This window comes from Escherichia sp. R1 (assembly GCF_003000935.1).
Lineage (GTDB): Bacteria > Pseudomonadota > Gammaproteobacteria > Enterobacterales > Enterobacteriaceae > Escherichia > Escherichia coli.
On the sequence record NZ_PSRU01000004.1, the window covers coordinates 57672 to 115342 of the forward strand.

50 protein-coding genes (1 of these 50 only partly in view) are annotated in these 57671 nt (G+C 48.0%); 26 read left to right on the top strand and 24 right to left on the bottom strand.

All coding sequences use genetic code 11. The annotated features are described in order from the left end of the window. Nucleotides 1–197 precede the first annotated feature (197 nt). The 3 genes from C4F37_RS06300 to C4F37_RS27725 all read left to right on the top strand — a co-directional run bounded on the left by C4F37_RS06300 (nt 198) and on the right by C4F37_RS27725 (nt 1192). Nucleotides 198–488 carry an HTH-type transcriptional regulator gene (locus C4F37_RS06300; RefSeq protein WP_000455798.1) on the top strand — a complete coding sequence of 97 codons (291 nt, stop codon included), beginning with the start codon at nt 198–200 and terminating at the stop codon, nt 486–488. A 280-nt stretch (nt 489–768) separates the two neighbouring features. Beyond that, nucleotides 769–981 carry a transcription antiterminator/RNA stability regulator CspE gene (gene cspE / locus C4F37_RS06305; protein ID WP_000014594.1) on the top strand — a complete coding sequence of 71 codons (213 nt, stop codon included), beginning with the start codon at nt 769–771 and terminating at the stop codon, nt 979–981. Nucleotides 982–1120: 139 nt separating this feature from the next. Then, nucleotides 1121–1192 (top strand): hypothetical protein, encoded by a 72-nt coding sequence (locus tag C4F37_RS27725; protein ID WP_212734239.1) that lies wholly within the window; start codon nt 1121–1123, stop codon nt 1190–1192. Here the strand turns inward: C4F37_RS27725 and hokA are convergent. The 4 genes from hokA to C4F37_RS06325 all read right to left on the bottom strand — a co-directional run bounded on the left by hokA (nt 1169) and on the right by C4F37_RS06325 (nt 5028). Beyond that, complete coding sequence (hokA, locus tag C4F37_RS06310; RefSeq protein ID WP_001135732.1) at nt 1169–1321, bottom strand: type I toxin-antitoxin system toxin HokA; 153 nt, start codon at nt 1319–1321, stop codon at nt 1169–1171. The genes C4F37_RS27725 and hokA overlap by 24 nt on opposite strands. 322 nt (nt 1322–1643) lie before the next feature. After that, the gene (gene glyS / locus C4F37_RS06315) at nt 1644–3713 is read right to left on the bottom strand and encodes a glycine--tRNA ligase subunit beta (RefSeq protein WP_001291773.1); all 2070 of its coding nucleotides are present in this window, start codon (nt 3711–3713) and stop codon (nt 1644–1646) included. Nucleotides 3714–3722: 9 nt separating this feature from the next. Further along, nucleotides 3723–4634, bottom strand: a complete 912-nt coding sequence (gene glyQ / locus C4F37_RS06320; protein ID WP_001168544.1) for a glycine--tRNA ligase subunit alpha — start codon at nt 4632–4634, stop codon at nt 3723–3725. Between the two features lie 94 nt (nt 4635–4728). Further along, nucleotides 4729–5028: a YsaB family lipoprotein gene (locus C4F37_RS06325; RefSeq protein ID WP_000980102.1), complete on the bottom strand. Its 300-nt coding sequence runs from the start codon at nt 5026–5028 to the stop codon at nt 4729–4731. Nucleotides 5029–5202: 174 nt separating this feature from the next. Here C4F37_RS06325 and wecH point away from each other — a divergent pair, with 174 nt between their 5' ends. Further along, nucleotides 5203–6198 (top strand): O-acetyltransferase WecH, encoded by a 996-nt coding sequence (gene wecH, locus C4F37_RS06330; RefSeq protein ID WP_001182634.1) that lies wholly within the window; start codon nt 5203–5205, stop codon nt 6196–6198. Between the two features lie 40 nt (nt 6199–6238). Here the strand turns inward: wecH and yiaA are convergent, their stop codons facing one another. From yiaA to xylA, 4 genes are all read right to left on the bottom strand, one after another. Beyond that, on the bottom strand, nt 6239–6676 hold the full coding sequence (gene yiaA / locus C4F37_RS06335; protein ID WP_001296516.1) for an inner membrane protein YiaA: 438 nt from the start codon (nt 6674–6676) through the stop codon (nt 6239–6241). A 45-nt stretch (nt 6677–6721) separates the two neighbouring features. After that, complete coding sequence (gene yiaB / locus C4F37_RS06340) at nt 6722–7063, bottom strand: inner membrane protein YiaB (protein WP_001296517.1); 342 nt, start codon at nt 7061–7063, stop codon at nt 6722–6724. A gap of 168 nt (nt 7064–7231) precedes the next feature. After that, nucleotides 7232–8686, bottom strand: coding sequence for a xylulokinase (gene xylB / locus C4F37_RS06345; RefSeq protein WP_001540043.1), 1455 nt, complete (start codon nt 8684–8686; stop codon nt 7232–7234). A gap of 71 nt (nt 8687–8757) precedes the next feature. Then, entirely contained in the window at nt 8758–10080 is a 1323-nt protein-coding gene (xylA, locus tag C4F37_RS06350; RefSeq protein ID WP_001149592.1) for a xylose isomerase, read from the bottom strand. A 365-nt stretch (nt 10081–10445) separates the two neighbouring features. Between xylA and xylF the strand changes: the two genes are divergently transcribed. The 4 genes from xylF (at nt 10446) to xylR (ending at nt 15472) form a co-directional block, all read left to right on the top strand. Further along, nucleotides 10446–11438 carry a D-xylose ABC transporter substrate-binding protein gene (gene xylF / locus C4F37_RS06355; protein ID WP_001296518.1) on the top strand — a complete coding sequence of 331 codons (993 nt, stop codon included), beginning with the start codon at nt 10446–10448 and terminating at the stop codon, nt 11436–11438. 77 nt (nt 11439–11515) lie between these two features. Next, entirely contained in the window at nt 11516–13057 is a 1542-nt protein-coding gene (xylG, locus tag C4F37_RS06360; protein ID WP_001146502.1) for a D-xylose ABC transporter ATP-binding protein, read from the top strand. Next, nucleotides 13035–14216, top strand: coding sequence for a xylose ABC transporter permease XylH (xylH, locus tag C4F37_RS06365; protein WP_000045978.1), 1182 nt, complete (start codon nt 13035–13037; stop codon nt 14214–14216). Before xylG ends, xylH begins: the two co-directional genes overlap by 23 nt. Nucleotides 14217–14293: 77 nt before the next feature. Next, nucleotides 14294–15472, top strand: coding sequence for a D-xylose utilization transcriptional activator XylR (xylR, locus tag C4F37_RS06370; protein WP_001467806.1), 1179 nt, complete (start codon nt 14294–14296; stop codon nt 15470–15472). Between the two features lie 107 nt (nt 15473–15579). Here the strand turns inward: xylR and C4F37_RS06375 are convergent, their stop codons facing one another. Beyond that, nucleotides 15580–16404, bottom strand: coding sequence for a protein bax (locus tag C4F37_RS06375; protein WP_001297957.1), 825 nt, complete (start codon nt 16402–16404; stop codon nt 15580–15582). A 319-nt stretch (nt 16405–16723) separates the two neighbouring features. Between C4F37_RS06375 and malS the strand changes: the two genes are divergently transcribed. Together malS and avtA are read left to right on the top strand one after the other, a co-directional pair. Continuing rightward, nucleotides 16724–18754, top strand: coding sequence for an alpha-amylase (malS, locus tag C4F37_RS06380; RefSeq protein WP_001540044.1), 2031 nt, complete (start codon nt 16724–16726; stop codon nt 18752–18754). A gap of 177 nt (nt 18755–18931) precedes the next feature. Then, entirely contained in the window at nt 18932–20185 is a 1254-nt protein-coding gene (avtA, locus tag C4F37_RS06385; protein WP_000144359.1) for a valine--pyruvate transaminase, read from the top strand. Nucleotides 20186–20336: 151 nt separating this feature from the next. On the opposite strand, the gene C4F37_RS06390 is transcribed toward avtA, so the two are convergent. Both C4F37_RS06390 and yiaJ read right to left on the bottom strand, forming a co-directional pair. Further along, complete coding sequence (locus tag C4F37_RS06390) at nt 20337–20810, bottom strand: 4Fe-4S binding protein (protein ID WP_001337793.1); 474 nt, start codon at nt 20808–20810, stop codon at nt 20337–20339. A gap of 101 nt (nt 20811–20911) precedes the next feature. Further along, nucleotides 20912–21760 (bottom strand): IclR family transcriptional regulator YiaJ, encoded by an 849-nt coding sequence (gene yiaJ / locus C4F37_RS06395; protein ID WP_000514241.1) that lies wholly within the window; start codon nt 21758–21760, stop codon nt 20912–20914. A gap of 200 nt (nt 21761–21960) precedes the next feature. On the opposite strand from yiaJ, the gene yiaK reads away from it, so the two are divergent. The 10 genes from yiaK (at nt 21961) to araD (ending at nt 30939) form a co-directional block, all read left to right on the top strand. Continuing rightward, complete coding sequence (gene yiaK / locus C4F37_RS06400) at nt 21961–22959, top strand: 3-dehydro-L-gulonate 2-dehydrogenase (RefSeq protein WP_000869018.1); 999 nt, start codon at nt 21961–21963, stop codon at nt 22957–22959. 11 nt (nt 22960–22970) lie between these two features. Continuing rightward, entirely contained in the window at nt 22971–23435 is a 465-nt protein-coding gene (locus tag C4F37_RS06405) for a YhcH/YjgK/YiaL family protein (protein WP_001540050.1), read from the top strand. Nucleotides 23436–23457: 22 nt separating this feature from the next. Next, nucleotides 23458–24378, top strand: a complete 921-nt coding sequence (locus C4F37_RS06410) for a DUF4862 family protein (protein WP_000856282.1) — start codon at nt 23458–23460, stop codon at nt 24376–24378. 113 nt (nt 24379–24491) lie between these two features. Beyond that, nucleotides 24492–24959 (top strand): 2,3-diketo-L-gulonate TRAP transporter small permease YiaM, encoded by a 468-nt coding sequence (yiaM, locus tag C4F37_RS06415; RefSeq protein WP_000821446.1) that lies wholly within the window; start codon nt 24492–24494, stop codon nt 24957–24959. Between the two features lie 2 nt (nt 24960–24961). Continuing rightward, nucleotides 24962–26239, top strand: a complete 1278-nt coding sequence (yiaN, locus tag C4F37_RS06420; RefSeq protein WP_000153839.1) for a 2,3-diketo-L-gulonate TRAP transporter large permease YiaN — start codon at nt 24962–24964, stop codon at nt 26237–26239. Nucleotides 26240–26251: 12 nt separating this feature from the next. Continuing rightward, complete coding sequence (yiaO, locus tag C4F37_RS06425; protein ID WP_001540051.1) at nt 26252–27238, top strand: 2,3-diketo-L-gulonate TRAP transporter substrate-binding protein YiaO; 987 nt, start codon at nt 26252–26254, stop codon at nt 27236–27238. Nucleotides 27239–27241: 3 nt separating this feature from the next. Beyond that, nucleotides 27242–28738, top strand: coding sequence for an L-xylulokinase (gene lyxK, locus C4F37_RS06430; RefSeq protein ID WP_001540052.1), 1497 nt, complete (start codon nt 27242–27244; stop codon nt 28736–28738). Then, nucleotides 28735–29397, top strand: coding sequence for a 3-keto-L-gulonate-6-phosphate decarboxylase UlaD (gene ulaD / locus C4F37_RS06435; protein WP_000089504.1), 663 nt, complete (start codon nt 28735–28737; stop codon nt 29395–29397). Before lyxK ends, ulaD begins: the two co-directional genes overlap by 4 nt. Beyond that, on the top strand, nt 29390–30250 hold the full coding sequence (locus C4F37_RS06440; RefSeq protein WP_001304968.1) for an L-ribulose-5-phosphate 3-epimerase: 861 nt from the start codon (nt 29390–29392) through the stop codon (nt 30248–30250). The genes ulaD and C4F37_RS06440 overlap by 8 nt, the downstream gene beginning before the upstream one ends. After that, nucleotides 30244–30939: an L-ribulose-5-phosphate 4-epimerase gene (gene araD / locus C4F37_RS06445; protein ID WP_000893156.1), complete on the top strand. Its 696-nt coding sequence runs from the start codon at nt 30244–30246 to the stop codon at nt 30937–30939. The genes C4F37_RS06440 and araD overlap by 7 nt, the downstream gene beginning before the upstream one ends. Before the next feature lie 46 nt (nt 30940–30985). Here the strand turns inward: araD and aldB are convergent, their stop codons facing one another. From aldB to C4F37_RS06495, 10 genes are all read right to left on the bottom strand, one after another. Next, the gene (gene aldB / locus C4F37_RS06450) at nt 30986–32524 is read right to left on the bottom strand and encodes an aldehyde dehydrogenase AldB (RefSeq protein ID WP_001540054.1); all 1539 of its coding nucleotides are present in this window, start codon (nt 32522–32524) and stop codon (nt 30986–30988) included. Nucleotides 32525–32631: 107 nt separating this feature from the next. Continuing rightward, nucleotides 32632–33927, bottom strand: coding sequence for a Fic family protein (locus tag C4F37_RS06455; protein ID WP_000985736.1), 1296 nt, complete (start codon nt 33925–33927; stop codon nt 32632–32634). A gap of 129 nt (nt 33928–34056) precedes the next feature. Continuing rightward, nucleotides 34057–35208 (bottom strand): L-threonine dehydrogenase, encoded by a 1152-nt coding sequence (gene yiaY / locus C4F37_RS06460; protein ID WP_000741493.1) that lies wholly within the window; start codon nt 35206–35208, stop codon nt 34057–34059. 190 nt (nt 35209–35398) lie between these two features. Then, nucleotides 35399–37243: a selenocysteine-specific translation elongation factor gene (gene selB, locus C4F37_RS06465; RefSeq protein WP_001540055.1), complete on the bottom strand. Its 1845-nt coding sequence runs from the start codon at nt 37241–37243 to the stop codon at nt 35399–35401. Next, nucleotides 37240–38631, bottom strand: a complete 1392-nt coding sequence (gene selA / locus C4F37_RS06470; protein WP_000206248.1) for an L-seryl-tRNA(Sec) selenium transferase — start codon at nt 38629–38631, stop codon at nt 37240–37242. The genes selB and selA overlap by 4 nt, the downstream gene beginning before the upstream one ends. A 97-nt stretch (nt 38632–38728) precedes the next feature. Next, nucleotides 38729–39337 carry a glutathione S-transferase gene (locus C4F37_RS06475; protein WP_000779792.1) on the bottom strand — a complete coding sequence of 203 codons (609 nt, stop codon included), beginning with the start codon at nt 39335–39337 and terminating at the stop codon, nt 38729–38731. Nucleotides 39338–39493: 156 nt separating this feature from the next. Further along, nucleotides 39494–43174, bottom strand: a complete 3681-nt coding sequence (locus tag C4F37_RS06480) for a S6 family peptidase (RefSeq protein WP_001540057.1) — start codon at nt 43172–43174, stop codon at nt 39494–39496. A gap of 119 nt (nt 43175–43293) precedes the next feature. After that, entirely contained in the window at nt 43294–45786 is a 2493-nt protein-coding gene (locus C4F37_RS06485) for a fimbria/pilus outer membrane usher protein (RefSeq protein WP_001774077.1), read from the bottom strand. Then, a complete protein-coding gene (locus C4F37_RS06490) occupies nt 45783–46481 on the bottom strand; it encodes a fimbrial biogenesis chaperone (protein WP_224155556.1) in 699 nt (232 codons plus the stop codon). Before C4F37_RS06490 ends, C4F37_RS06485 begins: the two co-directional genes overlap by 4 nt. 43 nt (nt 46482–46524) lie before the next feature. Beyond that, nucleotides 46525–47079: a fimbrial protein gene (locus C4F37_RS06495; RefSeq protein ID WP_001774079.1), complete on the bottom strand. Its 555-nt coding sequence runs from the start codon at nt 47077–47079 to the stop codon at nt 46525–46527. 1713 nt (nt 47080–48792) lie between these two features. Here C4F37_RS06495 and C4F37_RS06510 point away from each other — a divergent pair. Beyond that, complete coding sequence (locus tag C4F37_RS06510) at nt 48793–49623, top strand: helix-turn-helix domain-containing protein (RefSeq protein WP_001557140.1); 831 nt, start codon at nt 48793–48795, stop codon at nt 49621–49623. A gap of 143 nt (nt 49624–49766) precedes the next feature. Here the strand turns inward: C4F37_RS06510 and C4F37_RS06515 are convergent, their stop codons facing one another. Both C4F37_RS06515 and C4F37_RS06520 read right to left on the bottom strand, forming a co-directional pair. Then, nucleotides 49767–50903, bottom strand: coding sequence for an HlyD family secretion protein (locus C4F37_RS06515; RefSeq protein ID WP_000364939.1), 1137 nt, complete (start codon nt 50901–50903; stop codon nt 49767–49769). A gap of 2 nt (nt 50904–50905) precedes the next feature. Next, the gene (locus tag C4F37_RS06520; protein WP_000479624.1) at nt 50906–51268 is read right to left on the bottom strand and encodes a DUF3302 domain-containing protein; all 363 of its coding nucleotides are present in this window, start codon (nt 51266–51268) and stop codon (nt 50906–50908) included. Nucleotides 51269–51804: 536 nt separating this feature from the next. Between C4F37_RS06520 and mtlA the strand changes: the two genes are divergently transcribed. The 3 genes from mtlA (at nt 51805) to mtlR (ending at nt 55974) form a co-directional block, all read left to right on the top strand. Then, nucleotides 51805–53718: a PTS mannitol transporter subunit IICBA gene (gene mtlA / locus C4F37_RS06525; RefSeq protein WP_000093273.1), complete on the top strand. Its 1914-nt coding sequence runs from the start codon at nt 51805–51807 to the stop codon at nt 53716–53718. 520 nt (nt 53719–54238) lie between these two features. Next, nucleotides 54239–55387: a mannitol-1-phosphate 5-dehydrogenase gene (gene mtlD, locus C4F37_RS06530; protein WP_001774080.1), complete on the top strand. Its 1149-nt coding sequence runs from the start codon at nt 54239–54241 to the stop codon at nt 55385–55387. Next, nucleotides 55387–55974 carry a mannitol operon repressor MtlR gene (gene mtlR / locus C4F37_RS06535; protein ID WP_000228269.1) on the top strand — a complete coding sequence of 196 codons (588 nt, stop codon included), beginning with the start codon at nt 55387–55389 and terminating at the stop codon, nt 55972–55974. Before mtlD ends, mtlR begins: the two co-directional genes overlap by 1 nt. Nucleotides 55975–55984: 10 nt before the next feature. Here mtlR and yibT read toward each other — a convergent pair whose 3' ends face one another. Next, on the bottom strand, nt 55985–56194 hold the full coding sequence (gene yibT, locus C4F37_RS06540; RefSeq protein ID WP_000517097.1) for a protein YibT: 210 nt from the start codon (nt 56192–56194) through the stop codon (nt 55985–55987). A 283-nt stretch (nt 56195–56477) separates the two neighbouring features. Here yibT and C4F37_RS06545 point away from each other — a divergent pair, with 283 nt between their 5' ends. Continuing rightward, complete coding sequence (locus C4F37_RS06545; RefSeq protein ID WP_000665680.1) at nt 56478–56840, top strand: YibL family ribosome-associated protein; 363 nt, start codon at nt 56478–56480, stop codon at nt 56838–56840. A gap of 558 nt (nt 56841–57398) precedes the next feature. Further along, a protein-coding gene (locus C4F37_RS06550; RefSeq protein WP_001049693.1) for a DUF3251 domain-containing protein crosses the window boundary here: on the top strand, nt 57399–57671 show its start. The gene runs 411 nt beyond the window's last position; 273 of the gene's 684 nt are visible here — the first part of the coding sequence; it begins with the start codon at nt 57399–57401; its stop codon lies beyond the right edge, outside the window.

Below are 57671 nucleotides of genomic sequence, written 5' to 3' on the forward strand. Positions count from 1 at the left end.
ACAAACCGGGAGTGGTAAGAGATATATCGGCATTTATCAGATCGTTAGGTGGCTATAAGTCACGCTAAATGACTGGCTGAATCGAATCATAGTCAGAGTATGCCCTGACAACACCCCGCTGTGTCTGTTTTTCCCGACTATTCTTAATGAGCTTCGATGCAATTCACGATCCCGCAGTGTGATTTGAGGAGTTTTCAATGGAATATAAAGATCCAATGCATGAGCTGTTGAGCAGCCTGGAACAGATTGTTTTTAAAGATGAAACGCAGAAAATTACCCTGACGCACAGAACAACATCCTGTACCGAAATTGAGCAGTTACGAAAAGGGACAGGATTAAAAATCGATGATTTTGCCCGGGTTTTGGGCGTATCAGTCGCCATGGTAAAGGAATGGGAATCCAGACGCGTGAAGCCTTCAAGTGCCGAACTAAAATTGATGCGTTTGATTCAAGCCAACCCGGCATTAAGTAAGCAGTTGATGGAATAGACTTTTATCCACTTTATTGCTGTTTACGGTCCTGATAACAGGACCGTTTTCCAACCGATTAATCATAAATATGAAAAATAATTGTTGCATCACCCGCCAATGCGTGGCTTAATGCACATCAACGGTTTGACGTACAGACCATTAAAGCAGTGTAGTAAGGCAAGTCCCTTCAAGAGTTATCGTTGATACCCCTCGTAGTGCACATTCCTTTAACGCTTCAAAATCTGTAAAGCACGCCATATCGCCGAAAGGCACACTTAATTATTAAAGGTAATACACTATGTCCGGTAAAATGACTGGTATCGTAAAATGGTTCAACGCTGACAAAGGCTTCGGCTTCATCACTCCTGACGATGGCTCTAAAGACGTGTTCGTACACTTCTCTGCTATCCAGAACGATGGTTACAAATCTCTGGACGAAGGTCAGAAAGTGTCCTTCACCATCGAAAGCGGCGCTAAAGGCCCGGCAGCTGGTAACGTAACCAGCCTGTAATCTCTGCTTAAAAGCACAGAATCTAAGATCCCTGCCATTTGGCGGGGATTTTTTTATTTGTTTTTCAGGAAATAAATAATCGATCACGTAATAAAATCTATTATTATTTTTGTGAAGAATAAATTTGGGTGCAATGAGAATGCGCAACACCGTAAGAAAGGCGGGAATAATTTCCCGCCGAAGACGCTTACTCTTTCAATTTGCAGGCTAAAAACGCCGCCAGCTCATAACTCTCCTGTTTAATATGCAATTCACACAGTGAATCTCTTATCATCCAGGTGAAAAATAAAAGCGTGAAACAAATCACTATTAAAGAAAGTAATCTATATTTCTGCGGCATTCCCAGCCCCCTGTGTTGATTTCCAACGAGTAAGAGGCTAACCTTATGGTGTCTATGCATAGAGGGGCCTCACTTTGATTTATAGTCAGGTGGGGCTTTTCTCTGTCTGCCTTTCGGTGAATACCTGAGACAAACAGTCTCAAGCACCCGTGGCTATTCTAGCTTAATAAGTTCGTTTCTTCTCCTTGATATAATCCTAAAAAAATCTCATAAAATTAATATATGAGATAATCTTTATTCATCAGAAGATTATTAAAGGTTGCTGTATTATTTAGCGATAAAAAAAGCCTGCCAGATGGCAGGCTATTTAATAACGGCATTATTACTGTAACAGCGAAATATCCGCAACGCGCAGGAATAATTCGCGCAGTTTCTCCAGCATGGTAAGACGGTTGATTCGCAATTCTTTGTCATCAACCATGACCATCACTTTATCGAAGAAAGCATCGACCGGTTCACGCAGCTCAGCCAGTTCGACCAGCGCATCCTGGTAACGACCTTCCGCAAAGTACGGCTCCAGCTTGTCACGTAGCACCACAACCTGCATCGCCAGTTTAATTTCTTCCGGCTCTTTCAGAGTAGAGGCATTCACGCGATCGCTCAGCACTTCATCAGATTTCGCCAGGATGTTAGATACACGCTTGTTCGCCGCCGCCAGTGCTGCAGCTGCTTCCAGGGTACGGAAGTGCGATACCGCTTTCATACGGGCATCGAAATCAGCCGGACGAGTCGGACGACGCGCCAGTACCGCCTGGATGGTGTCAACGGTGTAACCTTCGTCCTGATACCAGGCGCGGAAGCGACCGAGCATAAAGTCGATAACATCATCAACCACGTTGGCATTAGTCAGCTTATCGCCATACAGACGCACTGCTTCTTCGGTCAGGGTTTGCAGGTCAAGATTGAGGTTCTTCTCAACGATAATACGCAGCACGCCAAGTGCGGCACGACGCAACGCAAACGGGTCTTTGTCGCCTTTCGGATGCTGGCCGATACCGAAGATACCCGCCAGAGTATCCATCTTGTCAGCAATCGCCAGCGCACAGGCTACCGGGTTAGACGGCAGGTCATCACCGGCAAAGCGCGGCTGATACTGCTCGTTCAGCGCCACTGCCACATCTTCCGCTTCGCCATCGTGACGCGCGTAGTGCATCCCCATAACGCCCTGGGTGTCGGTGAACTCGAAGACCATGTTGGTCATCAGGTCGCACTTGGACAGCAGGCCCGCACGGGTTGCGTGGTTAACGTCAGCGCCAATCTGTTCAGCAATCCAGCCAGCCAGCGCCTGGATGCGGTCAGTTTTGTCGCGCAGTGTACCCAGCTGTTGCTGAAACAACACGGTTTGCAGGCGCGGCAGGTTATCTTCCAGACGTTTTTTACGGTCGGTGTTGAAGAAGAACTCGGCATCCGCCAGACGCGGACGAACGACTTTCTCGTTACCGGAGATAATCTGCTGCGGATCTTTCGATTCGATGTTGGCAACGAAGATAAAGTTCGGCAGCAGTTTGCCGTCGTTCGCATACACCGGGAAGTATTTCTGGTCACCTTTCATGGTGTAAACCAGCGCTTCAGCCGGCACCGCGAGGAATTTCTCTTCGAATTTTGCGGTCAGCACAACCGGCCATTCCACCAGCGAAGCCACTTCTTCCAGCAGACTTTCGCTTAAGTCAGCGTTACCGCCAATCTTACGCGCTGCTTCTTCGGCATCGGCTTTAATCTTCGCTTTACGTTCTTCGTAATCGGCGATGACTTTCCCGCGCTCACGCAGAATTTCCGGATACTGATCGGCGTTATCGATGGTGAATTCCGGCTCGCCCATAAAGCGGTGGCCGCGAATCACGCGATCGGACTGAATGCCCAGAATGGTAGCCGGAATGACTTTGTCGCCCAGCAGCAGGGTTACAGTGTGAACCGGACGCACGAAGTGTACGTCAGACGCGCCCCAACGCATCAGTTTCGGGATCGGCAGTTTCGCCAGCGAAGTCGCAACCATATTCGGCAGCAGTGCTTCGGTGCTTTCGCCCTTCACATGGGCGCGATACAGCAGCCATTCGCCTTTATCGGTAGTCAGACGCTCAGCCTGGTCAACGGTAATACCGCAACCACGCGCCCAACCTTCTGCCGCTTTGCTCGGTTTGCCTTCAGCGTCGAACGCCTGGGCAATCGCCGGGCCGCGTTTTTCGATTTCACGATCCGGTTGCGCTTCCGCCAGGTTAGCGACTTTCAGCGCCAGACGACGCGGAGCAGCAAACCATTGAACGGTGCCGTGTGCGAGGCCAGCGTTATCCAGCTCCGCAGTAAAATTCGCAGCAAAGGACTCAGCCAGGCTGCGCAGTGCTTTTGGTGGCAGCTCTTCAGTGCCAATTTCCACCAGAAAAGTTTTCTCAGACATAGCCGCCTCTTACTTATCTTTGTTGCACATCGGGAAGCCGAGGGCTTCACGGGAAGCGTAGTATGCTTCTGCCACTGCTTTGGTCAGGGTGCGAATGCGCAGAATATAGCGCTGACGCTCGGTGACGGAGATGGCTTTACGCGCATCCAGCAGGTTGAAGCTGTGGGCGGCTTTCAGAATACGCTCGTAGGCTGGCAGCGGCAGCGGATTTTCCAGCGCCAGCAGTTGCTGCGCTTCTTTCTCGTACTGCTCGAAGCAGGTGAACAGGAAGTCCACATCCGCGTATTCGAAGTTGTAAGTGGACTGCTCCACTTCGTTCTGATGGAACACGTCGCCGTAGGTGGTTTTACCCAGCGGGCCGTCGCTCCAGACCAGGTCGTAAACGCTGTCTACGCCCTGAATGTACATGGCCAGACGTTCCAGACCGTAGGTGATCTCACCGGTAACCGGTTTACATTCCAGACCACCAACCTGCTGGAAGTAAGTGAACTGCGTCACTTCCATGCCGTTTAGCCACACTTCCCAGCCCAGCCCCCAGGCACCCAGCGTCGGGTTTTCCCAGTTATCTTCCACGAAACGGATGTCGTGGATGGTCGGGTCCATGCCCAGCTCTTTCAGAGAACCGAGGTACAGCTCCTGAATATTGTCCGGCGATGGCTTAATGACCACCTGGAACTGATAGTAGTGCTGTAAACGGTTGGGGTTTTCGCCGTAGCGACCATCGGTCGGGCGACGAGAAGGCTGAACATAAGCAGCCGCCATCGGTTCTGGCCCCAGCGCGCGCAGACAGGTCATTGGGTGAGAGGTTCCCGCGCCGACTTCCATGTCCAATGGTTGAACAATGGTGCAGCCCTGGCGAGCCCAGTAATCCTGTAAGGTCAGGATCAAGCCCTGGAAGGTCCTGGTATCAAACTTTTGCATATTATTTCGTGCTGGATACGTGTGGATTTAAAGGAAGGGATCAGTATACCCGCTGGATGGAAGATATACAGTACGAAACGGGAAAAAGCAGGGCTTAACGCATGGAAAGATGCAAAAAATGGCCATCCGCGTCAAAAGAACAGACAAACTGCTCTTTCCGGAAGGTATAACCGCGCATTTCATAGCTTCCCTGGAACTGTTCGAAGGCGGTGACGTCGATTTTTTGCTCGCCGGTGTTATAACGTTTTGCCGCCTGATCCTTGCATAACGCTTCCATATTCAACGAACGCAGAGGATCAACCTTTACCCGTTGTGCTTTCTGCACGGGTGGCGGTGTAGAACAACCCACTAGCACAATAAGCGCCATTGCCGGAAAGAAAGCGTTCATCATCATTAAATTACCGTCTGGTTTGCAGGTGAGTCTTATTATTTATATCGGTATAGTGGCTGATATCTTACGAATTTCCTTAAGCCTCTATAAGCTGTAGTGATAAAACTCAGATTATTCCAGTGCGCCAACTGAATGATTTATCGGTCAGACTTTTTTTAACCAGATACAGAGACACAGATGCAGCCCAAAATTTACTGGATTGATAACCTGCGAGGGATAGCGTGTTTAATGGTGGTGATGATTCACACCACTACCTGGTATGTGACCAATGCTCATAGTGTTAGCCCCATCACCTGGGATATCGCCAATGTTCTGAATTCTGCCTCTCGTGTCAGCGTGCCGCTATTTTTCATGATTTCCGGCTATCTCTTTTTTGGCGAACGCAGCGCCCAGTCGCGCCATTTCTTGCGTATCGGCTTATGCCTGTTTTTTTATAGCGCAATCGCGCTGCTCTACATTGCGCTGTTTACCTCCATCAATGTGGAGTTAGCGCTGAAAAACCTGCTGCAAAAGCCAGTGTTTTACCATTTATGGTTTTTCTTCGCGATTGCAGTGATTTATCTGGTTTCACCGCTGATTCAGGTGAAGAACGTCGGCGGAAAAATGTTGCTGGTGCTAATGGTGGTGATTGGTATCATCGCTAACCCAAATACTGTGCCGCAGAAAATCGACGGTTTTGAATGGCTGCCAATTAACTTATATATCAATGGCGATACTTTTTACTACATCCTTTATGGCATGTTGGGCCGCGCTATAGGGATGATGGACACACAGCATAAAGCACTGTCGTGGGTGAGCGCCGCACTGTTTGCGACGGGGGTTTTTATTATCTCTCGCGGGACATTATATGAATTACAGTGGCGCGGAAATTTTGCCGATACCTGGTATCTTTACTGTGGGCCGATGGTTTTTATCTGCGCAATCGCGTTATTGACTCTGGTTAAAAACACGCTGTATACGCGTACCATTTGCGGACTTGGCTTAATCTCCCGCCATTCGTTAGGTATATACGGGTTCCATGCATTGATTATCCATGCACTGCGCACCCGGGGGATTGAGCTTAAAAACTGGCCAATACTCGATATTATTTGGATCTTTTGCGCGACGTTGGCAGCGAGTTTGTTACTTTCTATGCTGGTACAACGAATCGACAGAAACAGATTAGTGAGTTAGTAAAAGCCCGGTTACATTGGACTAACCGGGCTTATGTGAATTATTCGCTGTATTCTTCCTGGGTAACCTGTGTTTCTTTTGGTGGGTTTATTCCGGCATCACGAATATTCTTCTGCACCGCTACTGCACCAAACAAGCTTAAGAAGAAAGCCAGCCCATAAAAGCCTTTTTCGCTGAGTAATAACGTTGCATTCCATAGACCTACCAGCAACAACGCAACAGAGATAATAAAGACCGTCAGGCAAGTCATATAATAAATGGGGGTGGTAGGTATGCCTTCATACTTGTCCCGAACGGTCTTTTGATAAGACGCCGCGGAAAACAAACCTAATACCAGTACGGCAAAATAATACCCTTTTTCATTTAACTGCATCTCTGCATTCCATAGTCCTAACAGATAGGTAACAATACCGCCAATAAGGGCTACCCATGAAACAATACTAAATGCCGGAGAATAGGTTGATATTTTGTTGTCCATCACAGTATTCCTTTCATTCCTGAATGTGTAAGAACTTTATGTTGCTCATGCCGAGCGAAACAAACGCATTTGACCAAACAAGCAGACAAAAAAGGCGATGGGATAGATCACCATTTCATAAGCATTGATAGGTGCGTTTAAAACACCGATAAACAAGAGACCGATAGTGATTAACGCTACCAACTGACAGACGTGGATAAAAAAATCATCCAGTTGCCCAAGTTTTTCTGCGCGAAGATATGCATAGTTACCAAAAGTTGCTGTCATTAACACGCCAAGAAAATAGCCTTTTCCACTTAACAATGGGCATGAGATCCATAGTCCAACCAGATAAACCAGCGCCCCAACAACAAATAATAGTTTTGCAACAGTCTTTGAGGTTTTCATAACGATCTCCATATCTACCAGCGATACATTACGAATAACCAACGAAAGACAAAACTGAAAAATGCCATTAACAAATGATTTTCAGAATAAATTCATACTAAATATTAATTAATTACTGAGATATATAGATGTGAATTATCCCCCACCCGGTCAGGCAGGGGATAACGTTTACGCCATTAATGGCAGAAGTTGCTGATAGAGGCGATGGAACGTTTCTCGTCGTGGCTGATAAGCGGCATAACGCTGCGCATCTGGTAGATGCGACTGTTCTAACGGTAGTTGCGGCAACAACTCAATGAGCGATTTCTCTGGATTCGCCGCAATCTGCGCCAGCCTTGCTGCGCCCAGTGCTGGCCCCACATCGCCACCCGTGCGGTAATCCAGTTGCTGACCGCTGATGTCCGCCAGCATTTGACGCCAGTACTCACTACGCGCCCCGCCACCAATCAACGTAACACTTTGCGGTTTAATGCCGCAGGCATGCACGACATCCATGCCATCTGCCAGCGCATAACCCACGCCTTCCAGCACTGCTCGCGCCAGTTCATTGGGGCCATGTTGATGAGTCAAACCAAAGAAAACCCCTTTCGCCTGGGGATTATTGTGTGGTGTACGCTCGCCGGAAAGATAAGGCAGAAACCAAACTGGCTCGGCACTTTCATCAGCCTGTTGAGCTGCGGTGATTAAAGCAGGGACATTGCTCAGGCCGGTTAATTTCGCGGCCCAATCCAGACACGAAGCCGCACTCAGCATTACAGACATTAAATGCCAACGTTGCGGTAACGCATGGCAAAAGCTATGTACGGCGCTTTCTGGCTTGCTTAAGACCCCTTCGCTGACAGCAAAATAGACCCCCGACGTCCCCAGCGATAACATTGCCTGATTAGCATCAACCATTCCCACACCAACCGCACCAGCTGCATTGTCGCCACCGCCTGCGATAACTGGCACCGCCGCCATACCCCACGCTTTCGCAACTTCAGGTAACAAAGCACCAGTAATTTCGCTGCCTTCGTATAATGCGGGCATCTGGTCACGAGATAAGTGGCAAGCCTGCAGCATGAGATCGCTCCAGTCACGCTTTGCGACATCCAGCCACATAGTGCCAGCTGCGTCAGACATATCGCTGGCAAACTCCCCCGTCATACGCAGACGCAAGTAATCTTTCGGTAATAATACTTTATCGATTTGACGGAATATCTCCGGCTCATGCCGCTGAACCCATAGCAATTTAGGCGCAGTAAATCCGGGCATCATCAGGTTGCCGGTAATCACCCGCGATTGCGGAACTCGCGCTTCCAGCAAAGTGCACTCTTGCGCACAGCGCCCGTCGTTCCACAAAATGGCAGGGCGTAACACCCGTTGCTGAGCATCCAGTAAGGTTGCACCGTGCATCTGTCCGGCAATACCTAATGCTTTAACGTCTTGCAGAGAATGCTGAACGCCCAGAGCTTTCATTGCGCGATCAGTTGCCTGCCACCACTGTTCCGGGTCTTGTTCCGACCAGAGTGGATGCGGGCGCGAAACGGTCAGCTTTTCCGTTTGCGCAGCAACCACCTCACCCTGCTCGTTGAGCAAAATAACTTTTACGCCCGAGGTGCCAAGATCTATCCCGATATACATATCGATCGTTCCTTAAAAAAATGCCCGGTATCGCTACCGATAACCGGGCCAACGGACTGCACAGTTAGCCGTTATTTGTCGAACAGATAATGATTTACCAGATTTTCCAGTTGCTCCTGGCGACCACTCTGATGCACCGGAGACAAATTATGTTCCTGAGCATATTTGGCTAAATCTGCCAGTGACATTTGGCCTTTCAGGATTTGCTGGCCTAATTCACTATTCCAGCCGGAATAACGCTGCGCGATGCGTTTATCCAGCTCGCCATCTTCAATCATGCGCGCTGCAATTTTCAGCGCCAACGCCATCGTATCCATCGCGCCGATATGACCGTAAAACAGATCATATTTATCAGTACTTTGACGACGTACTTTGGCATCGAAGTTCAGACCACCGGTGGTGAAACCGCCTGCTTTGAGAATTTCATACATCACCAGCGCATTCTCTTCCACACTGTTCGGGAACTGGTCGGTGTCCCAGCCCAGTTGCGCATCGCCACGGTTGGCGTCGACAGAACCGAACAGGCCAAGCGCAATGGCGGTGGCTATTTCATGATGGAAAGAGTGACCTGCCAGCGTCGCGTGGTTAGCTTCAATATTCAGTTTAATCTCTTTTTCCAGACCAAACTGTTTCAGGAAGCCATAGACCGTCGCAGCATCGTAATCATATTGATGTTTGGTCGGTTCTTGCGGTTTCGGTTCGATAAGCAACGTGCCCTGGAAACCGATTTTATGTTTATGCTCAACCACCATCTGCATAAAGCGGCCCAGCTGTTCACGCTCCTGGCGCAAGTCGGTATTTAACAGCGTTTCGTAACCTTCACGACCACCCCACAGGACATAGTTTTCACCGCCCAATTTATGGGTTGCTTCCATCGCTGTAACAACTTGCGTTGCCGCCCAACTGAAGACTTCAGGATCTGGGTTCGTCGCCGCACCCGCGCCATAGCGAGGGTTTGTAAAGCAGTTAGCAGTTCCCCACAGCAGCTTCACGCCGCTCTCTTCTTGCTTGCCTGCCAGGACATCAACCATTTGCGCAAAATTATTGATGTACTCTTTTAACGACGCGCCCTCAGGGGAAACATCCACATCGTGGAAGCAATAAAATGGCACATGTAACTTGTGGAAAAACTCAAATGCGACATCTGCTTTACGCTTCGCCAACGCCAGTGCCTCACCAGGCTGCTGCCACGGACGATTAAACGCCCCCACACCAAACATATCCGCCCCGTTCCAGCAGAAGGTGTGCCAGTAGCAGGCGGCAAAACGCAAGTGCTCTTCCATACGCTTGCCCAACACCAGTTCGTCGGGATTGTAGTGACGGAATGCTAACGGGTTTGAGGATTTTGAGCCTTCATAACGAACGCGATCGAGCTGGTCAAAATAGGCTTGCATATTGAACTCCATAATCAGGTAATGCCGCGGGTGATGGATGATGTCGTAATATTGGGCACTCCCTTTCAGTTGCTCAATTATGTTATTTCACACTGCTATTGAGATAATTCACAAGTGTGCGCTCGCTCGCAAAATAAAATGGGATGATGAAACTGGGTAATTCCTCGAAGAGAAAAATGCAATAAGTACAATTGCGCAACAAAAGTAAGATCTCGGTCATAAATCAAGAAATAAACCAAAAATCGTAATCGAAAGATAAAAATCTGTAATTGTTTTCCCCTGTTTAGTTGCTAAAAATTGGTTACGTTTATCGCGGTGATTGTTACTTATTAAAGCTGTCCTCTAACTACAGAAGGCCCTACACCATGAAAATAAAGAACATTCTACTCACCCTTTGCACCTCACTTCTGCTTACCAACGTTGCGGCACACGCCAAAGAGGTCAAAATAGGTATGGCGATTGATGATCTCCGTCTTGAACGCTGGCAAAAAGATCGAGATATTTTTGTGAAAAAAGCAGAATCTCTCGGCGCGAAAGTATTTGTACAGTCTGCAAATGGCAATGAAGAAACACAAATGTCGCAGATTGAAAACATGATTAACCGGGGTGTCGATGTTCTTGTCATTATTCCTTATAACGGTCAGGTATTAAGTAACGTTGTAAAAGAAGCCAAACAAGAAGGTATTAAAGTATTAGCTTACGACCGTATGATTAACGATGCGGATATCGATTTTTATATTTCTTTCGATAATGAAAAAGTCGGTGAACTGCAGGCAAAAGCCCTGGTCGATATTGTTCCGCAAGGTAATTACTTCCTGATGGGCGGCTCGCCGGTAGATAACAACGCCAAGCTGTTCCGCGCCGGGCAAATGAAAGTATTAAAACCTTATGTTGATTCCGGAAAAATTAAAGTCGTTGGTGACCAATGGGTTGATGGCTGGTTACCGGAAAACGCATTGAAAATTATGGAAAACGCGCTAACCGCCAATAATAACAAAATTGATGCTGTAGTTGCCTCAAACGATGCCACCGCAGGAGGGGCAATTCAGGCATTAAGCGCGCAAGGTTTATCAGGGAAAGTAGCAATTTCCGGCCAGGATGCGGATCTTGCAGGTATTAAACGTATTGCTGCCGGTACACAAACTATGACGGTGTATAAACCTATTACATTGTTGGCAAATACTGCCGCAGAAATTGCCGTTGAGTTGGGCAATGGTCAGGAGCCAAAAGCGGATACCACACTGAATAATGGCCTGAAAGATGTTCCCTCCCGCCTGCTGACACCGATCGATGTGAATAAAAACAACATCAAAGATACGGTAGTTAAAGACGGATTCCACAAAGAGAGCGAGCTGTAAGCGTTACGCCCCGGCGCGGAGCGGGGGCGTGATTTCTCTCCATGCCGCGTGAATTGATTGGCTTAGGTGGAGTCGTTATGCCTTATCTACTTGAAATGAAGAACATTACCAAAACCTTCGGCAGTGTGAAGGCGATTGATAACGTCAGCTTGCGGTTGAATGCTGGCGAAATCGTCTCACTCTGTGGGGAAAATGGGTCAGGTAAATCAACGCTGATGAAAGTGCTGTGTGGTATTTATCCCCATGGTTCCTACGAAGGCGAAATTATTTTTGCGGGAGAAGAGATTCAGGCGAGTCACATCCGCGATACCGAACGCAAAGGTATCGCCATTATTCACCAGGAATTGGCGCTGGTGAAAGAACTGACCGTGCTGGAAAATATCTTCCTGGGTAACGAAATAACCCATAATGGCATTATGGATTATGACCTGATGACGCTACGCTGTCAGAAGCTGCTCGCACAGGTCAGTTTATCCATTTCACCTGATACCCGCGTTGGCGATTTAGGACTTGGGCAACAACAACTGGTTGAAATTGCCAAGGCACTTAATAAACAGGTGCGTTTGTTAATTCTCGATGAGCCGACAGCCTCATTAACTGAGCAGGAAACGTCGGTTTTACTGGATATTATTCGCGATCTACAACAGCACGGTATCGCCTGTATTTATATTTCGCACAAACTCAACGAAGTCAAAGCGATTTCCGATACGATTTGCGTTATTCGCGACGGTCAGCACATTGGCACGCGTGATGCTGCTGGAATGAGTGAAGACGATATTATCACCATGATGGTCGGGCGAGAGTTAACCGCGCTTTACCCTAATGAACCACATACCACCGGAGATGAAATATTACGTATTGAACATCTGACGGCATGGCATCCGGTTAATCGTCATATTAAACGAGTTAATGATGTCTCGTTTTCCCTGAAACGTGGCGAAATACTGGGTATCGCCGGACTCGTTGGTGCCGGACGTACCGAGACTATTCAGTGCCTGTTTGGTGTGTGGCCCGGACAATGGGAAGGGAAAATTTATATTGACGGCAAACAGGTAGATATTCGTAACTGTCAGCAAGCCATCGCCCAGGGGATTGCGATGGTACCCGAAGACAGAAAGCGCGACGGCATCGTTCCGGTAATGGCGGTTGGTAAAAATATTACCCTCGCCGCACTCAAAAAATTTACCGGTGGCATTAGCCAGCTTGATGACGCGGCAGAGCAAAAATGTATTCTGGAATCAATCCAGCAACTCAAAGTTAAAACGTCGTCCCCCGACCTTGCTATTGGACGTTTGAGCGGCGGCAATCAGCAAAAAGCGATCCTCGCTCGCTGTCTGTTACTTAACCCGCGCATTCTCATTCTTGATGAACCCACCAGGGGTATCGATATTGGCGCGAAATACGAGATCTACAAATTAATTAACCAACTCGTCCAGCAGGGTATTGCCGTTATTGTCATCTCTTCCGAATTACCTGAAGTGCTCGGCCTTAGCGATCGTGTACTGGTGATGCATGAAGGGAAACTAAAAGCCAACCTGATAAATCATAACCTGACTCAGGAGCAGGTGATGGAAGCCGCATTGAGGAGCGAACATCATGTCGAAAAGCAATCCGTCTGAAGTGAAATTAGCCGTACCGACATCCGGTGGCTTTTCCGGGCTGAAATCACTGAATTTGCAGGTCTTCGTGATGATTGCAGCTATCATCGCAATCATGCTGTTCTTTACCTGGACCACCGATGGTGCCTACTTAAGCGCCCGTAACGTCTCCAACCTGTTACGCCAAACCGCGATTACCGGCATCCTCGCGGTAGGAATGGTGTTCGTCATAATTTCTGCTGAAATCGACCTTTCCGTCGGCTCAATGATGGGGCTGTTAGGTGGCGTCGCGGCGATTTGTGACGTCTGGCTAGGCTGGCCTTTGCCACTTACCATCATTGTGACGTTGGTTCTGGGACTGCTTCTCGGAGCCTGGAACGGATGGTGGGTCGCGTACCGCAAAGTCCCTTCATTTATTGTCACCCTCGCGGGCATGTTGGCATTTCGTGGCATACTCATTGGCATCACCAACGGCACGACTGTTTCCCCCACCAGCGCCGCGATGTCACAAATTGGGCAAAGCTATCTACCTGCCAGCACCGGCTTCATCATTGGCGCGCTTGGCTTAATGGCTTTTGTTGGCTGGCAATGGCGCGGAAGAATGCGCCGTCAGGCTTTGGGTTTGCAGTCTCCGGCCTCTACCGCAGTAGTCGGTCGCCAGGCTTTAACCGCTATCATCGTATTAGGCGCAATCTGGCTATTGAATGATTACCGTGGTGTTCCCACTCCTGTTCTGCTGCTGACGTTGCTGTTACTCGGCGGAATGTTTATGGCAACGCGGACGGCATTTGGACGACGCATTTATGCCATCGGCGGCAATCTGGAAGCGGCACGTCTCTCCGGGATTAACGTTGAACGCACCAAACTTGCCGTGTTCGCTATTAACGGATTAATGGTAGCCATCGCCGGATTAATCCTCAGTTCTCGACTCGGCGCTGGTTCACCTTCTGCGGGAAATATCGCCGAACTGGACGCAATTGCAGCATGTGTGATTGGCGGCACCAGTCTGGCAGGCGGCGTCGGGAGCGTGGCCGGAGCGGTAATGGGGGCATTCATCATGGCTTCGCTGGATAACGGCATGAGTATGATGGATGTACCGACCTTCTGGCAGTATATCGTTAAAGGTGCGATTCTGTTGCTGGCAGTATGGATGGACTCCGCAACCAAACGCCGTTCTTGATTTTGATAAAAATTTTCTCAAAGCCGGTAACGTATTACCGGTTTTGAGTTTTTGCATGATTCAGCAGGAAAAGAACCATGTTTACTAAACGTCACCGCATCACATTACTGTTCAATGCCAATAAAGCCTATGACCGGCAGGTAGTAGAAGGCGTAGGGGAATATTTACAGGCGTCACAATCGGAATGGGATATTTTCATTGAAGAAGATTTCCGCGCCCGCATTGATAAAATCAAGGACTGGTTAGGAGATGGCGTCATTGCCGACTTCGACGACAAACAAATCGAGCAAGCGCTGGCTGATGTCGACGTCCCCATTGTTGGGGTTGGTGGCTCGTATCACCTTGCCGAAAGTTACCCACCCGTTCATTACATTGCCACCGATAACTATGCGCTGGTTGAAAGCGCATTTTTGCATTTAAAAGAGAAAGGCGTTAACCGCTTTGCTTTTTATGGTCTTCCGGAATCAAGCGGTAAACGTTGGGCCACTGAACGCGAATATGTATTTCGTCAGCTTGTCGCCGAAGAAAAGTATCGCGGAGTGGTTTATCAGGGGTTAGAAACCGCGCCAGAGAACTGGCAACACGCGCAAAATCGGCTGGCAGACTGGCTACAAACGCTGCCACCGCAAACCGGGATTATTGCCGTTACTGACGCCCGGGCGCGGCATATTCTGCAAGTATGTGAACATCTACACATTCCCGTACCGGAAAAATTATGCGTGATTGGCATCGATAACGAAGAACTGACCCGCTATCTGTCGCGTGTCGCCCTTTCTTCGGTCGCTCAGGGCGCACGGCAAATGGGCTATCAGGCGGCAAAACTGTTGCATCGTTTATTGGATAAAGAAGAGATGCCGTTGCAACGGATTTTGGTCCCGCCAGTCCGCGTGATTGAACGACGTTCAACGGATTACCGTTCGTTGACTGATCCTGCGGTTATTCAGGCCATGCATTACATCCGTAATCATGCCTGCAAAGGGATTAAAGTAGATCAAGTACTCGATGCGGTCGGAATCTCACGCTCCAATCTTGAGAAGCGTTTTAAAGAAGAGGTGGGTGAAACCATCCATGCCATGATTCATGCCGAGAAGCTGGAGAAAGCGCGCAGTCTGCTGATTTCAACCACCTTGTCGATCAATGAGATATCGCAAATGTGCGGTTATCCATCGCTGCAATATTTCTACTCTGTTTTTAAAAAAGCATATGACACAACGCCAAAAGAGTATCGCGATGTAAATAGCGAGGTCATGTTGTAGCGATGATGAGAATTATCGGCGTCGCATCAGGTAACTCAGCACAACCACCTGATACGAGCAAAAGCCTTATCCGCCTGACAAGTCGGATAAGGCTCGAGGAAATGCAATTACATATGCGCCGCGATTAACCGTTGGTTATCCTGGTACATTGCGAACAGGTAGTTGTTATAACTCTTCCCTTTGGTCGAGTAGCCCTTCAGCTTGTGAATCATCGCTGTGGCAGTCACTTCCTGATCCGCTTTACGCAGTTGTGCACGCGATTTACGGAACGAAGAGTAAGCCGGGTGCGTATTGAGGTTAGTGACATAGGCGCTCACCGATTCTTTGACAGAACTAAACTGTGAGTACCCTTTCACTTTACCCGGCGCATTGGTACAACGTCCTTTCATGCATTTCATGCCGAACAGGTTGTTGTTGTTGCGCGCCAGCTTTGACGTTCCCCAACCGCTTTCTGCTGCAGCCATCGTCGCCACCATACTGGTAGGGATAATGTCTACGCGTTCAAGCAAGGTATTCCACGGGATTTTTCGCGTATTACCAGACCACTTCACCTTGTAGCGTTTGGCGATGTCTTTCAGACGCGCACGCTCAGCAGGTGACCATTGGCCCTGATACTGTTTTGAAATCAGCCAGTTACGTTCCGCAGTAATGGCCGCATTTTGGCTGGTAATGTAAGGCATTACAGTCCGGAGAAACGCCTTTTTCCTTGGTGTTCCGGAAGGGTATTTTCGCAAATCAGGAAGTGAACTACTCTTTGCACTATTGCGAGAATACTCTTGTTTACTGCTTACCTGTTTATTACTAGCTTTAGTTAAGTGGGACTTTTGACTCGCTGTTGTTGTGTGCGTCTTCGCTAACACCTCACTCGAAAACACCAGAGTGAGTAACATAAGAATCATCGCCCCATATCGTCGTATGGGAGTCAAAATCATCAGGTCTCCTGGTCGGATTTAATCATTCCAACACCTTATATTTTTTACAAATTTGAGAGTTGAATCTCAAATCATATCAAAAATAGCTGTCAAGAGCACCCCAAGGAATAGTCCAAATCTGAAACTATGTCACGAGTTAACGATTCAGATTGGCGCTAAATCGCAGAAAATGTGGGGTTTATCGCAAAATTCAGCCGTTTTTTGCGCGCGATCGCTCACCCTTGCTTCTCATCCTGTGGACTTACCGCTCAGGGATGAGTTTTGTCTGGCTTATCGCTGGCAAACTGTCTGAAATCGCAGCAATAAGGACTCATCCGCCATGAAACTCGCCGCCTGTTTTCTGACACTCCTTCCTGGCTTCGCCGTTGCCGCCAGCTGGACTTCTCCGGGGTTTCCCGCCTTTAGCGAACAGGGGACGGGAACATTTGTCAGCCACGCGCAGTTGCCCAAAGGTACGCGTCCACTAATGCTAAATTTTGACCAACAGTGCTGGCAGCCTGCGGATGCGATAAAACTCAATCAGATGCTTTCCCTGCAACCTTGTAGCAACACGCCACCTCAATGGCGATTGTTCAGGGACGGCGAATATACGCTGCAACTAGACACCCGCTCCGGTACGCCAACATTGATGATTTCCCTCCAGAACACCGTCGAACCGGTAGCAAGCCTGGTCCGTGAATGCCCGAAATGGGATGGATTACCGCTCACACTGGATGTCAGCACCACTTTTGCGGAGGGAGCCGCCGTCCGGGATTATTACAGCCAGCAAATTGCGATAGTGAAGAACGGTCAAATAACGTTACAACCCGCTGCCACCAGCAACGGTTTACTCCTGCTGGAACGGGCAGAAACTGACACATCCGCCCCTTTCGACTGGCATAACGCCACGGTTTACTTTGTGCTGACAGATCGTTTCGAAAACGGCGATCCCAGTAATGACCAGAGTTACGGACGTCATAAAGACGGTATGGCGGAAATTGGCACTTTTCACGGCGGCGATTTACGCGGCCTGACCAACAAACTGGATTATCTCCAGCAGTTGGGCGTTAATGCTTTATGGATAAGCGCCCCATTTGAGCAAATTCACGGCTGGGTCGGCGGCGGTACAAAAGGTGATTTCCCGCATTATGCCTATCATGGTTATTACACTCAGGACTGGACGAATCTTGATGCCAATATGGGCAGTGAAGCCGATCTACGGACGCTGGTTGATAGCGCGCATCAGCGCGGTATTCGTATTCTCTTTGATATCGTGATGAACCACACTGGCTATGCCACGCTGGCGGATATGCAGGAGTATCAGTTTGGCGCGTTATATCTTTCTGGTGACGAGCTGAAAAAAACGCTGGGTGAACGCTGGAGCGACTGGAAACCTGCCGCCGGGCAAACCTGGCATAGCTTTAACGATTACATTAATTTCAGCGACAAAACAGGCTGGGATAAATGGTGGGGAAAAAACTGGATCAGAACGGATATCGGCGATTACGACAATCCTGGATTCGACGATCTCACTATGTCGCTGGCCTTTTTGCCGGATATCAAAACCGAATCAACTACCGCTTCTGGTCTGCCAGTGTTCTATAAAAACAAAACGGATACCCACGCTAAAGTCATCGACGGCTTTACCCCTCGCGATTACTTAACCCACTGGTTAAGTCAGTGGGTCCGCGACTATGGGATTGATGGTTTTCGGGTCGATACCGCCAAACATGTTGAGTTGCCCGCCTGGCAGCAACTGAAAACCGAAGCCAGCGCTGCACTTCGCGAATGGAAAAAAGCTAACCCCGACAAAGCATTAGATGACAAACCTTTCTGGATGACCGGTGAAGCCTGGGGCCACGGCGTGATGCAAAGTGACTACTATCGCCACGGCTTCGATGCGATGATCAATTTCGATTATCAGGAGCAGGCGGCGAAAGCAGTCGATTGTCTGGCGCAGATGGATACGACCTGGCAGCAAATGGCGGAGAAATTGCAGGATTTCAACGTGTTGAGCTACCTCTCGTCGCATGATACCCGCCTGTTCCGTGAAGGGGGCGACAAAGCAGCAGAGTTATTATTATTAGCGCCAGGCGCGGTACAAATCTTTTATGGCGATGAATCCTCGCGTCCGTTCGGTCCTACCGGTTCTGATCCGCTGCAAGGTACGCGTTCGGATATGAACTGGCAGGATGTTAGCGGTAAATCTGCCGCCAGCGTCGCGCACTGGCAGAAAATCAGCCAGTTCCGCGCCCGCCATCCCGCAATTGGCGCGGGCAAACAAACGACACTTTCGCTGAAGCAGGGCTACGGCTTTGTTCGTGAGCATGGCGACGATAAAGTGCTGGTCATCTGGGCTGGGCAACAGTGATTTTTCCGGCTTCCCGTTCGTCAGTACCTCGGGAAGCCGCCAACCAGGATAAAATGTCAGCCCTAATCAGCATTGCAGGATAAAGCACCGCTCACTCTTCAACAGACCGATTTGCACCCCAGCAAATGTAGCGTTATTGTTACCTTCCTTGCTACAGAGTTCGACAGATATCCCGCTATGACATTCTCCCTTTTTGGTGACAAATTTACCCGCCACTCCGGCATTACGCTGCTGATGGAAGATCTGAACGACGGTTTACGCACGCCTGGCGCGATTATGCTCGGCGGCGGTAATCCGGCGCAGATCCCTGAAATGCAGGACTACTTCCAGACGCTACTGACCGACATGCTGGAAAGTGGCAAAGCGACTGATGCACTGTGCAATTATGACGGTCCACAGGGGAAAACGGAGCTACTCACACTGCTTGCCGGAATGCTGCGCGAGAAGTTGGGTTGGGATATCGAACCACAGAATATTGCACTAACAAACGGCAGCCAGAGCGCGTTTTTCTACTTATTTAATCTGTTTGCCGGACGCCGTGCCGATGGTCGGGTCAAAAAAGTGCTGTTCCCGCTGGCACCGGAATACATTGGCTACGCTGACGCCGGACTGGAAGAAGATCTGTTTGTCTCTGCGCGTCCGAATATTGAACTGCTGCCGGAAGGCCAGTTTAAATACCACGTCGATTTTGAGCATCTACATATTGGCGAAGAAACCGGGATGATTTGCGTCTCCCGGCCGACGAATCCAACAGGCAATGTGATTACTGACGAAGAGTTGCTGAAGCTTGACGCGCTGGCGAATCAACACGGTATTCCGCTGGTGATTGATAACGCTTATGGCGTCCCGTTCCCGGGTATCATCTTCAGCGAAGCGCGCCCGCTATGGAATCCGAATATCGTGCTGTGCATGAGTCTTTCCAAGCTGGGGCTACCTGGCTCCCGCTGCGGCATTATCATCGCCAATGAAAAAATCATCACCGCCATCACCAATATGAACGGCATTATCAGCCTGGCACCTGGCGGTATTGGTCCGGCGATGATGTGTGAAATGATTAAGCGTAACGATCTGCTGCGCCTGTCTGAAACAGTCATCAAACCGTTTTACTACCAGCGTGTTCAGGAAACTATCGCTATCATTCGCCGCTATTTACCGGAAGATCGCTGCCTGATTCATAAACCGGAAGGAGCCATTTTCCTCTGGCTATGGTTTAAGGATTTGCCCATTACGACCGAGCAGCTCTACCAGCGCCTGAAAGCACGCGGCGTGCTGATGGTGCCGGGGCACAACTTCTTCCCGGGACTGGATAAACCGTGGCCGCATACGCATCAATGTATGCGCATGAACTACGTACCAGAGCCGGAGAAAATTGAGGCGGGTGTGAAGATTCTGGCGGAAGAGATAGAAAGAGCCTGGGCTGAAAGCCACTAAAAATTGCCTGATGCGCTACGCTTATCAGGCCTACATGATTTCTGCAATATATTGAATTTGGTAGAATTTGTAGGCCGGATAAGGCGTTTTAGCCGCATCCGGCATAAACAAAGCGCACTATCCCTGCGTTGAGAAACGCCGGAAAAACGTTTCAAACAGGCTGCTGCCGTAGCCGATGCCGCTGCACTTTCTCGACATCCATGCACTGCAACGCCTTTGTCGGGCAGGCTTCAACACAGGCCGGCCCCGTCGCCCGATGCCAGCACAGATCGCACTTAATCGCCCTCGCCTTTTTGCGCGAAGAAACGACCTCCATCGCACCAAACGGGCAAGCCAGCATACAGCTTTTACAGCCAATGCAACGTGATTGTTCAACGAAAATATGCCCATGTTCGCGGCTTATCGCGTCAACAGGGCACACATTTGCGCACGGTGCATCTTCACACTGATGACAGGCTACTGCCGTGGTGTAAGTATGATCTTTAATGACACGAATACGGGAAATAAACTCGTCTGGTGACAACGCAGCGCAATCCTGATTCTCCTGATGCGACACTGCGCAAGCCACTTCACAGGTACGGCAACCGATACATTTCGTCGCATCCGCAATAATAAACCGGTTCATGATCACTCCTTTGCACTAAAACAGCAGAGTGCCAGAGAGCGCGTCCCTACTGCTTTGATCCAACGAAGGAAATGTTAAAGTTTTGGCACTTGTCCAAAGGGTTATGTAATCGCGCCCTGGTCGTCCCTGACAGTAAATCCCAGTTCATTAGAAATAGCCTGCGCGGTTTCACGCAGTGGTTTCAGGAGATTTTTCTCTCCCACCTGTTTCAGACGTGATGTCGAAAGCGAAATCGACACGGCGTACGGCACCCGCCCATGAATATCAAACACCGGAACAGCAATACAGGAGACGCCGAGTTCGTTTTCTTCTCTGTCCATCGCCGCTCCACTTTCACGAATGTGCGCCAGTTCGTCGAACATCGCGGGCAGCTCGGTAATGGTATTGCGGGTTAACGGCTGGATCTCATGCTGATGGCTTTCCCAGTATGACTTCACGTAGTCCGGGTGACCAAACGCCATGTAGATCTTGCCCATTGCGGAACAGTAGAGCGGCATATGCTGGCCTATATAGGCACGGGTTCGCAGCATCCCGGTTGTGGGTTCCAGCTTATAAATCAAAATAGCGTGATCGTCTTCGCGGCTGGAGAAGTTAATAGTTTCACCAGTGGCGATGTTCAGAGCCTCAAGATGCGGAGCGGCGATATGAATGATATTCAGCGAAGATAGCGCCTTCTGCCCGACGGCAATAAATTTGGTGGTCAGGCGATAACTCCCTGCGGCGGGCGCGGTGGTCACATAGCCGCAGGACTGTAATCCCTGCAATAAGCGATGGACGGTACTCTTATTTAAACCAGCCAGCTCCGAAAGATGCGCCAACGGACAACCGTTTGGATAGTTGCTCAAAATCTCAATCAGCATCAACCCACGAAACAGACTCTGGCTTCCGGCTGGGCGCTCTTTTTCCTGCGCCATCTCGTTCTCTTTTTTTCCCATCACTTCTTTCCCCATTTTGTCGCGTCCTGATGGTAGCGCAAAGTGTGCCGTAGTTCACGATCTCGACAGATAATTTATAACCACTTGATTTTTAAGTTTTTTGAAATTCATCAATCAGATTGCTTTGTTAAAAAGTGATTGATATATTTGAAATCAAGTTTCGTATATTGAAATTTTAAGCCAAAAAAGCGATCAAAAAAACAAGGAAGCCTGGGATGAAAGTGACATTTGAGCAGTTAAAAGCAGCCTTTAATCGGGTCTTAATTTCACGCGGCGTTGACAACGAAACGGCTGACGCCTGTGCAGAGATGTTCGCCCGCACCACCGAATCCGGCGTTTATTCTCACGGCGTTAATCGTTTCCCTCGTTTCATTCAACAACTGGAAAACGGCGATATCATTCCTGATGCCCAACCCAAACGTATAACCAGCCTCGGCGCAATTGAACAGTGGGACGCCCAGCGTTCGATCGGTAACCTGACAGCGAAAAAGATGATGGATCGCGCCATTGAACTGGCTGCCGATCACGGTATTGGTCTGGTGGCACTACGTAATGCCAACCACTGGATGCGCGGCGGCAGCTACGGCTGGCAGGCGGCGGAAAAAGGCTATATTGGCATTTGCTGGACCAACTCCATCGCCGTAATGCCGCCGTGGGGCGCAAAAGAGTGTCGCATCGGCACCAACCCGCTGATCGTCGCCATTCCTTCTACCCCAATCACCATGGTCGATATGTCGATGTCGATGTTCTCTTACGGCATGTTAGAAGTTAATCGCCTGGCTGGTCGTCAGCTCCCGGTAGATGGTGGCTTTGATGATGAGGGCAATTTGACCAAAGAACCTGGCGTTATCGAGAAAAATCGCCGCATTTTGCCGATGGGCTACTGGAAAGGTTCGGGCATGTCGATTGTGCTGGATATGATCGCTACCCTCCTTTCTGACGGCGCATCGGTTGCCGAAGTCACCGAGGACAACAGCGACGAATACGGCATTTCACAAATTTTTATTGCCATTGAAGTGGACAAGCTTATCGACGGTCCCACCCGCGATGCCAAACTGCAACGCATCATGGATTACGTTACCAGTGCCGAGCGTGCTGACGAAAATCAGGCTATTCGTTTACCCGGCCACGAATTTACTACCCTGCTGGCAGAAAACCGCCGTAACGGTATTACCGTTGATGACAGCGTGTGGGCAAAAATCCAGGCGTTATAAGGAGATAAGCCATGATTTTTGGACATATCGCGCAGCCCAATCCGTGCCGTTTGCCCGCCGCCATTGAAAAGGCGCTCGATTTTCTGCGCACCATCGACTTCAACGCCCTGGAACCGGGCGTTGTCGAAATCGACGGCAAGAATATTTATGCGCAAATTATCGATTTAACCACACGCGAAGCGGTAGAAAACCGTCCGGAAGTGCATCGTCGATATATCGATATTCAGTTTCTGGCGTGGGGTGAAGAGAAAATCGGCATTGCTATTGATACGGGAAATAATAAAGTCAGCGAATCACTATTAGAGCAGCGCGATATTATTTTTTATCACGATAGTGAACATGAATCATTTATAGAAATGATTCCGGGCAGCTACGCTATTTTCTTCCCGCAGGATGTTCATCGCCCGGCATGTAATAAAAATGCCACTACGGCAATACGCAAGCTCGTGGTTAAAGTGGCCCTCGCTGCTTTATAAAAAATGATTACTGGAGCACATAATGAAAACGAATAATGCCGGTTATATTATCGGCGCGTATCCCTGTGCACCTTCTTTTCACCAAAGAAGTGAAGAGGAAGAGAAGGATTTCTGGCGACAATTATCTGAGACTCCAGACATTTTGGGGCTGGAACAACCTTGCCTGGAAAATTTTCACCCGCTGGGCGATCAATGGTTACTCCGTCATACGCCAGAGAGCTGGAAATTTGTCGTCACCGCAGTGATGGAAACCATGCGTCGCCGCAGCGAAAACAGCGGGTTTGGTCTCGCCTCCAGTGATGAAGAACAGCGCCAGGCCTGCGTGGCGTACTATCGCCACCTGTTCAATAAAATCAACTCATTGCAGGCTAATAAAGTGCTCGCACTGGAGCTCCAGGCTGCACCGTTAGCAACGAATCCTAATGTTATGCAAGCGACGGACGCTTTTGCCCGCTCATTGAAAGAAATCGCCAGTTGGGACTGGCCGTGCAAGCTGGTGCTGGAACACTGCGACGCCATGACATCTTCTTCCCCCCGAAAAGGCTTTTTGCCTTTAGAAAATGTGCTGGAAGTTATTACCGATTATGACATCAGCATCTGTATCAACTGGGCGCGCTCTGCCATTGAAGGGCGCAATACAACGCTGCCGCTGACCCACACCCAAATGGCGAAACAAGCCGGAAAACTCGGCGCGTTAATGTTCTCTGGTACGACGCTAAACGGGGCATACGGCGAATGGCAGGATTTACACGCACCGTTTGCACCATTCTGCGCAGAAAGCCTGATGACCACAGATCATGTTCGCGAGTTATTTAATGTAGCAGAATCGTCAACATTGCATTTTGCTGGCATCAAGCTACTGGAAATAAATGCGACGGCTGATGTGCACCATCGCATCGAAATATTACGTAACGGCATTCACTCTCTGAATGAATCTCGTTAAATAGTTCCGCTTATATATCACTTTGAATATCTAATTAGCCGTTTTCTGATAATTATTACGAATATTAACAACATTAGCGCATAAAAAATATTGCATAACCAGAAGGACTCGTTATGAAACGGATACTCGAAGGCATTCTTGCGATCATCATCGCAATACTGTCTTGTATTATTTTTATTAATATCATTCTTCGATATGGATTCCACACAAGTATATTATCGATTGATGAATTATCCCGACTTTTATTTGTCTGGTTAACCTTTATTGGCGCAATCGTTGCTTATATGGACAACAGCCATGTGCAGGTTACTTTTTTAGTCGAAAAACTCTCACCGGCTAATCAACAACGTGTTTCGCTGCTAACCCATACGCTCATTTTATTGCTGTGTCTGGGGCTGGCCTGGGGCGCTATAGAAAAAACAGCGCAAGACTGGAGCAACTTATCGCCCATTCTTGGCGTCCCCGTTGGCTTAATGTACGCCGCCGCTATCCCCACCAGTCTGATTATCGCATTGCTGGAATTGCGTCACTTATACCGGCAGTTCACAAATACCCCCAGCCGAAACCAACAAGGAGCCTGACGATGACAATCCTTATATTTATTGTCAGTTTGTTAGGGGCTATCGCAATTGGCGTTCCCATCGCCTGGGCATTATTACTGTGCGGCATTTCATTGATGTTCTGGATGGATATCTTTGATGTGCAAATTCTGGCACAAACGTTGGTAAATGGCGCAGACAGCTTCTCCCTGTTAGCCATCCCCTTCTTTGTACTGGCGGGTGAGATCATGAACGCGGGCGGCCTGTCGCAACGTATCGTCGACTTGCCAATGAAACTGGTAGGCCACAGGCCAGGCGGTCTGGGTTACGTGGGCGTGCTGGCAGCGATGATCATGGCAAGCCTGTCCGGTTCTGCGGTTGCTGATACCGCAGCTGTCGCGGCGCTGCTGGTGCCGATGATGCGCCAGGCCAACTATCCGGTAAACCGCGCCGCCGGGCTTATCGGTTCCGGCGGGATTATTGCGGCCATTATCCCGCCTTCCATACCACTCATTATCTTCGGCGTCTCCAGCGGACTCTCCATCAGCAAACTGTTTATGGCGGGCATTGCGCCAGGCATCATGATGGGCGTCACGCTGATGGTTACCTGGTGGTGGCAGGCAAAACGACTGAATTTACCTTGTCAGCCGAAAGCCTCACTGCGAGAAGTCTGGCAATCCTTAGTTTCCGGTATTTGGGCGCTCTTTTTACCGATAATTATTATTGGCGGTTTCCGTTCGGGGTTATTTACACCGACCGAAGCAGGCGCGGTTGCCGCCTTCTACGCTCTGTTCGTCTCGGTGGTGGTCTATCGCGAGATGACCTTCTCCACGCTTTATCATGTGCTGATTAACGCGGCAAAAACCACATCCGTGGTGATGTTCCTGGTGGCCTCTGCTGCGGTATCTGCATGGCTTATTACGATCGCCGAATTACCCATGATGGTATCGGAGCTATTACAACCGTTGGTTGATTCGCCTCGCTTATTATTCATCGTCATTATGCTCGCTATTATGGTGATCAGTACGGTCATGGACTTAACGCCTACCGTATTAATTCTTACACCAGTATTAATGCCATTAGTGAAAGAAGCGGGAATAGATCCGGTCTATTTCGGCATCATGTTTATTATCAACTGTTCAATATCACTGATTACGCCTCCAGTCGGTAATGTTCTTAACGTGGTATGCGGCGTGGCGAAACTTAAATTTGACGATGCGGTAAAAGGCGTTGCGCCTTACGTCATGGTTTTATTCATGTTGTTAGCATTATTTATTTTTATACCGGAGCTCATTACCGCTCCTCTTAAATGGATGAGTTAAAAGGAAATCATAATGAAATTACGTTCTGTAACCTACGCTTTATTAATTGCCGGAGTGGCGACGTTCAGCACATCTTCTCTGGCGGCACAATCATTACGTTTCGGTTATGAAACCTCACAAACCGATTCACAACATATTGCGGCGAAAAAATTTAATGAATTACTGCAGGAAAAAACCAAAGGCGAACTGAAATTAAAACTGTTCCCGGATAGCACCCTTGGTAATGCGCAGGCGATGATCAGCGGCGTGCGTGGCGGCGCTATTGATATGGAGATGTCTGGCTCTAACAACTTTACGGGACTCTCGCCCGTCATCAACCTGCTCGATGTCCCGTTCCTGTTCCGCGATACCGCTCACGCGCATAAAACGCTCGACGGCAAAGTCGGTGATGACCTGAAAGTCTCCCTTGAAGGTAAGGGGCTGAAAGTACTGGCCTACTGGGAAAACGGCTGGCGCGATGTCACCAACTCGCGTGCACCGGTCAAAACGCCTGCCGACCTGAAAGGGTTGAAAATCCGCACCAACAACAGCCCGATGAATATCGCTGCATTTAAAGTTTTTGGCGCTAACCCGATCCCGATGCCGTTTGCCGAAGTCTATACCGGGCTGGAAACCCGCACTATCGACGCTCAGGAACACCCGATCAACGTCGTCTGGTCAGCAAAATTTTATGAAGTGCAGAAGTACCTTTCTCTGACCCATCACGCCTATTCGCCGCTTCTGGTGGTGATCAACAAAGCGAAGTTTGATGGCTTAACCCCGGAGTTCCAGCAAGCACTGATCTCATCTGCACAGGAAGCGGGTAGCTATCAGCGCAAACTGGTCGCCGAAGATCAGCAAAAAATCATCGACGGTATGAAAGAAGCGGGCGTGGAAGTCATCACCGATCTCGACCGCAAAGCCTTTAGCGATGCGCTGGGTACCCAGGTCCGTGACATGTTTGTTAAAGATGTTCCGCAGGGTGCTGATCTGCTGAAAGCCGTGGATGAGGTGCAATAAACCATGACGCAATACTGGCTGGGGTTAGATTGTGGCGGTAGCTGGCTGAAAGCCGGGCTGTATGACCGAGAAGGCCGGGAGGCGGGCGTGCAGCGCCTGCCGCTGTGCGCATTAAGTCCACAGCCAGGCTGGGCAGAGCGCGACATGGCAGAACTGTGGCAATGTTGCACTGCTGTCATTCGCGCCCTGCTTACCCATTCTGGCGTCAGCGGGGAACAAATTGTCGGTATCGGCATCTCCGCGCAGGGAAAGGGCTTATTTCTACTTGATAAAAACGACAAACCGCTCGGTAACGCCATTTTGTCCTCGGATCGCCGGGCGATGGAAATCGTTCGTCGCTGGCAGAAAGATGGCATCCCGGAAAAACTCTATCCGCTGACCCGACAAACCTTATGGACCGGGCATCCGGTGTCGCTGTTACGCTGGCTGAAAGAGCACAAACCAGAACGCTACGCGCAAATTGGCTGCGTGATGATGACGCACGACTACCTGCGCTGGTGTTTAACCGACGTCAAAGGTTGCGAAGAGAGCAATATTTCTGAGTCCAATCTCTACAACATGGGTCGCGGGGAATATGACCCGTACCTTACCGACTGGCTGGGGATCGCTGAAATCAATCACGCCCTGCCGCCTGTTGTCGGATCTGCCGAAATCTGCGGGGAAATCACCGCTCAGACAGCCGTACTGACCGGTCTGAAAGCGGGTACCCCCGTTGTCGGCGGCCTGTTTGATGTGGTTTCCACCGCACTCTGCGCCGGGCTCGAAGACGAATTCACCCTCAATGCGGTGATGGGGACCTGGGCGGTGACCAGCGGCATAACCCACGGTTTACGTGACGGTGAAGCGCATCCGTATGTCTATGGTCGCTACGTTAACGATGGTCAATTTATCGTTCACGAAGCCAGCCCCACCTCTTCCGGCAATCTCGAATGGTTTACCGCACAGTGGGGAGAAATCTCATTTGCTGAGATTAATCAGGCCGTTGCCAGTTTGCCGAAAGCCGGTGGCGATCTCTTTTTCCTGCCGTTCCTGTACGGCAGCAACGCCGGACTCGAAATGACCAGCGGTTTCTACGGGATGCAGGCCATTCACACCCGTGCACACCTCTTACAGGCCATCTATGAAGGCGTGGTGTTCAGCCATATGACTCATCTCAACCGGATGCGCGAACGTTTTACTGATGTGCACACCCTGCGCGTCACTGGCGGCCCGGCGCACTCCGATGTCTGGATGCAAATGCTGGCGGACGTCAGCGGTCTGCGTATCGAGCTGCCGCAGGTGGAAGAAACCGGCTGCTTTGGTGCGGCACTTGCCGCCCGCGTCGGTACCGGGGTTTATCGCGATTTCAGCGAAGCCCAACGTGACTTACAGCACCCGGTACGCACCCTGCTGCCGGATATGGCCGCGCATCAGCTTTACCAACAAAAATACCAACGCTATCAACATCTCATTGCCGCACTTCAGGGTTATCACGCCCGCATCAAGGAGCACACATTATGAGTCGACCACTTCTGCAACTGGCCCTCGACCACTCATCACTTGAAGCCGCGCAGCGCGACGTGACGCGGTTAAAAGACAGCGTCGATATTGTCGAAGCAGGCACCATTCTCTGTTTAAACGAAGGGCTTGGCGCCGTGAAAGCCTTGCGCGAACAGTGCCCTGACAAAATCATCGTTGCTGACTGGAAGGTCGCCGACGCGGGTGAAACGCTCGCGCAACAGGCATTTGGCGCAGGCGCTAACTGGATGACCATCATCTGCGCCGCGCCGCTCGCCACGGTAGAAAAAGGCCACGCGATGGCACAGAACTGCGGTGGTGAAATTCAGATCGAGCTATTCGGTAACTGGACGCTGGACGATGCCCGTGACTGGCATCGTATTGGCGTGCGGCAGGCCATTTATCATCGTGGTCGTGACGCGCAGGCCAGCGGGCAACAGTGGGGCGAGGCCGATCTGGCACGCATGAAGGCGCTTTCCGATATCGGCCTTGAGCTTTCCATTACCGGCGGGATTACCCCTGCTGACCTGCCGCTGTTTAAAGAGATCCGCGTGAAAGCGTTTATTGCCGGACGGGCGCTGGCAGGCGCAGCAAATCCGGCGCAAGTGGCTGGCGATTTCCATGCGCAAATCGACTCCATCTGGGGAGGCAAGCGTGCGTAATCATCCGTTAGGCATTTATGAAAAAGCGCTGGCGAAAGATCTCTCCTGGCCGGAGCGGCTGGTGCTGGCAAAAAGCTGTGGTTTTGATTTTGTCGAAATGTCGGTGGATGAAACCGACGAACGGTTGTCACGTCTTGACTGGAGCGCCGCACAACGTACTTCGCTGGTTACCGCGATGATCGAAACGGGTGTTGCTATTCCGTCAATGTGCCTGTCCGCACATCGTCGTTTTCCTTTTGGTAGCCGGGACGACGCCGTGCGCCAGCGGGCGCGGGAGATTATGAGTAAAGCGATTCGCCTGGCGCGCGATCTCGGCATTCGTACTATTCAACTGGCAGGTTACGACGTCTATTACGAAGACCACGACGAAGGCACCCAGCAACGTTTTGCTGAAGGGCTGGCGTGGGCGGTCGAACAGGCGGCGGCATCACAAGTCATGCTGGCAGTGGAGATTATGGACACCGCGTTTATGAACTCCATCAGCAAATGGAAAAAATGGGACGAGATGCTCGCCTCGCCGTGGTTCACCGTCTACCCGGACGTCGGCAACCTCAGCGCCTGGGGCAATGATGTTCCCGCCGAACTGAAACTGGGCATCGACCGTATCGCCGCCATCCACCTGAAAGACACTCAACCCGTTACCGAACATAGCCCCGGACAGTTCCGCGATGTGCCGTTTGGCGAAGGCTGTGTCGATTTTGTTGGCATCTTCAAAACGCTGCATGAGCTGAACTATCGCGGATCATTTCTGATTGAAATGTGGACCGAAAAAGCCAAAGAGCCGGTGCTGGAGATTATTCAGGCGCGGCGCTGGATTGAAGCGCGTATGCAGGAGGCCGGATTTATATGTTAGAGCAACTGAAAGCTGACGTGCTGGCGGCAAACCTGGCGCTTCCCGTTCATCATCTGGTGACGTTCACCTGGGGCAATGTCAGCGCGATAGACGAAACGCGGCAATGGATGGTGATTAAGCCTTCCGGCGTTGAGTATGAGGTAATGACCGCCGACGATATGGTGGTGGTTGAGATAGCCAGCGGCAAGGTGGTGGAAGGCAGCAAAAAGCCCTCTTCCGACACGCCAACGCATCTGGCGCTTTACCGTCGCTTTGCGGAGATTGGCGGCATAGTGCATACCCACTCGCGCCACGCCACCATCTGGTCGCAGGCCGGACTTGATCTCCCCGCCTGGGGCACTACTCACGCCGATTATTTTTACGGAGCCATCCCCTGCACGCGCCTGATGACCGCAGAAGAGATCAACGGCGAGTATGAATACCAGACCGGCGAAGTGATCATTAAAACCTTCGAAGAGCGTGGGTTGAACCCGGCACAAATCCCGGCGGTACTGGTGCATTCTCACGGCCCGTTCGCCTGGGGAAAAAATGCCGCCGATGCGGTGCATAACGCCGTGGTACTGGAAGAGTGCGCCTATATGGGTCTGTTCTCGCGCCAGCTTGCGCCACAGCTCCCTGCGATGCAAAACGAACTGCTGGATAAGCACTACCTGCGTAAGCATGGGGCCAATGCCTATTACGGGCAGTAGCCATGCCTGAGAGTGCCCGGCAATACACGCCGGGCAGCCTTTCACATCAGAACAGCCCCAACGGTTTATCCGAGTAGCTCACCAGCAGGCACTTGGTTTGCTGGTAATGCTCAAGCATCATTTTGTGGGTTTCGCGGCCAATGCCTGATTGTTTGTAGCCGCCAAACGCCGCATGTGCCGGGTAAGCGTGATAACAGTTGGTCCACACGCGCCCAGCCTGAATGCCGCGCCCCATCTTATAGGCCAGATTACCGTTGCGGCTCCAGACGCCCGCGCCCAGGCCATATTGCGTATCGTTCGCCAGCTCCAGCGCTTCTTCTATCGTTTTGAAGGTGGTTACCGCCAGCACCGGGCCAAAAATCTCCTCCTGGAACACGCGCATATTGTTCTGACCAAACAGAATCGTCGGTTCGAGGTAGTAGCCGTCTTTCAGTTCGCCTTCCAGCAGCTTGCGTCGCCCGCCGGTGAGCACATCAGCGCCCTCTTTTTTACCGATATCAATGTAGTTGAGGATGGTTTCCAGTTGCCCGTGAGAAACCTGCGCGCCCATTTGCGTCACGCTGTCGAGCGGGTTACCGCTGCGAATGCTTTCGACACGGCGGATAGCGCGTTCCATAAAGCGTTCGTAGATAGACTCCTGCACTAAAGCACGGCTTGGACAGGTGCAAACTTCGCCCTGGTTAAAGGCAAACAGTGCAAAGCCTTCCAGCGCTTTATCAAAAAAGGCATCTTCTTCATCCATCACATCAGCAAAGAAGATATTTGGCGATTTGCCGCCCAGCTCCAGCGTCACCGGAATAATGTTTTGCGTGGCGTATTGCATAATTTGTTGGCCCACTTCCGTTGAGCCAGTAAACGCCACTTTGGCGATGCGTTTCGAGGTCGCCAGATATTCGCCAATTTCCCCACCTGCGCCGTTGACCACGTTCACCACCCCTGGCGGCAGTAAATCACCGACGATTTCCATTAGCAGCAGTACAGAAAGCGGAGTAAGACGTGCGGGTTTCAGCACCACACAGTTGCCCGCCGCCAGCGCGGGAGCCATTTTCCAGCTCGCCATCAGCAGCGGGAAGTTCCACGGGATAATCTGCCCCACCACGCCTAACGGTTCATGGAAATGATAGGCCACGGTTTCGCTATCCACTTCACTGATCCCACCTTCCTGCGCCCGAATACACGAGGCGAAATAGCGAAAATGATCAATCGCCAGCGGCACGTCGGCAGCACTGGTTTCGCGAATGGGTTTGCCGTTATCCCAGGTTTCTGCCGTCGCTAAAAGTTCAAGGTTTTGTTCCATTCGATCGGCAATCTTAAACAGAATCGCCGCGCGATCCTGCACCGAGGTGTGCGCCCATTTATCTTTCACTTTATGCGCAGCATCCAGCGCCAGATCGATGTCTCGTTTGCCCGAAGACGCCACTTCGCACAGTAGCTGCCCGGTCACCGGCGTCAGGTTCTGGTAATACTCGCCATCGGCAGGCGCTACCCATTCGCCACCGATAAAGTTGTCGTAGCGGGCTTTTAATTTGAGGGGGAAACCATACTCGCCGGGCTGAACACGTGCTGAAGGGGGATTATTGGTCATGATCGTCTCCTTGCGGTGTGAGGTATAACAAGGGTAGACGTAACTGGCGAAATCTTCGCCAGTCGGTGACAGCTTTACGACGGCTATCACGAATTTACGGGCAAGGGTTACAGCGGATAATGCGCGAAGTACACGGCTTGCTGGTCATTAATTTTCTTCTCTTGCGCAAACCCTTCTTTAACAATTGTCCGTAAATCAGCTCGAGCCGTATTATCAGAGACGCCCAAGCTCGCGCTAATTTCAGCAACTGTGTACTCTTTCCCCGGATTGGCGAGCATCACATTCAGGAGCGTTACCTGGCGCGGATTCAGGCGTTTAAGCACACCAGAGCTAAACAGCACACTATCGAGTTTTGCGCTTCGTTGTGTAATTTCATCGATATGCTGCTGCCAGTTTTGCAGAGCACGTTTAATGACACCCGCCTGATATTCAAGGAAATAAGTCAGATCCATACCATCTGATTCAGTGTACTGGTAGCTGGCGGCATATTTGACCGGTGCAGCATGAAGCAAACGGCTGATGGAAATATATTTAAAGACATCGTAGCCCGATTTCAGCATATACCAGTAAAACAGCGCCCGACTGGTGCGCCCGTTGCCATCCCGAAACGGATGTTCATGGGCCAGCATAAAATGCAGAATGCAGGCACGGACCAACGGATGAATATACCCTTCATGGCTGTTTAACCACTGGCAAACTTTTTCCAGCCGTTCCGGTAACAATGCCGCAGCGGGCGGTTGATGCACTATATTGCCATCATAGTCGGCGATCACAACATCATCTGTTTCACGAAATTCTCCCGGACGATATTTCGCGTCATTGATTCCACCCATACCAATGGCATGTAACTGGCGAATAAGCGCAGGTGTCAGCGGTTCTGCGAGTAAGTGCGGAATTTCCGCCATCAGCCGGGCATTTCCCGCAATCATATGCTCGTCTTCAGTGCGTGGCGACCGCCCTGTTTCCAGCATTTTTCTCGCCACCAGCGTTGTAGTATTCGCACCTTCCAGCTGGGAGCTGGTGATCGGCTCTTCCAGGCGTAACTGGCTTAACTCGGCTCCGGCCCCGCGTAACCGTTCAGTCTGATCTTTCAGCGCCAGCGCGGTAGCACGTTTGTCGACAAGCTCGCACGCTTCTGCAATCACCGGGGTAATGTTGAATCCGGCCTGTTCACCCGCTTCATTGCAATAATTAATTCGTTGGATCGCCGCGTTGCGCGCCAGACGGGTAAGCGTCCACGCCACATCGACGTTTTCTCCTTTTTTGATGCGGTACTGCAACTCATCAAAAGGCAGATAACGTCCTTTTTCATCGGTAACCCGGTTAAAGCGCAGGTGGGCCAGGAGTTCCTCACCCGATAAGTGTGATAAAGGAATAAGTCCGGGAGGTGATTTGATAGCCATGTGCTTATCTCAAAAAAGCGCAATATTGAGATAGTGTATAGCAGGAAAGAGAAACTATCTCAAAAAAAGCAAGTTTTGAGATAGTTGAAAAAGCGGCTGACAACTCGCCAGCCGTTGTGGAAATGATGATTACATCGCTGCGCGATAAATCGCCACAATTTCTTCGTGAGTTGCCTGGATCGGGTTAGTAAAGCCGCAGGCATCTTTCAGGGCATTAGTCGCCAGAACCGCGAAATCTTCTTCTTTCACGTTCAGGTCGCGTAGGCCTGCCGGGATATCCACTTTCTTCGCCAGTTCACGGATGGCGTTAATGCAGGCTTCAGCACCTTCCGCGTCGTTTTTACCTGTCACGTTCACGCCCATTGCAGCGGCACAATCACGCAGACGTGCAGCGGCGACTTTGCTGTTGAATACCTGAACATGCGGCAGCAAAACGGCGTTACATACACCGTGTGGCAGGTTGTAGAAACCGCCCAGCTGGTGCGCCATCGCATGAACATAACCCAGAGAAGCATTATTGAACGCCATACCGGCGAGGAACTGGGCATAAGCCATTGCTTCACGCGCTTTCGCATTACTGCCATCTTCAACGGCTAACGGCAGGTTTTCGGCAATCATGGTCACGGCTTTCAGTGCACAAGCGTCAGTGATCGGCGTGGCGGCAATAGAAACATACGCTTCGATAGCGTGCGTTAAGGCATCCATACCCGTTGCGGCGGTCAGTGACTTCGGCATACCAATCATCAGAGAGGAGTCATTGACAGAAAGCAACGGAGTGACATGTTTATCCACAATCGCCATTTTGATGTGACGCGCTTCGTCAGTGATGATGCAGAAACGGGTCATTTCAGAGGCCGTACCCGCCGTGGTGTTGATGGCGATCATCGGCAGCTGCGGTTTTGCAGAGCGGTCAACGCCTTCATAATCGCGGATGTCACCGCCGTTGGCTGCAACCAGCGCAATACCTTTTGCGCAGTCGTGTGGAGAACCACCGCCTAAAGAAATCACGCTATCGCAATTATTTTCTTTAAGTAATTTCAAACCTGCAGCGACGTTTTCCGTGGTGGGGTTAGGTTGGGTGCCATCATAAATAACGCTAAAAATATTGCGTTCTTCCAGTGCTTTTTGCACATCACCCGCCATACCCAATTTCGTTAATATGTTGTCGGTGACAATTAAGGTACGGGTAAATCCATAATCTGCCATCATATTCATTGCATCATTCAATGAATCAGCACCAATAACATTCACGGAAGGAATAAAAAAGGTTGAAGCTGCCATAACACACTCCTGAAAGTGTAAAAAAGGGCGGGCAGCTTACTGAGGATTTTCATTTGAAAATATGATCAACATTACCGTTTATTAAAATATTTTTAATAAAAAGCACGTTACATTCATCAAATAACGTGCCTTCTTAACATTAATAATAAATTTTGTATTAATTCATATTTATTATGAATTAATCATTTCCTTATTTTTCCGGAAATAATAATGCGTCGCGCAATAAATGATCATTTCCACGACGACGCGTAAAGCCAATACGGTCAAAATATTCCAGAATCTGAATTGCCAGCTTGCGGCCTACGCCTAAGCGATCGCGGAAATCCGCCGCGCAGGTTGAACCACACTCCTGATCGAGATCGCGGATCATATTGGCAAACTCGACAATCCGATCGTTACGGTAATAACGATCTTTAACGATCGCGGTAATAATTCCTTGCTGCGCCGCCTGGCGTAGCGTCAGGCGCATTGCCTGCTCGTCGGTTCCCGTCTCTTTTGCCAGATCACGCACCCACCACGGTTCGTCACCAAACAGCGGCTCTGCTTTTTGCCAGATGGCCTGCTGCTCTTCGCTGAAGCCCGCTTTGTGATCCGGCAGATGCAGCCAACCGTGATGACTGAGGATGTCGCCGCTTTCGCGCATCTTTTCAATCAGCAACAGTACCAGCGCTTCATCTTCCATTGGCAACGCCATACGTCGCAGACGTTCTCGCCCAGGACCAGGTTCATCGCGATGTTGCTCATGATAAGTCGCTAATGTGTCGAGAATTTTCCGCTGCCAGCGGGCGGCAACCGGCGCATTCAACAAGCTATAACCAGCCTGAATATAGCCAGGCTGTTGCAGCAGTTCGCGCATCCCTTCGCCGTTGAGCTGCCGTGCCCAGGCGAAATCTGCAAGGTTAACCGCTCCGCGTTCCAGATGAACAGATAACGCATCGGCATCGCTCTGCGCCCGTGCAAGAGACGCCAGCCATTGCAGATATTCCGGCTTACGCTTACCGCGACGCGGCGGGTTAAGCATCACCACACGCGCCCCCGCCAGCGTGTTGCGGGCCGAGATATCGCGCAGCACCAGGCGATCGTTATCCGCCAGCCATAGCGGCGTGTCGAACACCAGCTCGGCAAGGTTATCTTCCAGCAGCGAAACGCGTCCCGTAACGTGGCTGGCGGCGTGGTGAATATGCAGCGGCTGCCACTGGGTCAGCGGTGTATGGGTTTGAAGCTCGACAATCACCCGTGTGAACGGCTCCGGCGGCGCATCGGCAAGCAGCCAGTCACCACGGTGAATCTGCTCTTTTTCCGCATCACCCGCGATGTTAAGCGCGATACGCTGCCCGGCATGGGCAGTTTCTGTTGGCTGATTTTGCGCATGTAGCGCACGCACGCGCATCGGTTTATTTACACCAGTCAGCCAGAGTGAATCGCCTACCTTCACTTCCCCGCTTAACGCCGTACCGGTGACGACCAGCCCGGCACCTTTTACGGTAAATGCACGGTCGATCGCGAGGCGGAAACTATGTTGGCTGGCGTGTTCACGTTCTGGTAACTGAAGCAAATGCTCGCGCAGGGCATCAATTCCCCGACCTTCGGTTGCTGCGGTGATAAACAGTTTTGCCTCAGCAAAACCGTATTCCCGCAGCACCTCCTTTACCTGGCGTTCAACCTCATTAACACGCGCTTCGTCCACGCGATCGGCTTTGGTCAGCGCCACTGTCAGCATCGGGTTACCGGTCAGCTGCAAAATCGCCAGATGCTCACGGGTCTGTGCCATCACGCCGTCATCGCACGCCACCACCAACAGCGCGTGATCGATACCACCAACGCCCGCCAGCATGTTGGAAAGAAACTTTTCATGACCGGGTACGTCGATAAAACCAGGCACACGGCCATCCGGCTGCGGCCAGTAGGCATAGCCGAGATCGATGGTCATGCCGCGCTTTTTTTCTTCCGGCAGACGGTCGGCATTTACGCCAGTAATCGCCTGCAATAAGGTTGTTTTGCCGTGGTCAACGTGTCCGGCAGTCGCAATAATCATTTCAACAACATCTCCAAAAACCGTTGCTCATTTTCAAGGCAGCGTAAATCCAGCCACAATCGTCCGTCATAAATACGACCAATCACCGGCACTGGCAATTCACGCCAGCGGGCGGCTAATGACTCAAGGTGGCTACCGCGTCCATCATGGGGTGTAAACGTTAATGCCGCGCTCGGCAGGCGATCAACCGGCAGCGAACCACTGCCAATCTGCGAAAGACATGGCATAACCTGTACCGCAAACTCCGCGCCGTAATGTGCGGCAAGGGGGGCCTGTAAACGTTGTGCCTGGATTTGAATGACCTCTGCGCTGCGGGTAAGCAGGCGCAGGGTCGGTAATTTTTCACTCAGTGCTTCAGGGTGTAAATAAAGACGCAACGTGGCTTCCAGCGCCGCGAGGGTCATTTTATCCGCGCGTAATGCACGCTTCAGCGGGTGGCTTTGCAGGCGGGCGATCATCTCTTTTTTACCAACAATAATTCCAGCCTGCGGCCCGCCTAACAACTTGTCGCCGGAGAAGCTCACCAGACTGACGCCCGCCGCAATCAACTCCTGCGGCATTGGCTCTTTCGGCAAACCGTACTGGCTAAGATCAACCAGCGAGCCACTGCCTAAATCAGTCACTACGGGAACATCCAGCTCTTTGCCGAGCGCCACCAGTTCCGCTTCATCTATCGCTTTGGTGAACCCCTGAATGCTGTAGTTACTAGTATGTACTTTCATCAACAGCGCGGTATTTTCATTCACCGCCTGACGATAATCATTAGCGTGCGTGCGGTTGGTGGTCCCCACTTCGTGTAGGGTGCAGCCTGCCTGACGCATGACATCAGGAATACGAAACGCGCCGCCAATCTCCACCAGTTCGCCGCGAGATACCACCACCTCTTTCCCGCTGGCAGTGGCCGCCAACATCAATAACACCGCCGCCGCATTGTTATTGACGATACAGGCATCTTCCGCTCCCGTAATGCGGCACAGCAGCTGCGCCAGCGCCCGATCGCGATGTCCGCGTCCGGCGTCGTCCAGATCGTACTCGAGGGTCACAGGCGAACGCATAGCCTGCGCAACGGCTTCCACCGCAGCTTCCGCCTGTAAAGCTCGCCCAAGATTGGTATGCAGCACGGTTCCCGTCAGGTTGATCACCGGACGCAGCGCGCTCTGCGCCTCCTTCGTCAGACGGGCATCGACTTCTTGCGCCCAGTTTTCACACCATGCGGGCAGCGTCTGGCTATCACGAATCACTTCTCGCGCTTCGTCAAGCATCTGACGCAGCAATTCTACCACGCGGGTGTGACCATAAGTATCACGCAAAGAAAGGAAGGAGCTATCGCGCAATAAGCGATCAATAGCCGGAAGTTGACTATAGAGGGAACGCGTTTCGGTTGTCATAGGAAACCTGGCTGATCAAGGCCCTCTCACACGGAGAAGGGCGTTTAACATAACCACGGATTGTAACGTGAGATGGGTCAGGAGGACATATCGCGCATCAAGCCTTTGGCGGTTCGGTGCGAGCAAAACTTTCGCGGCTAAACAGGTTTTCGACCAGTTTGACTAAGTGTGGGCGGTCGACACACCAGCCTGGCGCAACGCGGCGGAAATTGAGATATCCGACGGCACAGGCAATGGCGATAGTCGCCAGATTGACCGTATCGGTTTTGAGCGTGCCATCGACCAGATATCCTTCCAGCACATCCAGACTGCGGTTGATTTTCTCCCGCTGGCGTAACAATTCATCTTCAGACTGCTGCGCCGCCGGACGCGCCTGTTCACGCACCGATACCAGCCCGGCATCCATAATGCCATCCGCCAGCGCCTCAATTTTGCGCACTCGCAACGACTCCAGCGGATCGCGCGGCAACATCGCCGGAGCGACATTCATTAATTCAATATATTCAGCGATGATCGGCGAATCAAACCAACATTCGCCCTCTTCGGTCACCAGCACCGGCACTTTCCCTAACGGGTTAAATTGCGCCACGCCGTTGTCCGCGTTATAGGGCAGTTCATTAATAAATTCGAAAGTTATGCCCTTTTCTAACAACAGAATAGAAAGTTTGCGTACAAACGGGCTGGTGTAGCTACCGACGAGTTTCATTATGTTTCCTTTTTGTTAACAAAATATGAGTATGACCCAAGGTTACAAAAAAGCAGGTGATATTGATATGAGTGTGATGACAAACGCAAGATGGCCCGATACGTACGCATATCGGGCCTTGTAGATAAAACGACCTTTCGTGTGAGATTCTAAATATTAGAATGTATAGCGGATATTAGCATTGATCGCATTATCGACGTTGTACCTACCAAATGCTGATTTCTCAATGGTCAGGCCGATACGGGTATTGTCTTTAATGCGTGTATCAATCCCAATATTGGCTAACATACGACCATCTTTACCGTTGTACACGGTGGACTCACCAGCAAAATCACGGTACGTGGTAGCACCAGTATTACGCAGGTCAAATTGATAACTTAAACCAGCCTTCGCTGTAACCTGCCAGTCGCGGCCATCCAGTGTTTTTCCAAACTCCACACCAGTACGGCCAATCAAGGGTTTTGCCTTTTTACGCTCCATGCTGACATCCATACCGTTGTATTGCCAGTTAAAGGTATTGCCTGACAACGTCCCGTAAACCAGTTCGGCCTGCGGTTCAATAAAGACATCAGGCTTCCACTGATAGCGCCAACCCGTTTCTGCGCCTAAATACCATGAGTGAGCAGTATCGTCTGCCTTACCAAGTCCCAATGTTTGCATTGTGTAATCGTCACGATGATGGACATATTTTCCAACCACATCAATATACAATCCTGAGTTAAACAGGGTGGATGCATATAAACCGCCGCCTACAGAGCGTGTTTTCCCCTGGTAACTTTCACCACTGGCTTTGCTGTCAGTAACAGTCATCATGATACCTGTAAAAAGATCGCCTCCATCAAAGTGATGTTTTTTGTCGGCACCAATTTGCAGATGCATATGGCGATCAGTGAATCCCCCCTCACCCGAACCAGAAGTGGTCATAAACCGAGCCCAGGCACCGGCTTCTCCTTGTGTATCGCGTAGATCACCCATACGTCGGTTAAGGTTATTCACCTCAGATAAGAAGTTTCTGTAACGGATATCCATAAAACGTTGACTTTCATTGAGTGCAGCATTATTACGCTGAACATCGAATCCTTTCAGACGCCACTGTGTGGCACCGTCAGTATTTACCACCTCAACATCAGGAGCCATTGAGTGAAAACCCATCTGTTGAGGCACAGTTTTAAACGCCTGAGTATTGTTGGTTCCATTTTTTGCCGTGATCAACGGAATATCACCGACAGACATTTCGTTAAGTGGTCTGGTCGGTTTTACATACAGAATATTGTTCTCTGCGATTAACTTATCGAGAACCGTAATATTGCTGCTGGTTTTACCATCGGTGGTCATCACAAGCTGGCTGTTAGATAGTGCCAGATTTTGCATTTGAGAAGACGAGTTAAGCTTCCACAATGTCTGGTCAATACTAACATTGGCCCCAGGTGCTTTGATATCTCCGGAATAGTAGATGCCTAATGGAGAACCTTGGTTCGTACTAACACCAATATTAATTGTCGCTTTTGAGCCGGCAGTAATATCACCACTCATCATCGTACCGGAACCAACATTCAACGTTGATCCAGAACCTTGCAAATCCCAGGCTGCCGCTGAATAAAACGCTGGCATCGTCGATTGCTCATTCAACAAAGAGAGGGTAGCCCCTGAACCGAGCACAACATTGTCATCCGATAGTAAACCAGCCTTGCTTGTAAGCTGTGCATTATCGGTGACTGTCAGTGCCGAACGGGTCAACGTACTGTACTCACTGATAGTTGCACCAGGGGAAGATATATTTATAGTACTATCTGTACTATTTATTCCACCCGTAAAAAATTCATTAATATTTAAAGTAGAGTTATTGGTCAGAGATACATTTCCATAAAATGTACTTTTATCTGAGTCCTTTGTCGCTTTTGATTGACCTTGTTGCGGAATAACCTGTACTTTCTTTTCATTACTGTCATTCAGATCAATATAGACATCTTCACTGCCAAGGGTGACAGATGAGTTATCTGCACTAATATCAGTAGTGAGCTGCGCATTTCGTCCAAGATAAAACGCGGTGTCTTTCAGAACAAGAGACTTCAAACTGAATTGGCGAGTCTCCCAATCATCCTGTGTAAATGACACTGGTTGTGTTAATACTGAGTCATCTCCTAGTTTTTTGAGAGTATTTGCTACTGACTGACTAGTCACCGCATGAGGAACAGGATGCCCCTGAAAAAACAATTTCCCACCATTTTGCTCAAAATTATCATTTATATTTATACCACCATCAACAATAAAATCACCTGAATTATTGGTGGTGTTATTTGTCACAGACAAATCATTCTTAAAATTCCCATGATAAATAGTTGCTGTTTTTTCATTTAAGGACAGTGTCAGTCTGGCCAATCTGCCATTACTTGTAATAATTGCACCGTCATCAAAAGCATTTAATTTGTGGAAAGTCAGATCATTCCCATTAATATCAAGCGTACCTCCACGATATCCCCAATAAATATTATCTGGGTTAATCTGATTTTCATCAGAAAGAATTACAATAGAGCGACCACTAACAAGAGATACCCTACTAAAAGCCTGAACTTTCCCCTCGCCATCGGGTCTCTGAGCCAGAATAACTGCGCCATCACCAGTATTCAGGCTTCCACCATTAATCCCGGAGCCATCAATTTTCAACGTACCCGTGCCTAATTTATGCAGCGCATCTCCTGACACACCATTGACCTGCCAGTCAACAACGTGCCCATCATTGACAATGACACCCCCCCCAATCCAGGTCTGATCATCCAGAGGTTTCACCACATAGTCATCATTAAAAGTCAGCGCCCCAGCCCCCTGAGTCACCGAATTTTCTAAAACAATTGTACCGCCTCCAGAAAATGTCAGATTTTTCCCATAATTGAGATCTAAGTCCTTCTGACCATGCATGTCCCAGGAATTATCTCCCTGAACTAACTGACCGGTTCCTGTCACACTGTTGAAAGTCCAGAGAATATCACCGCTCCCGGCCTCACTGGTAACAGGTTTATCAGTATCAGCATTTATATTTGCGGTGATTTGCACTGTTGGTATAACAACATACCAGTTGGTACTCCCTGTGGTTCCTGCATATGCTCTGAGTACCCCCACAAGAGCCCATTTATTTAGAGTTGTATCCCATCCAAGTAGCGGTGAACCACTGTCACCGGGAGTTCCATACGACGCAAGAGCACCGTTGCCAGCATTTGTCACAAATGACCAATCTGAAATTGATGGCGTAGGAACAATCCCCCCAGTAAGATAACTGTAAGCACCGTTCAGAGTATAATATCCTTGTTCATTTTTATATATTTGTGTCCCTGTACCTATCCTATAGAAAACAGGAAACTTGGTTACATTTTTATATGTTCCCTGCGCTGTTCCTGCACTGGTAACCTCTACAGGAACCACATCTGTTACCAGTTTATTTAACCTAGGCGTATGGAAATCTCTTGCTGAGTAGTTATTTCTGTCTACTAAAGTATAATTACTCGTACCAAACCGTACTCTACTATAGCCACCATTATGCTTAACACTGACGACATATTGTGGGTTAACAAGTGTGGCAACGCCCAATAGCCTATCCACAGATGAAAAATCAGGCATGGGAGCTTTATTTAACGTAGTCACTAATAATCCTGAGTTATTATACAACTCAAGACTTTCCGTTCCAGGAATAAAGTCGCCCTTATTTTCGGCAAAGTCTCGATATATCTGATATGGAAGCAAGTTATTAACAACAGATGCTGATACGACAGAGATACCAGACAAATTAGATATTGCGGCGGATACAAGGATAGTCAATACTTTTAATTTTCTGTTATTATTCATAATAATAAACCATTATTAATATAACAAATAACCCTGCATAATTATCTATTTTTGCGTTACAAACTGCCCCAAAACAAATTGTAACATCACATTATTTATACAGTTCAGCACACCATTATTTAACCAGAATAATTATAATTACAAGTCAAATATATTTTCTTAAGATAAGTACTATTCACCTCACCCAAGTTAAATTCAGATTTGCATTTTCTACTATTATCACTTCCCCACTGTACATTTAAAGTCCCTTTATTAGGCATACCAGTGAGGTAAACAACCCCATTATCGTCAACGATAAATCCTGATTTTTTCTCCGTTCCATCGATTGAAACAACACTACCAAAAGGAATATGAACTCCTTTTTCATCTTTTATCTCAGCCAATACTTTCATTCCTATATTCGTTTCAAAAATAGTTTTAACTAATGCCCCACGAGTAGGAACAACCGTACTGCCAGATCTTGATACTTCTATATTTCTATCAAGTGAACTAGTATCAATTGACACTTTATTTCTGGAATATGATGTTAAGTTAGGAACGACGGTATAACCACGAAAATCAGTATAGATTCCAATACCGTTTTGAACTTTTATACCATTAGCTCTTTCTACTTTGAGCAAAGCATTGGCACCATTCAATGACAACGGCTGGGACAATGTAATACCCTCATCATGAATAGCAACCCCACCGTTAATACCATAAGAAAAACGCTCTAAATTATCTTGATAAAAATATCCTCCAGACACCCTACCGTAAGTACCTACATAAGATGCATCAACATTCCCAGAATGACTATTGTTTCTGGAATCAAAGGACTGATAGATATTATAATTCAATTGATTATTTAACCCATTACCACTGAAGCCAACCCTCTGTGTATCACTATGTTTAGAACCTGAAACACTGGTATTTAAATAATTATTACGCAATGAATTCGATAACCTATCTAGTGGGATAGATAAAGATATAAAGATCGCTTTATCAACTTCAGAAATAGAAGGATTTTTATTTATAAAAAATGACAGCGAGCTATTTACAAAACCAATGTAATTAGAATAAGATATGTTTACATTATATCCTGAACCATTATTCCAATACTTATCATCAGAAGCCGACAAATAAAAAGCCCCTAATTCATCTCCGAGCGGCTGAGATAATGAAACACTTAATCTTGATTTCTGGTTATAAAAATCAAGCCCATTATTCACATATTGAAAATCATTAAAATCATAATATCCACTACTTTGATACTTATATCCTGCAAGATTAAATGCCGTATCTGTAGGAGAGAAAATTTTGGAGTACATAACCCGATAAGCTTGACCATCTTTTACTGTATTGTTATCCAATTCAGCAGAAGAAAAAGACGAATCAAAGGAGAATGCACCAAAGTTTTCAAAATATTTTCCCAAACCTAAGGTTGATTGCTTGTAATCCTCGGAGAAAATCCCCCCTCCGTATAATGTATAATTATATCCTAACCCATAAGCAAAAGATGATTGTATGAATCTAGGTTCTTTCGTGAATTCCTTATAATCACTCCTATATTCACCCAATGCTATATTATAACGAAACCTTCCTTTTCTTTGTAAGACTGGTAATTCTGCAGCTGACTGAGTAAATTTTCTAACTGTTCCGTTTGACTCAACAATTTCAATTTTTAAATCACCATTATAGACCTGAGTAACATCATTAAATTCAAATTCACCTGCAGGCACATTTTTTTCATATATTATATTGCCATTCTGTTTCACTATTACTCTTGCTGGTGAATTTGCTATTCCACGAATAGTCGGACTGTACTGCGCAAGCATTGGTTTTAACATCCCATCATCTGAGGATATTGTTATCCCCTCAAGAGGAATGCTATCCAGTATGGTACCGTCTGTTGTCGTTTGACCTATCGTCAACCGACCTCCCTGAAAGAAATCAAAACCTCTTTCTAAATAAGAGCTAACAGATTTAAATTTTTTTTGATAACTACTTCTCACATAATTACTAAAATTCTTTAACCGCCATGCGCCATAGTTTATTTGGCTCTCAAAGCTACCATAAGTATTTCCTGTTTTATTCCCATCGTAACTTTGTGATGTCCCTGAAAAGTTATAGTTAACAAGAAAAGAAGTTATTCCATCATCCCATGTTGCTGATGGTTCCCGAAACCAAACTTCATTTCTCATCGACGCCTGAGGGATTTTTATATAAATTGCGTTATCTTTAGCAGAAAACGATGCAGTGCTGCCAGGTATATTTTTATCAATAGGTTCCTTTTCGATATTATATTTATCAACATCGACTCCCCAACTAGCTAAAATGAACTGATTAAAGAATGGAAATGTAACCCCCTCCTGTTTTTTATCTGAAATAAACTCAACAGATTCCTCAGTACTAACTTTTACCCCATTAAGAAATATTGCCACAGTGTATGTACCTGGGCTCATTCCGCCCGGACGCATAAAATACTTTAAATCTAAATGTCTTGCTTCTTCACCGTCAGACATCTTTAAAAAATTAGGATCAAAGGTTGCGTTATCACTTGATGCGGCATAAGAGGAATATGTAACAACAATAAAAGCACAACCTAACAAGTTTTGTTTTTTCATTTTTGTCATAAATTTATTTTTATGGGTGGTGTTGTTCCACCTTTATCATTAACAGTTGAAAACTCGATCCATTTTGGATTTCGTGCATCAATATTAATTTCAGAATATGGTTTTATAACCTCATCAATATCTCTATGTATGGTCTTACCATCAATAGAAATATTGACCAATGTCACAAAAAAAGGCGTTGGATTCTTGATTGTAACCAAATCATTAAATTTATGGACATATAATTTTTTGGTAATATCATAAGGTTCTCCTATTCTTGCTGGCCGGTATATCAATTTTATCCTACTATTTATTGCAAATTGCAGATGACCTTTTATCTCTTTTCCATCTGTTGACAAAAATGTTTTTGGTGGAATAGCCAAAACATTAAGTCTAAATAATGACTCTCTGTCATCCGGTATTTTTTCCTCTCTAATTGCTTTTATCTGTAATTGAATCTCATCATTAGGCTCAATTCTATGAAGTGGTGGTGTCACAATAAAACATTCATTTTTTTGATCATCAAAATAATTTGACACCCATGACCGCAACAGCCAGTAATTTTTTTCTGAAAAATTGGTTGCCTTAACAACTGACATTTCATCAGTTGATTTATATATAACTCGAGTTGAACCTAATGTTACTCCTTCTATTGCTGAATGAGCAAATATTGGCATTATAGATATCGCTAATACTAGTCTTTTAATAAAATTCATAATATATCTTTAATAAGCGTGGCAATTGCCACGCTTAAACATTTTATTGATATGTCGCAGTGTATGTGAACTGAGCCGAAAGTGTACCTGATGTAGCAGAATTCATGGAACTACCACTGGCACGTAATGCTTCTACCTGTACAGGAATAGCAAAACTATCTTGATCGACCGTGAACATTAAGTTCGAACTTTCCTGTCCATCAACACGAACATATTTATTACTAATACCTTCTTTTAAAGCAATACCAACTACAGATTGGTTCGAACCATTCAGAGTTGGAAAAGCCATTATACCGTTAGAAGATTTATTGTTTGGGCTATTAATAACAACCTTTACATTTTGTCCGGTGCAACCATTAAAAGAAATATTACCCGCTGAAACAGAAGCATTTCCAATTAAACCATACTGACTTGCTGAAGCATAATCCGCTGTAGTAATGTTTGGCAGCGTTACATCACTTGGAAAAGAAACAGCACAGGTAGAGCTATTAAGAGAGCCAGTGACATTCTGATTCCCAGTACCAATAACATCTCCTGATGCTGCAAAACCTGATGCAGAGACCGTCAGCATTGCAACAATCATTGCGATCTTCTTCATATGATATAATCCTTATTAACAAAAACAAAAAACAAACTTTCTTTCCAAAGGCATTTCATTGCCTTGCCAAATAATAATCAGAAGAAATGTCGGGCGTAAACACAAAGAATATTTAATTATCGAAAACTTATATTTATTTTATAGTTTTACAACTGCCATGGTCTCCCCTCCTTTTGTTTTACAAAATTTCTGTTCATATTTATTATTTTTACTTGGTTAGATATATTTCATAATTACATCGCCTACAGTTAAAGCTAAGATTCACTAGTATAATGAGTCTGAACCTCTGCATCAGAGCAATCGCGGCACACACAAGTGAGTAAACTAGCGACACGATAAAATCCGTATCGACTATCATAACCTTCCGTACACCGCTGGAGTTGAAAATTATCAGGAAATTCTTAACGTACAGACCCTACCGAAAGGACTGTCTGTATAAACCAGAATTCTATGCTTATAGAAAAAGCTATGACATACTTTGCAAAAGTCTTAAATAAATTATGGCCTAGCATGAAGGTGCCAAGGGAACCATAAAACTTATCAGTGATACGTACCGATCCCCTCCGCATAGCCTCGTCCATACAGCCCCAGACTTTTAGCCTGACTAAGAAAATTATCCGCATTTATCTGAATAATGACATTTACATAGTAGTATGTATGTGAGCCGCTGTTGTTACGCGACCATCTATGCGCAAATGTTTTCCATACACCGAATTTACTACATGAAAAAATAACATTCATCACAACTATTTAGATTGATAAAGTGCGCCTTATGTTTTTCAGGATACAGTATGAACATACTTATCTGACCAGAAAATTCATGTAAATTCAAAAAATTGCAACTCATTACGTAGACTAGATAAGCACAGTACATCAGAAATTTTCGTGTTTTCTGTCAGTTTCAAAGTTACTTTATTTATTGCAGTTTTTTTATCAAATTTTGATATTTTTTATATGGATATTAAAAATAGTTTATTTTATAGTTTTCTCATGTTCATAAAGCTGATATTTCAGGATAGTTATGAGACCAGTCTTTATACTTGCAAGCGATAATAATTTTTTTAATTATGGAATAAAATCAATATCATACACTAACAAAAAAATTCAATGCGTTGATTTTACTAACATTGATAAATTAATACATAAAGACATTGCATCAAAAAAATACTTAGTTTGCGATGATTCTAGTTATTATATTTATAGTATTATATTCGCTGAAATCGAAATAAAATGCATTTGTATTGAGAATATCACATTACATAATGGAACCGTATGCGTTTATGAAAATAATGCATCTACTATTGGATCAATTAACTCATTTAATAGCATTGAGAGAGAGATCTTTTTTTTATATTTTTTCCATCAAAAGAGTGTAAAGGAAATATCCAAAATAACATGTCTTTCAATTGGTAAAATTTACTATAGATTCAATCGTATTAAATCAAAACTAGGAATAGAAACCACCAGAAAGTTACCAGCATCATTAAAGAAAATTTTCAGTCAACGTATAGGCAACCAATATAGCTTCGTTAATCACGCATAATTTCATAACAATAATATTACTATTATCATAATAAAGCTTGATTAACATAGCATAACATATTGTTTTTTTATTAATGTTTATGTTTAGACTTTTTTTTCATACGTTGAAATTTCGAGTTTACACAACGTAAAAACTCATGAAATCATATATACAAAGCATGAGGTAGCTTTATGAATAGTCGAGTTGCTTGTACCACGTTTGACCTCCCTATTAATACTAACTTGGATAACAATCACACACTTGTATTTAAAAAAATACGTTTTTACAATAGTGCAGTGATTTTTATCAGAAATGCACAACTAGTGATTAAGGCAACAGATGGAGATGTTATTGATATCTCTCCCGGCTCTTTGTGTTATATAGAAAAGAACCTTGTCATTGATGTAACATTAAAAGTGCTTGGAAGTGGCGTACCCTATGATATTTATACTATTGATAGCGATATATTAAGTAGTGTTTGTAAGGTCATGGAACCGATTTTGTCAGGGCAACATTTAGTTACCCAGGTAAGAAAAAGAATATTTTTTTATAAACTGGAAGAAACAGATAAAGAAATTTTTAGACGACTTATTAGTGATGATTTACCATCATACAGGCAAGTTTATAAGATTGCTTATTTACTTTCAAGGATTCATGAAATTGAGCCACTTACGTATTCCTTGTCTGTATCAACAGATATTACCTTTACTGAGAAACTCAAAAAAATCATCGAAGCAGATTTATCAAGAGGATGGAAACTGAGCGATCTGAGAGATATCTTACATATGTCAGAAGTTTCAATTAGGAAAAAACTCGAAAGAGAAAATAATAACTTCAACGCGTTAGTTTTAGATATCAGAATGCAGCATGCGACGAAAATGATTACATCCACTGAAAAACATATAAATAGAATTTCGTATGATGTTGGATATACAAGCACATCTTATTTCATTCGAAACTTTAAAAATTACTTTGGTATTACACCGAAACAGTTTTCTCTGAAGGTTAAACGAAAAGTCTAATATCTAAATTCTACAGAATGGTTTTTTATCCTGTGTATTAATAGTAAGTGCATCAAATGACATGAGATTAGCTACCAGTTCTGGCAATAGCCAGTAAGCCAGAACTGTGCCAATAGCGCCTGTACCTCCAAGCCCCTTCCCCCTCAATGATCCAAATACAAATAATGCATCCAACTGGTCATTCTCAGCAGCACTTTTCGCATCACCGAAACATGGCTGAAATGGTCGGAGTAAACTGCCACCTGGGCGTAGATGCCGTCGGGTAAAGCATCGATATCATCGTTGGGGTCCAGTTCAATGGTTCCCAGCACACCGTCCGTGCCGGGCACGACCGTTAATGATTGCAATACCCCTTGCGCCTGATACGAACCGCCTGGTACGACAGGTAAAATACTGGTCAGTTTGCCGTGGAACACCTGCCCAGGTAGCGCGTTAAACACCACTTCCGCATCATCGCCGGGTTTCAGACGTAACAGCGAGTTTTGCCGAAATTGGGCGACAATTTGCCGTTTTTGCTCGGGGATGAAAACCATCACCGGACGCAACGGCAAGGCAGCTGCGTATGTACCTGGGCGGATCAGTACCTGAGTAACGTAGCCATTGCTCGGCGCGCGAATGACAGTCTGCTCAAGGTTATATTTTGCTTCAGTAAGTTGCGCTCTTAAGCTCACAATCTGCGACTGCTCGCCGTTAACCATACTGTCGAGCTGGCTCTGGATCTGCGCCTGCTCCGCCACCGAGCCTTTCACCAGCGCGTCCTGCGCGAGGAAATTTTGCCGCGCATCGTCGATGTCACGTTCCGAGAACGGATTCACCGCCGCCTGGCTGCCTTTCAGGTAACGTTGATAATTTTTAAACAGACGGTCGCGCTCCGCTGAAACCTGGGTGGTGTTGGCCTGCGCTTCAGTGAGCTGCGCGCGCAGCGTCTTTATATTATGCGTCGCCGTCATCAGGTCAGCCTGAAGTCTGTCAACTCGCGCCTGGTAACGAACCGGGTCGAGCTTAAAAAGCACCTCGCCCTTTTGAATAAGCTGATTATTTTTGTCGGTGACTTCAGTAACAATTCCCGTCACCTGTGGCGTGATGGGGATCGCTATCACTGCCTTTTGCGCGGTAAAAGTGTAAGGGTGGTTGTAGTTCATCAACAAAATCAAACCACTCACCAGAAACACGCCTCCCAGCGCCGCCGTCGCCAGCGTCCACTGATTCACCGGAATGCGGAAGATTTTAAAGACCGCCCACGCCAGCGCCACGTAAGTTAAAACAATCAATAGATCCATATTTAGATCTCCGGGAACGTGGAATAGTCAGTCTTTTTCTCGGCGGCGAGTTGGTGCTCCAGCCGGGAAATTCGGTCAGAAAGTGCAGCGATTTCCGGGTCAGTCGCTTTCTCCTGCGACGCAACATGTGACTGCATACCCCAGCCACGCTCCGGTTGATAGAGCGTCGCCCAGATCCACAGAAACGGCCAGATAACATGCAGAGTAAACAGGCTCACCCAGCCCGCCGTATGAATAGCGTCGGCATGGGGATGGTTGCGCTTTTTGGCAATCAGATAAGGGATGTCATGTATCGCGATGATTCCATAAAAAATCACCAGAAAGACGAAGATCAGCACTCCCAACGCGAAATAGTTTAGAAACATATCTGCCTCGGATTCACGTTTATCGGTGTTGTTTTTTGGCTGGCAGCCAGAAGGGAGTCAGGCTGATATTTTGACAATAATTCGGGTTCGCGATTCTCGCCATAACACCAAAGAATAATTTTTAGAGGTGATGAGTTGCTTAGTTACATAACGATTTTATGACGAAGGCATAACATGCTGCAGATCACATCAGGTGAACGCCGTAAGAAAATATCTTGTGATTCAGATCACAAAGATTCAACAAACTAACAAAACAAAAATGTGACATTACTCACATTTAAATGCCATTTTTAGCGAAAATCGCCGTCTTGTTGCTTTTTTACACAGTCATTTTGTGATGAGCATCACGTCAATTACCTCTCTACCCCCTATATTTATGTGACTGATATCACACAAAAGACCGTCGACTGGACAGTTAACCGATTCAGTGCCAGATTTCGCAGTATCTACAAGGTCCGGCTACCTCTGCCGCCACATTAACAAAAAACCTCGGGCTTCCAGCCTGCGCGACAGCAAACATAAGAAGGGGTGTTTTTATGTCATCCGATATTAAGATCAAAGTGCAAAGCTTTGGTCGTTTCCTCAGCAACATGGTGATGCCAAATATCGGCGCGTTTATCGCGTGGGGTATCATCACCGCGTTATTTATTCCAACAGGGTGGTTACCGAACGAAACGCTGGCGAAGCTGGTCGGGCCGATGATCACTTATCTCCTGCCGCTGCTGATCGGTTATACCGGTGGTAAGCTGGTAGGCGGCGAACGTGGCGGCGTAGTCGGTGCCATCACCACCATGGGCGTTATCGTCGGCGCAGATATGCCGATGTTCCTCGGCTCTATGATTGCAGGTCCGCTGGGCGGCTGGTGCATTAAGCACTTCGACCGCTGGGTAGACGGTAAGATCAAATCCGGTTTTGAAATGCTGGTGAATAACTTCTCCGCAGGCATCATCGGGATGATCCTCGCTATTCTGGCATTTCTCGGCATTGGCCCGGTTGTTGAAGCCCTGTCTAAAATGCTGGCTGCGGGCGTTAACTTCATGGTTGTCCATGACATGCTGCCGCTGGCGTCTATCTTTGTTGAACCGGCGAAAATCCTTTTCCTCAACAACGCTATTAACCACGGTATTTTCTCGCCGCTGGGTATTCAGCAGTCCCATGAACTGGGTAAATCCATCTTCTTCCTGATTGAAGCTAACCCAGGTCCAGGTATGGGCGTGCTGCTGGCGTACATGTTCTTTGGTCGTGGTAGCGCTAAACAGTCTGCGGGCGGTGCGGCAATCATCCACTTCCTGGGGGGTATCCACGAAATCTACTTCCCGTATGTGCTGATGAATCCGCGTCTGATTCTGGCCGTTATCCTCGGTGGTATGACTGGCGTGTTCACGCTGACTATCCTGGGCGGTGGGCTGGTTTCTCCGGCATCTCCGGGTTCTATCCTTGCTGTACTGGCGATGACACCAAAAGGTGCATACTTCGCTAACATCGCGGGTGTGTGTGCGGCGATGGCTGTCTCCTTCGTTGTCTCTGCCATTCTGCTGAAAACCAGCAAAGTGAAAGAAGAAGATGATATTGAAGCAGCAACTCGTCGTATGCAGGACATGAAAGCTGAGTCTAAAGGTGCGTCTCCGCTGTCTGCGGGCGATGTGACTAACGACCTGAGCCACGTACGTAAAATCATCGTTGCCTGTGACGCCGGTATGGGTTCCAGTGCGATGGGCGCAGGTGTGCTGCGTAAGAAAATTCAGGATGCAGGTCTGTCGCAGATTTCGGTCACTAACAGCGCGATCAACAACCTGCCGCCAGATGTGGACCTGGTCATCACTCACCGTGACCTGACCGAACGCGCTATGCGCCAGGTTCCGCAGGCACAGCATATTTCGCTGACCAACTTCCTCGACAGCGGCCTGTACACCAGCCTGACCGAACGTCTGGTTGCTGCCCAGCGCCATACTGAAAACGAAGTGAAAGTGAAAGACAGTCTGAAAGACAGCTTTGACGATTCCAGTGCTAATCTGTTCAAACTGGGCGCGGAGAACATCTTCCTCGGTCGCAAAGCGGCCACCAAAGAAGAAGCGATTCGTTTTGCTGGCGAGCAGCTAGTGAAAGGCGGTTACGTTGAGCCGGAATACGTTCAGGCGATGCTGGATCGTGAAAAACTGACCCCGACTTATCTGGGTGAGTCTATCGCGGTGCCACACGGTACGGTTGAAGCGAAAGATCGCGTACTGAAAACGGGCGTGGTGTTCTGCCAGTATCCGGAAGGCGTGCGCTTCGGTGAAGAAGAAGATGACATTGCCCGTCTGGTGATTGGTATTGCTGCCCGTAACAACGAGCACATTCAGGTTATCACCAGCCTGACCAATGCACTGGATGATGAGTCTGTCATCGAGCGTCTGGCACACACCACCAGCGTGGATGAAGTGCTGGAACTGCTGGCAGGTCGTAAGTAATCCATTCCCACCCTCTCCGCATGAAGAAGGTGGGGCTAATTGCCTGATGCGCTTCGCTTATCAGGCCTACAACATAAAGCACAATTTGTTTTGTCGGTCGGATAAGGTGTTTACGCCGCATCCGGCAGTCGGTACACAATGCCTGATGCGACGCTGACGCGTCTTATCAGGCCTACAGGTCAGTGCCAAACACGTAGGCCGGATAAGGCGTTTACGCCGCATCCGGCAGTCGGTGCGCAATACCTGATGCGACGCTGACGCGTCTTATCAGGCCTACAGGTCAGTGCCAAACACGTAGGCCGGATAAGGCGTTTACGCCGCATCCGGCAGTCGGTGCGCAATACCTGATGCGACGCTGACGCGTCTTATCAGGCCTACAGGTCAGTGCCAAACACGTAGGCCGGATAAGGCGTTTACGCCGCATCCGGCAAAAAGCCCCTCTCCTCACGGAGAGGGTTTGGGTGAGGGAAAAGCCTCACCCCAGCCCTCTCGGGTAAAAACATTGATGAAGGTTAATACTATGAAAGCATTACATTTTGGCGCAGGTAATATCGGTCGTGGCTTTATCGGTAAACTGCTGGCGGACGCGGGTATCCAACTGACGTTTGCCGATGTAAATCAGGTGGTGCTTGATGCCCTGAATGCCCGTCATAGCTATCAGGTTCATGTGGTTGGTGAAACCGAGCAGGTAGATACCGTTTCTGGCGTCGATGCCGTCAGCAGCATTGGCGATGATGTCGTTGATCTGATTGCTCAGGTCGATTTAGTCACTACCGCCGTTGGCCCTGTCGTGCTGGAACGTATTGCTCCGGCCATCGCCAAAGGGCTGGTGAAACGTAAAGAACAAGGTAATGAATCCCCACTGAACATCATCGCCTGTGAAAACATGGTCCGCGGCACCACGCAGCTGAAAGGCCATGTGATGAACGCCCTGCCGGAAGATGCCAAAGCGTGGGTAGAAGAACACGTTGGCTTTGTTGATTCCGCCGTTGACCGCATCGTACCGCCTTCGGCTTCGGCAACTAACGATCCGCTGGAAGTGACGGTAGAAACCTTCAGCGAATGGATTGTCGATAAAACGCAGTTCAAAGGCACGCTGCCAAACATCCCTGGCATGGAATTAACCGACAATCTGATGGCATTTGTCGAACGTAAACTCTTCACCCTGAATACAGGTCATGCTATAACCGCGTACCTCGGAAAACTGGCCGGTCATCAGACCATTCGTGACGCAATTCTCGACGAGAAAATCCGCGCGGTGGTAAAAGGGGCAATGGAAGAAAGCGGCGCGGTACTGATCAAGCGCTACGGCTTTGATGCTGACAAACATGCGGCATACATCCAGAAAATCCTCGGTCGTTTCGAGAACCCGTACCTGAAAGATGATGTAGAACGCGTAGGCCGTCAGCCGCTGCGTAAACTGAGTGCTGGCGACCGTCTGATCAAGCCACTGCTCGGAACCCTGGAATATGGTCTGCCACATAAAAACCTGATTGAAGGTATTGCCGCTGCAATGCACTTCCGCAGTGAAGATGACCCGCAGGCTCAGGAACTGGTAGCGCTGATTGCCGACAAAGGCCCACAAGCCGCGCTGGCAGAGATTTCCGGTCTTGATGCCAACAGCGAGGTTGTATCCGAGGCGGTAACCGCTTATAAAGCAATGCAATAATGGTGGACCAGGCGCAGGATACCCTGCGCCCGAATAACAGATTGTCAGATATGCAGGCAACAATGGAACAAACCCAGGCCTTTGAAAACCGTGTGCTTGAGCGTCTGAATGCTGGCAAAACCGTGCGAAGCTTTCTGATCACCGCCGTCGAGCTTTTGACCGAGGCGGTAAATCTTCTGGTGCTTCAGGTATTCCGCAAAGACGATTACGCGGTGAAGTATGCTGTAGAACCGTTACTCGACGGCGATGGTCCGCTGGGCGATCTTTCTGTGCGTTTAAAACTCATTTACGGGTTGGGCGTCATTAACCGCCAGGAATACGAAGATGCGGAACTGCTGATGGCATTGCGTGAAGAGCTAAATCACGACGGCAACGAGTACGCTTTTACCGACGACGAAATACTTGGACCCTTTGGTGAACTGCATTGCGTGGCGGCGTTACCACCGCCGCCACAGTTTGAACCTGCAGACTCCAGTTTGTATGCAATGCAAATTCAGCGTTACCAACAGGCTGTGCGATCAACAATGGTCCTTTCACTGACAGAGCTGATTTCCAAAATCAGCTTAAAAAAAGCCTTTCAAAAGTAAGTACTTTCGCTTACTTCTCCTCTACCTGTTTCGGACGATAAAGCTGACGATAATACTCCAGACGTTGTAGATATAACGGCACGCTTTCATCAGGTATTCCGGACGGAATCGCGTTACGGGGAGGTAGTTTTTTCAGATACTCCCGGAACGCCTGGCTGGATGCCATGAAATCTACGGCTTTATCGATAAGAAGCGGAACGTTTTCACCTAATTTGCCCATGATGATATCTCCGTATTACCCCGCGCCGGGAATGCGCGGCCGCCAATTTTAGTTTAGATCCCGATATAAATGACATTAAGGAAAACGTGCTCAATCCTCAATAATCACCTGCTTCTGTTGACTATCTTTTTTCTTTAAATTTCTTAACTAATCAATGTATTGGGTGATTTTTTAACGCATTAATGGTTACAATCTGGAACTATTACAATGCCATCAGTTGTGAACAAAGCACCTGGTCGCGCATACTAGAGGCTATAAATTTATCTCTATCAGAAGTCATCACATGAAAGAAGTCGAAAAAAACGAAATCAAACGTCTCAGCGATCGTCTGGACGCCATCCGTCACCAGCAGGCCGATCTATCGCTGGTTGAAGCCGCAGACAAATATGCCGAACTGGAAAAAGAGAAAGCCACGCTGGAAGCAGAAATTGCTCGCCTGCGCGAAGTTCACAGCCAGAAACTCAGCAAAGAAGCGCAGAAACTGATGAAGATGCCGTTCCAGCGTGCAATCACCAAAAAAGAGCAGGCTGATATGGGCAAGCTGAAAAAAAGTGTTCGCGGACTGGTGGTTGTGCACCCAATGACCGCGCTGGGCCGCGAAATGGGCCTGCAAGAGATGACAGGGTTCTCAAAGACTGCGTTTTAAGTTCCTTTCTCGTCGCTGTAATCACAGCCTCTCACCATTTACTCGCTCCTGCTGGCACATGCAGGAGCCTGTTTCAGAGATCGAATCTTTATAACGTTCTTAACATTATATATTCAACTCCACCTACACTTCTGAGCGATCGTAGCAGGCTAAATTCTGAAAATCAGGTACACATTAAAGAATGATGTATCAATATCAACAATGAATTTCCGCATATCAATGCTCGAAACATAATTAATTATTTAAATTTTTCAATCAGCTTCGCAAATTCCACAATAAAACATCACTCAACTGAATATTTACCTTTCCCTGCCCTGTGCCTTTATCCGGTGAAACATTTGACATCGATTGACACCGATCATTAAAATCCGCGCGATTAATATTATTGGCTACAAACTGAAATCGTTTGACATTTAATAACATATTCGCACAACCAATTAATACAAAAACTCTCTAACAAATTTATTTTGCGGATATGCCTCATTCCAATCATTCATAAAAAAAATGATTGTGCCGTAATTATCAACTGTATCGGGATTATGAAAAGGAATTCATCCTATGAACCTAAAGAAAACACTGTTAAGCGTGTTAATGATATTGCAGCTTTGCTTATTGGTAGGGTGTGACTATATTGAAAAAGCGAGTAAGGTCGACGATCTCGTTACACAGCAAGAGTTACAAAAAAGCAAAATTGAGGCGCTTGAAAAACAACAAGAACTCGACAAGCGCAAGATAGAACACTTTGAAAAACAACAAACTACCATCATAAACAGTACCAAAACGCTCGCTGGCGTGGTGAAGGCAGTTAAAGACAAACAGGACGAATTTGTC

Coding starts and splice junctions, on each gene's coding strand:
- yiaN (WP_000153839.1), top strand. CDS start 24,962: ATGACAATCCTTATATTTATTGTCAGTTTGTTAGGGGCTATCGCAATT.
- xylR (WP_001467806.1), top strand. CDS start 14,294: ATGTTTACTAAACGTCACCGCATCACATTACTGTTCAATGCCAATAAA.
- C4F37_RS06490 (WP_224155556.1), bottom strand. CDS start 46,481: ATGAATTTTATTAAAAGACTAGTATTAGCGATATCTATAATGCCAATA.
- selA (WP_000206248.1), bottom strand. CDS start 38,631: ATGACAACCGAAACGCGTTCCCTCTATAGTCAACTTCCGGCTATTGAT.
- C4F37_RS06455 (WP_000985736.1), bottom strand. CDS start 33,927: ATGGCTATCAAATCACCTCCCGGACTTATTCCTTTATCACACTTATCG.
- C4F37_RS06515 (WP_000364939.1), bottom strand. CDS start 50,903: ATGGATCTATTGATTGTTTTAACTTACGTGGCGCTGGCGTGGGCGGTC.
- ulaD (WP_000089504.1), top strand. CDS start 28,735: ATGAGTCGACCACTTCTGCAACTGGCCCTCGACCACTCATCACTTGAA.
- yiaJ (WP_000514241.1), bottom strand. CDS start 21,760: ATGGGGAAAGAAGTGATGGGAAAAAAAGAGAACGAGATGGCGCAGGAA.
- araD (WP_000893156.1), top strand. CDS start 30,244: ATGTTAGAGCAACTGAAAGCTGACGTGCTGGCGGCAAACCTGGCGCTT.
- glyQ (WP_001168544.1), bottom strand. CDS start 4,634: ATGCAAAAGTTTGATACCAGGACCTTCCAGGGCTTGATCCTGACCTTA.
- yiaY (WP_000741493.1), bottom strand. CDS start 35,208: ATGGCAGCTTCAACCTTTTTTATTCCTTCCGTGAATGTTATTGGTGCT.
- cspE (WP_000014594.1), top strand. CDS start 769: ATGTCCGGTAAAATGACTGGTATCGTAAAATGGTTCAACGCTGACAAA.
- C4F37_RS06405 (WP_001540050.1), top strand. CDS start 22,971: ATGATTTTTGGACATATCGCGCAGCCCAATCCGTGCCGTTTGCCCGCC.
- C4F37_RS06520 (WP_000479624.1), bottom strand. CDS start 51,268: ATGTTTCTAAACTATTTCGCGTTGGGAGTGCTGATCTTCGTCTTTCTG.
- mtlR (WP_000228269.1), top strand. CDS start 55,387: ATGGTGGACCAGGCGCAGGATACCCTGCGCCCGAATAACAGATTGTCA.
- hokA (WP_001135732.1), bottom strand. CDS start 1,321: ATGCCGCAGAAATATAGATTACTTTCTTTAATAGTGATTTGTTTCACG.
- xylH (WP_000045978.1), top strand. CDS start 13,035: ATGTCGAAAAGCAATCCGTCTGAAGTGAAATTAGCCGTACCGACATCC.
- xylA (WP_001149592.1), bottom strand. CDS start 10,080: ATGCAAGCCTATTTTGACCAGCTCGATCGCGTTCGTTATGAAGGCTCA.
- C4F37_RS06300 (WP_000455798.1), top strand. CDS start 198: ATGGAATATAAAGATCCAATGCATGAGCTGTTGAGCAGCCTGGAACAG.
- xylG (WP_001146502.1), top strand. CDS start 11,516: ATGCCTTATCTACTTGAAATGAAGAACATTACCAAAACCTTCGGCAGT.
- C4F37_RS06495 (WP_001774079.1), bottom strand. CDS start 47,079: ATGAAGAAGATCGCAATGATTGTTGCAATGCTGACGGTCTCTGCATCA.
- mtlD (WP_001774080.1), top strand. CDS start 54,239: ATGAAAGCATTACATTTTGGCGCAGGTAATATCGGTCGTGGCTTTATC.
- C4F37_RS06390 (WP_001337793.1), bottom strand. CDS start 20,810: ATGAACCGGTTTATTATTGCGGATGCGACGAAATGTATCGGTTGCCGT.
- wecH (WP_001182634.1), top strand. CDS start 5,203: ATGCAGCCCAAAATTTACTGGATTGATAACCTGCGAGGGATAGCGTGT.
- yiaA (WP_001296516.1), bottom strand. CDS start 6,676: ATGGACAACAAAATATCAACCTATTCTCCGGCATTTAGTATTGTTTCA.
- mtlA (WP_000093273.1), top strand. CDS start 51,805: ATGTCATCCGATATTAAGATCAAAGTGCAAAGCTTTGGTCGTTTCCTC.
- yiaO (WP_001540051.1), top strand. CDS start 26,252: ATGAAATTACGTTCTGTAACCTACGCTTTATTAATTGCCGGAGTGGCG.
- C4F37_RS06485 (WP_001774077.1), bottom strand. CDS start 45,786: ATGACAAAAATGAAAAAACAAAACTTGTTAGGTTGTGCTTTTATTGTT.
- C4F37_RS06410 (WP_000856282.1), top strand. CDS start 23,458: ATGAAAACGAATAATGCCGGTTATATTATCGGCGCGTATCCCTGTGCA.
- xylF (WP_001296518.1), top strand. CDS start 10,446: ATGAAAATAAAGAACATTCTACTCACCCTTTGCACCTCACTTCTGCTT.
- aldB (WP_001540054.1), bottom strand. CDS start 32,524: ATGACCAATAATCCCCCTTCAGCACGTGTTCAGCCCGGCGAGTATGGT.
- selB (WP_001540055.1), bottom strand. CDS start 37,243: ATGATTATTGCGACTGCCGGACACGTTGACCACGGCAAAACAACCTTA.
- C4F37_RS06480 (WP_001540057.1), bottom strand. CDS start 43,174: ATGAATAATAACAGAAAATTAAAAGTATTGACTATCCTTGTATCCGCC.
- avtA (WP_000144359.1), top strand. CDS start 18,932: ATGACATTCTCCCTTTTTGGTGACAAATTTACCCGCCACTCCGGCATT.
- lyxK (WP_001540052.1), top strand. CDS start 27,242: ATGACGCAATACTGGCTGGGGTTAGATTGTGGCGGTAGCTGGCTGAAA.
- malS (WP_001540044.1), top strand. CDS start 16,724: ATGAAACTCGCCGCCTGTTTTCTGACACTCCTTCCTGGCTTCGCCGTT.
- glyS (WP_001291773.1), bottom strand. CDS start 3,713: ATGTCTGAGAAAACTTTTCTGGTGGAAATTGGCACTGAAGAGCTGCCA.
- C4F37_RS06545 (WP_000665680.1), top strand. CDS start 56,478: ATGAAAGAAGTCGAAAAAAACGAAATCAAACGTCTCAGCGATCGTCTG.
- C4F37_RS06325 (WP_000980102.1), bottom strand. CDS start 5,028: ATGATGATGAACGCTTTCTTTCCGGCAATGGCGCTTATTGTGCTAGTG.
- C4F37_RS06375 (WP_001297957.1), bottom strand. CDS start 16,404: ATGATTTTGACTCCCATACGACGATATGGGGCGATGATTCTTATGTTA.
- yiaB (WP_001296517.1), bottom strand. CDS start 7,063: ATGAAAACCTCAAAGACTGTTGCAAAACTATTATTTGTTGTTGGGGCG.
- C4F37_RS06475 (WP_000779792.1), bottom strand. CDS start 39,337: ATGAAACTCGTCGGTAGCTACACCAGCCCGTTTGTACGCAAACTTTCT.
- yiaM (WP_000821446.1), top strand. CDS start 24,492: ATGAAACGGATACTCGAAGGCATTCTTGCGATCATCATCGCAATACTG.
- yiaK (WP_000869018.1), top strand. CDS start 21,961: ATGAAAGTGACATTTGAGCAGTTAAAAGCAGCCTTTAATCGGGTCTTA.
- C4F37_RS06510 (WP_001557140.1), top strand. CDS start 48,793: ATGAATAGTCGAGTTGCTTGTACCACGTTTGACCTCCCTATTAATACT.
- yibT (WP_000517097.1), bottom strand. CDS start 56,194: ATGGGCAAATTAGGTGAAAACGTTCCGCTTCTTATCGATAAAGCCGTA.
- xylB (WP_001540043.1), bottom strand. CDS start 8,686: ATGTATATCGGGATAGATCTTGGCACCTCGGGCGTAAAAGTTATTTTG.